The 57,046-nt window shown below is 65.4% G+C and carries 50 protein-coding genes and 1 other RNA gene (2 of these 51 only partly in view); 28 read left to right on the top strand and 23 right to left on the bottom strand.

The features are described 5' to 3' along the window. Positions 1-1,136, bottom strand: the 5' portion of a protein-coding gene (locus XI04_RS17360; protein ID WP_028142045.1) for a sensor domain-containing diguanylate cyclase. The gene continues 361 nt to the left of window position 1, outside the view; 1,136 of the gene's 1,497 nt are visible here — the first part of the coding sequence; its start codon is at positions 1,134-1,136; the stop codon falls past the left edge of the window. 171 nt (positions 1,137-1,307) lie between these two features. Here XI04_RS17360 and XI04_RS17355 point away from each other — a divergent pair, with 171 nt between their 5' ends. Next, positions 1,308-1,571, top strand: a complete 264-nt coding sequence (locus XI04_RS17355; RefSeq protein ID WP_026202061.1) for a DUF7662 domain-containing protein — start codon at positions 1,308-1,310, stop codon at positions 1,569-1,571. 147 nt (positions 1,572-1,718) lie between these two features. On the opposite strand, the gene XI04_RS17350 is transcribed toward XI04_RS17355, so the two are convergent. Together XI04_RS17350 and XI04_RS17345 are read right to left on the bottom strand one after the other, a co-directional pair. Beyond that, positions 1,719-4,595, bottom strand: a complete 2,877-nt coding sequence (locus XI04_RS17350) for an EAL domain-containing protein (RefSeq protein ID WP_038974849.1) — start codon at positions 4,593-4,595, stop codon at positions 1,719-1,721. Between the two features lie 140 nt (positions 4,596-4,735). Continuing rightward, positions 4,736-5,734 (bottom strand): NAD(P)H-quinone oxidoreductase, encoded by a 999-nt coding sequence (locus tag XI04_RS17345; RefSeq protein WP_038971376.1) that lies wholly within the window; start codon positions 5,732-5,734, stop codon positions 4,736-4,738. Positions 5,735-5,843: 109 nt separating this feature from the next. Between XI04_RS17345 and XI04_RS17340 the strand changes: the two genes are divergently transcribed. Together XI04_RS17340 and rcdA are read left to right on the top strand one after the other, a co-directional pair. Beyond that, on the top strand, positions 5,844-6,035 hold the full coding sequence (locus XI04_RS17340; protein WP_028142042.1) for a DUF1192 domain-containing protein: 192 nt from the start codon (positions 5,844-5,846) through the stop codon (positions 6,033-6,035). Between the two features lie 576 nt (positions 6,036-6,611). Further along, a complete protein-coding gene (gene rcdA, locus XI04_RS17335) occupies positions 6,612-7,121 on the top strand; it encodes a protease adaptor protein RcdA (RefSeq protein WP_018318720.1) in 510 nt (169 codons plus the stop codon). A 188-nt stretch (positions 7,122-7,309) separates the two neighbouring features. On the opposite strand, the gene rpmE is transcribed toward rcdA, so the two are convergent. After that, a complete protein-coding gene (gene rpmE / locus XI04_RS17330; protein ID WP_007599895.1) occupies positions 7,310-7,537 on the bottom strand; it encodes a 50S ribosomal protein L31 in 228 nt (75 codons plus the stop codon). A gap of 196 nt (positions 7,538-7,733) precedes the next feature. On the opposite strand from rpmE, the gene XI04_RS17325 reads away from it, so the two are divergent. Then, the gene (locus tag XI04_RS17325; RefSeq protein WP_212429060.1) at positions 7,734-9,584 is read left to right on the top strand and encodes an ABC transporter ATP-binding protein/permease; all 1,851 of its coding nucleotides are present in this window, start codon (positions 7,734-7,736) and stop codon (positions 9,582-9,584) included. A 135-nt stretch (positions 9,585-9,719) separates the two neighbouring features. Here XI04_RS17325 and XI04_RS17320 read toward each other — a convergent pair whose 3' ends face one another. The 4 genes from XI04_RS17320 to XI04_RS17305 form a co-directional block, all read right to left on the bottom strand. Continuing rightward, positions 9,720-9,935, bottom strand: coding sequence for a hypothetical protein (locus XI04_RS17320; protein WP_038971378.1), 216 nt, complete (start codon positions 9,933-9,935; stop codon positions 9,720-9,722). A gap of 88 nt (positions 9,936-10,023) precedes the next feature. Continuing rightward, positions 10,024-10,470, bottom strand: coding sequence for a GNAT family N-acetyltransferase (locus tag XI04_RS17315; RefSeq protein WP_038971379.1), 447 nt, complete (start codon positions 10,468-10,470; stop codon positions 10,024-10,026). Beyond that, a complete protein-coding gene (locus XI04_RS17310) occupies positions 10,470-11,498 on the bottom strand; it encodes a peptidoglycan -binding protein (protein ID WP_038971381.1) in 1,029 nt (342 codons plus the stop codon). The genes XI04_RS17315 and XI04_RS17310 overlap by 1 nt, the downstream gene beginning before the upstream one ends. 146 nt (positions 11,499-11,644) lie before the next feature. Continuing rightward, entirely contained in the window at positions 11,645-12,664 is a 1,020-nt protein-coding gene (locus XI04_RS17305; RefSeq protein ID WP_028142037.1) for a flagellar motor protein MotA, read from the bottom strand. A 168-nt stretch (positions 12,665-12,832) separates the two neighbouring features. Between XI04_RS17305 and XI04_RS17300 the strand changes: the two genes are divergently transcribed. From XI04_RS17300 to XI04_RS17285, 4 genes are all read left to right on the top strand, one after another. After that, positions 12,833-13,849, top strand: coding sequence for an SAM-dependent methyltransferase (locus tag XI04_RS17300; RefSeq protein WP_271609260.1), 1,017 nt, complete (start codon positions 12,833-12,835; stop codon positions 13,847-13,849). A gap of 187 nt (positions 13,850-14,036) precedes the next feature. Further along, positions 14,037-16,763 carry an autotransporter family protein gene (locus XI04_RS17295; protein WP_271623733.1) on the top strand — a complete coding sequence of 909 codons (2,727 nt, stop codon included), beginning with the start codon at positions 14,037-14,039 and terminating at the stop codon, positions 16,761-16,763. A 310-nt stretch (positions 16,764-17,073) separates the two neighbouring features. Continuing rightward, entirely contained in the window at positions 17,074-18,267 is a 1,194-nt protein-coding gene (locus XI04_RS17290) for an efflux RND transporter periplasmic adaptor subunit (protein ID WP_085968065.1), read from the top strand. Between the two features lie 6 nt (positions 18,268-18,273). Then, positions 18,274-21,429: a multidrug efflux RND transporter permease subunit gene (locus XI04_RS17285; protein WP_095424695.1), complete on the top strand. Its 3,156-nt coding sequence runs from the start codon at positions 18,274-18,276 to the stop codon at positions 21,427-21,429. A gap of 120 nt (positions 21,430-21,549) precedes the next feature. On the opposite strand, the gene XI04_RS17280 is transcribed toward XI04_RS17285, so the two are convergent. The 8 genes from XI04_RS17280 to tkt form a co-directional block, all read right to left on the bottom strand. Continuing rightward, entirely contained in the window at positions 21,550-22,341 is a 792-nt protein-coding gene (locus tag XI04_RS17280; RefSeq protein WP_271609258.1) for an inositol monophosphatase family protein, read from the bottom strand. Between the two features lie 96 nt (positions 22,342-22,437). Beyond that, positions 22,438-23,511, bottom strand: a complete 1,074-nt coding sequence (locus XI04_RS17275) for a tetratricopeptide repeat protein (protein WP_028142032.1) — start codon at positions 23,509-23,511, stop codon at positions 22,438-22,440. Between the two features lie 8 nt (positions 23,512-23,519). Beyond that, the gene (locus tag XI04_RS17270; RefSeq protein WP_028142031.1) at positions 23,520-24,209 is read right to left on the bottom strand and encodes a thiamine phosphate synthase; all 690 of its coding nucleotides are present in this window, start codon (positions 24,207-24,209) and stop codon (positions 23,520-23,522) included. 3 nt (positions 24,210-24,212) lie between these two features. Further along, positions 24,213-25,238, bottom strand: coding sequence for a class I fructose-bisphosphate aldolase (locus tag XI04_RS17265; protein ID WP_038971385.1), 1,026 nt, complete (start codon positions 25,236-25,238; stop codon positions 24,213-24,215). Positions 25,239-25,494: 256 nt separating this feature from the next. Further along, positions 25,495-26,562, bottom strand: a complete 1,068-nt coding sequence (gene fba, locus XI04_RS17260; protein ID WP_271609257.1) for a class II fructose-bisphosphate aldolase — start codon at positions 26,560-26,562, stop codon at positions 25,495-25,497. A gap of 56 nt (positions 26,563-26,618) precedes the next feature. Further along, positions 26,619-27,815 carry a phosphoglycerate kinase gene (locus XI04_RS17255; RefSeq protein WP_271609256.1) on the bottom strand — a complete coding sequence of 399 codons (1,197 nt, stop codon included), beginning with the start codon at positions 27,813-27,815 and terminating at the stop codon, positions 26,619-26,621. 143 nt (positions 27,816-27,958) lie between these two features. Further along, on the bottom strand, positions 27,959-28,966 hold the full coding sequence (gene gap / locus XI04_RS17250) for a type I glyceraldehyde-3-phosphate dehydrogenase (RefSeq protein WP_271609255.1): 1,008 nt from the start codon (positions 28,964-28,966) through the stop codon (positions 27,959-27,961). A gap of 148 nt (positions 28,967-29,114) precedes the next feature. After that, positions 29,115-31,100, bottom strand: coding sequence for a transketolase (gene tkt, locus XI04_RS17245; protein ID WP_152102371.1), 1,986 nt, complete (start codon positions 31,098-31,100; stop codon positions 29,115-29,117). A 385-nt stretch (positions 31,101-31,485) separates the two neighbouring features. Here tkt and XI04_RS17240 point away from each other — a divergent pair, with 385 nt between their 5' ends. The 5 genes from XI04_RS17240 to XI04_RS17220 all read left to right on the top strand — a co-directional run bounded on the left by XI04_RS17240 (position 31,486) and on the right by XI04_RS17220 (position 34,157). Then, complete coding sequence (locus XI04_RS17240) at positions 31,486-31,806, top strand: DUF4164 domain-containing protein (protein WP_028142025.1); 321 nt, start codon at positions 31,486-31,488, stop codon at positions 31,804-31,806. Next, positions 31,803-32,186 carry a cell division protein ZapA gene (locus tag XI04_RS17235; protein ID WP_018318702.1) on the top strand — a complete coding sequence of 128 codons (384 nt, stop codon included), beginning with the start codon at positions 31,803-31,805 and terminating at the stop codon, positions 32,184-32,186. Before XI04_RS17240 ends, XI04_RS17235 begins: the two co-directional genes overlap by 4 nt. Positions 32,187-32,428: 242 nt before the next feature. Continuing rightward, positions 32,429-32,589, top strand: a non-coding RNA gene (gene ssrS, locus XI04_RS17230) — 6S RNA. Between the two features lie 169 nt (positions 32,590-32,758). Then, positions 32,759-33,355, top strand: coding sequence for a 5-formyltetrahydrofolate cyclo-ligase (locus XI04_RS17225; RefSeq protein WP_152102372.1), 597 nt, complete (start codon positions 32,759-32,761; stop codon positions 33,353-33,355). Further along, positions 33,333-34,157 carry a TIGR00282 family metallophosphoesterase gene (locus XI04_RS17220; protein ID WP_028142023.1) on the top strand — a complete coding sequence of 275 codons (825 nt, stop codon included), beginning with the start codon at positions 33,333-33,335 and terminating at the stop codon, positions 34,155-34,157. The genes XI04_RS17225 and XI04_RS17220 overlap by 23 nt, the downstream gene beginning before the upstream one ends. 211 nt (positions 34,158-34,368) lie before the next feature. Here XI04_RS17220 and XI04_RS17215 read toward each other — a convergent pair whose 3' ends face one another. The 5 genes from XI04_RS17215 to XI04_RS17195 form a co-directional block, all read right to left on the bottom strand. Beyond that, positions 34,369-35,712, bottom strand: a complete 1,344-nt coding sequence (locus XI04_RS17215; RefSeq protein WP_152102373.1) for a c-type cytochrome — start codon at positions 35,710-35,712, stop codon at positions 34,369-34,371. Next, entirely contained in the window at positions 35,709-37,877 is a 2,169-nt protein-coding gene (locus XI04_RS17210; RefSeq protein WP_173015769.1) for a xanthine dehydrogenase family protein molybdopterin-binding subunit, read from the bottom strand. Before XI04_RS17210 ends, XI04_RS17215 begins: the two co-directional genes overlap by 4 nt. An 8-nt stretch (positions 37,878-37,885) precedes the next feature. After that, positions 37,886-38,350, bottom strand: a complete 465-nt coding sequence (locus XI04_RS17205) for a (2Fe-2S)-binding protein (RefSeq protein WP_028142020.1) — start codon at positions 38,348-38,350, stop codon at positions 37,886-37,888. 634 nt (positions 38,351-38,984) lie between these two features. Continuing rightward, the gene (locus tag XI04_RS17200; RefSeq protein WP_028142019.1) at positions 38,985-40,409 is read right to left on the bottom strand and encodes a methyl-accepting chemotaxis protein; all 1,425 of its coding nucleotides are present in this window, start codon (positions 40,407-40,409) and stop codon (positions 38,985-38,987) included. Between the two features lie 178 nt (positions 40,410-40,587). Next, on the bottom strand, positions 40,588-42,333 hold the full coding sequence (locus XI04_RS17195; RefSeq protein WP_173015770.1) for a methyl-accepting chemotaxis protein: 1,746 nt from the start codon (positions 42,331-42,333) through the stop codon (positions 40,588-40,590). Between the two features lie 210 nt (positions 42,334-42,543). Here XI04_RS17195 and XI04_RS17190 point away from each other — a divergent pair, with 210 nt between their 5' ends. From XI04_RS17190 to XI04_RS17160, 7 genes are all read left to right on the top strand, one after another. After that, on the top strand, positions 42,544-43,290 hold the full coding sequence (locus tag XI04_RS17190; protein ID WP_212477280.1) for a YebC/PmpR family DNA-binding transcriptional regulator: 747 nt from the start codon (positions 42,544-42,546) through the stop codon (positions 43,288-43,290). Positions 43,291-43,519: 229 nt separating this feature from the next. Next, a complete protein-coding gene (gene ruvC, locus XI04_RS17185) occupies positions 43,520-44,047 on the top strand; it encodes a crossover junction endodeoxyribonuclease RuvC (RefSeq protein ID WP_028142016.1) in 528 nt (175 codons plus the stop codon). Next, on the top strand, positions 44,044-44,661 hold the full coding sequence (gene ruvA / locus XI04_RS17180; protein ID WP_028142015.1) for a Holliday junction branch migration protein RuvA: 618 nt from the start codon (positions 44,044-44,046) through the stop codon (positions 44,659-44,661). Before ruvC ends, ruvA begins: the two co-directional genes overlap by 4 nt. Before the next feature lie 149 nt (positions 44,662-44,810). Further along, positions 44,811-45,845, top strand: a complete 1,035-nt coding sequence (gene ruvB, locus XI04_RS17175; RefSeq protein WP_173019843.1) for a Holliday junction branch migration DNA helicase RuvB — start codon at positions 44,811-44,813, stop codon at positions 45,843-45,845. A 129-nt stretch (positions 45,846-45,974) separates the two neighbouring features. Then, on the top strand, positions 45,975-46,895 hold the full coding sequence (locus tag XI04_RS17170) for a metallophosphoesterase (RefSeq protein WP_271609254.1): 921 nt from the start codon (positions 45,975-45,977) through the stop codon (positions 46,893-46,895). A gap of 69 nt (positions 46,896-46,964) precedes the next feature. Next, positions 46,965-47,414: a tol-pal system-associated acyl-CoA thioesterase gene (gene ybgC, locus XI04_RS17165; RefSeq protein WP_094893331.1), complete on the top strand. Its 450-nt coding sequence runs from the start codon at positions 46,965-46,967 to the stop codon at positions 47,412-47,414. Positions 47,415-47,507: 93 nt separating this feature from the next. Continuing rightward, positions 47,508-47,975 carry a nuclear transport factor 2 family protein gene (locus XI04_RS17160; protein ID WP_038951054.1) on the top strand — a complete coding sequence of 156 codons (468 nt, stop codon included), beginning with the start codon at positions 47,508-47,510 and terminating at the stop codon, positions 47,973-47,975. A 161-nt stretch (positions 47,976-48,136) separates the two neighbouring features. On the opposite strand, the gene XI04_RS17155 is transcribed toward XI04_RS17160, so the two are convergent. Both XI04_RS17155 and XI04_RS17150 read right to left on the bottom strand, forming a co-directional pair. Next, positions 48,137-48,841 carry a type 1 glutamine amidotransferase gene (locus XI04_RS17155; RefSeq protein WP_028140372.1) on the bottom strand — a complete coding sequence of 235 codons (705 nt, stop codon included), beginning with the start codon at positions 48,839-48,841 and terminating at the stop codon, positions 48,137-48,139. A gap of 122 nt (positions 48,842-48,963) precedes the next feature. Further along, positions 48,964-49,890: a LysR family transcriptional regulator gene (locus XI04_RS17150; RefSeq protein ID WP_028140371.1), complete on the bottom strand. Its 927-nt coding sequence runs from the start codon at positions 49,888-49,890 to the stop codon at positions 48,964-48,966. Positions 49,891-50,041: 151 nt separating this feature from the next. Between XI04_RS17150 and XI04_RS17145 the strand changes: the two genes are divergently transcribed. The 8 genes in view from XI04_RS17145 to XI04_RS17110 are tightly spaced (at most 40 nt apart) and all read left to right on the top strand, a layout consistent with a single transcriptional unit that may run on beyond the window. Further along, positions 50,042-50,998 carry an N-carbamoyl-D-amino-acid hydrolase gene (locus tag XI04_RS17145; RefSeq protein WP_271623732.1) on the top strand — a complete coding sequence of 319 codons (957 nt, stop codon included), beginning with the start codon at positions 50,042-50,044 and terminating at the stop codon, positions 50,996-50,998. A 39-nt stretch (positions 50,999-51,037) separates the two neighbouring features. Then, positions 51,038-51,865, top strand: coding sequence for an ABC transporter substrate-binding protein (locus tag XI04_RS17140; protein ID WP_038951052.1), 828 nt, complete (start codon positions 51,038-51,040; stop codon positions 51,863-51,865). Further along, the gene (locus XI04_RS17135; RefSeq protein WP_271609253.1) at positions 51,862-52,719 is read left to right on the top strand and encodes an amino acid ABC transporter permease; all 858 of its coding nucleotides are present in this window, start codon (positions 51,862-51,864) and stop codon (positions 52,717-52,719) included. Before XI04_RS17140 ends, XI04_RS17135 begins: the two co-directional genes overlap by 4 nt. Beyond that, positions 52,716-53,480 carry an amino acid ABC transporter ATP-binding protein gene (locus XI04_RS17130; protein WP_271609252.1) on the top strand — a complete coding sequence of 255 codons (765 nt, stop codon included), beginning with the start codon at positions 52,716-52,718 and terminating at the stop codon, positions 53,478-53,480. Before XI04_RS17135 ends, XI04_RS17130 begins: the two co-directional genes overlap by 4 nt. A 14-nt stretch (positions 53,481-53,494) precedes the next feature. Further along, positions 53,495-54,310 carry an ABC transporter substrate-binding protein gene (locus tag XI04_RS17125; protein WP_161966358.1) on the top strand — a complete coding sequence of 272 codons (816 nt, stop codon included), beginning with the start codon at positions 53,495-53,497 and terminating at the stop codon, positions 54,308-54,310. Next, positions 54,297-55,181, top strand: coding sequence for a polysaccharide deacetylase family protein (locus tag XI04_RS17120; protein ID WP_028140366.1), 885 nt, complete (start codon positions 54,297-54,299; stop codon positions 55,179-55,181). The genes XI04_RS17125 and XI04_RS17120 overlap by 14 nt, the downstream gene beginning before the upstream one ends. Positions 55,182-55,189: 8 nt before the next feature. Next, positions 55,190-55,846: an aspartate/glutamate racemase family protein gene (locus XI04_RS17115; protein ID WP_271609251.1), complete on the top strand. Its 657-nt coding sequence runs from the start codon at positions 55,190-55,192 to the stop codon at positions 55,844-55,846. A gap of 40 nt (positions 55,847-55,886) precedes the next feature. Continuing rightward, positions 55,887-57,046, top strand: partial view of an ABC transporter substrate-binding protein gene (locus XI04_RS17110; protein WP_271609250.1) — the 5' portion only. The gene runs 424 nt beyond the window's last position; the window shows 1,160 of its 1,584 coding nt (coding positions 1-1,160); the start codon lies at positions 55,887-55,889; its stop codon lies beyond the right edge, outside the window.

The raw sequence follows: 57,046 nt of genomic DNA, 5'->3' as shown, positions 1-57,046 counted from the left end.
AACGTGTCGTTGTAGGCCTTGAAGTGATCGGCATCGATCATCAACAGCGCGACCGGCGCCTTCTGCCGCATTGCGCGCCGCCATTCGACGTCGATGACGGTATCGAACTTGCGGCGGTTCTTCAGGCCGGTGAGCGCGTCGGTCGTCGCCATCTCCTCGAGCTTGCGCTCGGCCTCGGCGCGGCGGCCGATCTCGCGCGCGAGCACCAGCGTCGATCCCAGCACGAACAGCGCGAGCGCCAGCACCACGGCGCCGATGCGATACGCCTCCTTCTGCCAGAGCGCGAAAACCGCGGTCAGCGGCTTGCCCGCCACCACGAACAGCGGCCCGTTGTCGGCGCTGCGGACATAGAGCCGCGGCGTCGGATCGACCGGGCCCTTTCCCGAATAGGCGGTGCCGACCGGGAGATTGTCGGCCTTCCACGTCCGGCGGTCGTTCAAATTGGTGCCGATGATGTCGAGATCGAACGGCCGCCGCATCATGATGGTGCGGTCACGCCTGAGCACGGTGATGGTGTCTTCAGGATCGAGATTCAGCCGCTCGAACAATTCGTGGAAATAGCTGAAGCGGATCGAGCCGGCGACGACGCCGAGGAAGCCGCCGTCGGTATCGCTGATGCGACGGCTCAGCACGATCGCGTAGGCGCCGCGGAACAGCATCGGGCGGCTGATGAACAGCCCGACGTCCGGATTGTCGCGGTGAACCCTGAAATACTCCTCCTCGCTCCGGTTCTCGGGGAGGGGATCGAGCGTGGAAGCGTCGATGGCCAGCCTGCCCTCGGCGTCGAACACCTGGATGGCGCCGAAATGCCTCGCCGTCGTCGCATGATCGAACAGGATCAGGTGACGGATCGGCTTCGACACGGTCGCGAGCTCGGGCAGCAGCATGTTGCTGGCGACCGCCTTCAGCGCCAGGTCGTAGATCTCGACGTTGCGGCTGACGTCGGACTGGATGGTGGTCGCGAGGTTCTCCAGCGTCTGGCGGGCAAGCGCCTCCTCGCCCCGGCGCATGTCGAGCATGACGTTGACGCAAATGGCGGAAAAGCCGATCACCGTCACCACGGACGAGATGATCAGCAGCTTCGCCGAAATCCGCCACGGCCGGCGGGCCATGACTTCGCGCCATCCAGACAGCATCGCTTGCTCCCGATCCCCCTAGTGGATGCGCCCGAAATCTTGAGTAGTGTTTAAGGTGGAACAGCGCTGCCGTAGTGAGTTAAGAATCGGTTTACGCCGCTCACGGTTTTCGGCAGCCCGCATGTGAGCGGGCTCATTTGAGCAGGTTGGGGTTCGGACGAGAGGACAATTGTGAACGACTACGACGCGTTGCGCGACTATCTGCTGCGGCAGAAGCAGGCCGAATTCGTCCTGAGCTTCGAACAGATCGAAGAGATCATCGGCGCGGCCCTGCCGCGCGCGGCCAATCGGGCCTCATGGTGGGACAGCCTGCGCAGCCCCGACATCCAGATGCCGCAACGCGAAGCCTGCCTTGCTGCCGGGTTCAAGGCAGTGCGGATGCCGGACGGCCAGAGCGTGCGGTTCACGAAGATGAAGAAGGACGGGCGGCGGTAGCGGCGTGCGTTCGTCCTTCACCAGGGGGAAGTATCGTAGGGTGGGCAAAGCGTAAGCGTGCCCACCACTTCTTTGCGGTGCTGGATCTATGGTGGGCACGACGCTTCGCGCCTTTGCCCACCCTACGATACCGGACGCGCGGCGAGTTCAGCTCGCCGCTTCGAGCCGCACTTCGGTCAATAGCCGCATCGCGGCGTCCGCGTCCATCGGCTCGCCGAAGGCAAAGCCTTGCGCGTATTCGCAGCCCATCTGGTAGAGCTCGACCGCGTCGGAATCGGTCTCGGCGCCTTCGGCGACCACATCCATGCCGAGATCATGCGCGAGCGCGATGATCGACTTCAGGATCACCGGGCGCGTGCCGCGATTGGTGGTGCGCACGAACGACTGGTCGATCTTGATGGTGTCGAACGGGAAGCGCTGGAGATAGGCCAGTGACGAATGACCGGTGCCGAAATCGTCGAGCGAGAGCCCGGTGCCGAGCTCGCGGATCCGCGTCAGCATCTGCGCTGCGTGCTCTGGATTCTCCATCACCAGCGATTCCGTCAATTCCAGCTTGAGCGTGCCGCGCGCCACCGAGGAGCGCGACAGCACGGTGCGGATGTCGTGGATCAGATCGTGCCGCAGCAATTGCCGCGAGGAGACGTTGACCGAGGCGAAGATCGGCTCGCGTGAGCGCATCGCGCGCTGCCAGATCGAGAGCTGCTTGGCGGTCTGGTCCAGCACGAACATGCCGAGGTCGACGATCAGTCCGGTCTCTTCGGCGATGGTGATGAATTCCGAGGGTGCCATGCGGCCGAGCTTCGGGTGATCCCAGCGCACCAGCGCCTCGAAGCCGGCGACCGAACGATCCTCCAGCCGCACGATCGGCTGGTACAGGATCGTGAGTTCCTGCCGCTCGATGGCGCGGCGCAGCTCGCTCTCCAGCGTCAGGCGATCGGTCTTCCTCGCGCGCATGGCGGGCTTGTAGACGTCGATGCGGTCGCCGCCGATGCGCTTGGAGTGATACATCGCAAGCTCGGCATCCTTGATGATCTCGTCCGTGAGCTGAACTTGCGGATCAGAAAGGGCGAGACCGATCGAGGCCGTGAGAAAAATCTCGCGATCGTTGAAGGCGATCGGCGCCCGGATGGTCTTGCGGATGGTCTCGGCGAAGGCGGTGATGCGGGCCGGGTCCTGCTCCGAGAGCAGGATCAGGCCGAACTGGTCGCCGGCAAGCCGCGCCAGCGTGTCCTGCGGCTTCAGGATGCGGGTGAGGCGGCGGGCCAGCGTCAACAGGATGGAATCGCCGACCGCGATGCCGACGGAATCGTTGACCTGCTTGAAGCGGTCGAGGTCGATCACCATCAGCGTCGGCCGCAGCGTCGGCATGGTCTTGGCGAAATGCGCCACCGCACCCAGCCGGTCCATGAACAGTTTGCGGTTGGGCAGGCCGGTGAGGTTGTCATGCACGGAATCGTGCAGCAGGCGTTCCTCGGCGTTGCGCAGCTCGGTGACGTCGGTGAGCGTACCGACCACGCGCGAGACCTCGCCGTCGGAGCCGACCACCGGCCGCGCCTTCAGCGCGAACCACATGAAATGGCCGTCCGGCGTGCGCAGGCGGAAATCCTGCACCAGGCGGCCGCGGCGCTGGTCGAGCACGCTGTCGAGCGCGGCGCGGAAACGATCCTGGTCGAGCGGATGCAGCACCTCTAACCAGGAGGCCGCGGGCCCTTCGAGCGTGCCGCGCTTGAGGCCGAGCAGGGCTTCGGTTTCGGGGCTGGTGAAGACCTTGTCGGCGGAGACGTCCCAGTCCCAGATCAGATCGCCGGAGCCGGCCAGCGCCAGTGCGCGCCGCTCGATGTCGGAGACCACGCCGGTGGTGGCGCCGCCGCCGGCAAAAGCGTGCTGCATCACCGTGAACCCGATCAGCATCACGATCAGCACGAGGCCGCCGAGCAGGGCGGGACCGACGATGTCGTTGGTCACGGAACCCGCGACCGTCATGCCGGCCGCGACCACCCAGACCACCAGCAGGAACCAGGTCGGGATCAAGAGCACTGCGCGGTCGAAGCCGTGGGTGGAGAGATAGACGATCAGCGCGAAGCCCGCGAAGGCGATCAGCACCAGCGAAATGCGCGCGATGCCGGAGGCCACCGCCGGATCGAACAGGGCCAGCGCCACCAGCGACCCCAGGAACGCGAGCCAGCCCACCGTGATGTGCGAATAGCGCACATGCCAGCGGCTGAGGTTGAGATAGGCGAACAGGAACACGAGCAGCGTGGCCGCCAAAATCGCTTCACCCGCCGCGCGCCAGATGCGCTCGGCGTTGTTCGACATGTCGAGCACCTTGCCCCAGAAGCCGAAATCGACGCCGATATAGACCAGCACCGCCCAGGCCAGCGCCGCGGCGGCCGGGAACATGATGCTGCCCTTCACCACGAACAGAATGGTCAGCACCAAGGCCAGCAGGCCCGAGATGCCGATCACGATGCCCTGGTACAGCGTGAACGAGTTGACCTTGTCCTTGTAGGCTTCAGGCTCCCACAGATAGAGCTGCGGCAGCTTGTCGGTGCGCAGCTCCGCGACGAAGGTGATGACGGCGCCGGGGTCGAGCGTGACGCGGAACACGTCGGCGGTCGGGCTTTCCTGCCGCTCAGGCCGGTCGCCGGTCGAGGGCGTGATGGTCGCGATGCGCGACAGGCCGAGGTCGGGCCACAAGAGCCCCGAGGAGACGATACGGTAGTGCGGGGCGACGATCAGGCGGTCGAGCTGGTCGTCGGTGTTGTTGGCGAGCGCGAACACCACCCAGTTCTGGCCTCCCTCGCGGGCGCGCACCTCGATGCGGCGGACGATGCCGTCGGTGCCCGGCGCGGTGGAGACCTGGATGCGATCGGCATCGCTGCGCTGATGCTCGAGCACGCCGGTGAGGTCGATCGCGGGCGCGTCACTGCGGACGCTGACGGCGTCGAGCGCGCGCGCGGGATGCGCGGCGACAAGAATCATGAGGCCCAGCGCGATGGGCGCGAGGCACCTGATCAGACGCAAGGCCAGTTCTCCGCGTTCGACGCAAACTCTTCAGGTGAAGACGATTTCAGACCGGACGGAAACCGTTCGGTGCGTCGCGATAGATGCCACGAAAGCAAGGAAAATCAAAGGGTTTCCGCCGCCGCCTGTGGGCCGGAGGCCTAGACCTCCAACACAATTTTGCCAATATGTGCGCTCGTTTCCATGCGGCGGTGCGCATCGGCTGCCTTTTCCAGGGGGAAAGTGCTGTCCATCAGCGGTTTGACGCGGCCTTCGCGCAAAAGCGGCATCACTTTCGCCTCGATCGCGGCCACCATCGCCGCCTTGTCCGCATTACTACGGGGACGCAGTGTCGAGCCGGTATGGGTCAGGCGCTTCACCATCACCTTGGCGATGTTGACGTTGACCTTGGGCCCGTTGAGGGTCGCGATCTGCACGATGCGGCCATCGAGCGCGGCGGCATCATAGTTGCGGTCGACATAGTCGCCGGCGACCATGTCGAGGATCAGGTTGACGCCTTCCTTGTTGGTCGCTTCCTTGACCACGGCGACGAAGTCCTCGGTCTTGTAGTTGATGGCGCGGTCGGCGCCTAACTTGAGGCAGGCATCGATCTTGTCCTGCGATCCGACGGTGACGAACACTTTCGCACCGAACGCTTTCGCCAGCTGGATCGCCATGGTGCCGATGCCGGAGGAGCCGCCATGGATCAGCAGCGTCTCGCCTTCCTTCAGGCCACCCCGCTCGAACACATTGTGCCAGACCGTCATCAGGGTTTCCGGCAGCGCGCCGGCCTCCTTCATGGACAGCGCGGGCGGTACGCTCATCGCCTGGGCATCCTGGGCGATGCAGTACTGCGCATAGCCGCCGCCGGCGACCAGCGACATCACCTTGTCGCCGATCTTGTGCCGCTTGGCATTGCTGCCGACGGCAACCACTTCGCCCGCGATCTCGAGACCGGGCAGGTCGCTGGCGCCGGGCGGCGGCGGATAGGCCCCCGAGCGCTGCGCAACGTCGGGCCGGTTGACGCCGGCGGCCTGCACCTTGACCAGGATCTCGTCAGGACCGGGCTGCGGCAGCGCCCGTTGTTCTGGCACCAGCACTTCCGGTCCGCCGGGCTTGGAGATGGCGACCACGGTCATTTGCGCGGGCAGCTTGTCCATGATGTGTCCTTGGGTGAAGGTGCGGGATGAACGAGGCCCTTGCTTAGCCAGCGTGATCCAAGCTGGCAACCGCCTCGGCATTGTGTGCGCGAACGCAGGAGGAACGAGGATGGCGACGGAAGACGACGACCGCCCGCGCAAGAAGATCAGCCATGACATCGGGCAGGACCTCTCGCTCTTGTCGGTCGAGGAACTGGCCGAGCGCGTCACGCTGCTCAAGACCGAGATCGCAAGGCTGGAAGAAGCCGCCACGAAGAAGCGCGCCTCGCGCGACGCGGCGAACAGTTTTTTCAAGAAGTAGGGGCGCATATCGGCTGTCGTCCCGGACAAGCGCGCCATAGGCGCGCGCAGATCCGGGACCCATACCCAAAGGATGAAGTTTGTCGCGAGGTCGGCCACTCCGAGTCCCCGTCACCACGTCCGCCAGTGGCTATGGGTCCCGGATCTGCGCTGACGCTTGTCCGGGACGACAGCTGAATGTGTCGTTGCACCGGGGGACTGCCGATTATGTTCCGCCGCCCGCTCGGTCACTGGCCGACATGGCTAACGAACCCTCAAAAAATTCGCTCGTTTACGGTCGATTAAGCTTTCGGGTTTATGACTGGAACTGTCCTCGTTTGGACACCGAGTGGCTCCTGTCCACTCTGTTTGACGCCTCCCTGTTATCAACTTTCAAAGCCGCCGGTCTCCGGCGGCTCTTTTTTTGCGTTTACTCCCGCTATTTGGCGTCTCGTCCCGGTTGAATTCCTGGGAATGACCCGCGGAAACCATATCCGCGCTTGTCACTGGACTCCGCGTCCCGCCCGCGCAATGATTTGTTCATCATAAGCCGGCGCCAAAGCCGGGCAGTCAAACAGTTGCGTAAGAGGCGTTAACCATGGAACGTTTGCAGGCCGACGGCGCTCTCGTTCAACTCAGCGAGCGGTTCACCAATTCTGCGGCGTTCGGCGTCCTGTTCCGCGAGGGCATGGACCTCGTCGAAGAGACCGCTGCCTATCTCGACGGCGCCGGCCGCACCGAGGCCAAGGCGCTCGACCGTGCCGTCAGCCTCACCTACGCAACCGAGAGCATGCGTCTCACCACCCGCCTGATGCAGCTCGCCTCGTGGCTGCTGCTGCACCGCGCGGTGAAGGAAGGCGAGATGACGCTGAGCCAGGCCAATCGCGAGAAGACCAAGGTCAAGCTCAGCGCTGCCGATCCCGGCCCCACCGACACCATCGAGAAGCTGCCCTCGCAGCTTCAGGATCTGATCCATCGTTCGATGAGCCTGCAGACCCGCGTCCGCCGCCTCGACACCACCATCCACACCCCGCCGGCCGAACACATCGCGATCGGCAATCCGCTGGTGCCGCACCTCAACGCGCTGAAGGCGGCGTTCGAGCGGTAAGCTCCATCGACAATCTCGGTCGTCATTCCGGGACGCGCCTCTTGGCGCGGGCCCGGAATCCATACTCCCGATCGTGGTTATGGATTCCGGGCTCGCGACTTCGTCGCGCCCCGGAATGACAGCCGGAAAAAACAAAAACGCCCCCGGTCTCCCGGGGGCGTTTTTCGTGTCCAACCGTGCGGGCGGGATCAATCCTTTTTGAGAAAGCCCGAAAACTTCTTCTGGAAGCGCGAGACGCGGCCGCCGCGATCCATCAGCTGGGCGTTGCCGCCGGTCCAGGCCGGGTGCGACTTCGGGTCGATGTCGAGGTTCAGCGTGTCGCCTTCCTTGCCCCAGGTCGAGCGGGTCAGGTACTCGGTTCCGTCGGTCATCACGACCTTAATTGTATGATAGTTCGGGTGAATTTCGGCTTTCATGGCAATTCCTCGGCGCCCCGGCGCCTTCTTGGGTGGCTATCGAATGACGGATTTGGGCGGGTCTATACCTCACGAAACCCGCTAAAACAAGCCATCCCGGGCGGTGAACCGGGTTTGCCCCTAAGGGACTTCCCGGATTTGCCACTACCCTTGCACCGGCCTATTGGGAGCAAACGAATGCAATGGGTTGGATCTCATGAGCGCAGTGGAACGGCTTGATGACCAGTATGTCGATCAGCCCGGAATGAACGCCGCGGACACCCCCTCGATCGAGGCCGAGCTGATCGAAGAGCCGGCCAAGGGTCGCGCCAAGCTGCGGCCGCTGCTTGCGCTCGCGCCCTATGTGAACCGCTATCGCGGTCGGGCGGCGCTGGCCTTCGTCGCACTCACGGTCGCGGCCCTGACCACGCTGCTGGTGCCGGTCGCGGTGCGCCGGATGATCGATTTCGGCCTGACGCCCGAGGGCATCGAGCTGATCAACAGCTACTTCTCGGTGATGCTCGCGGTGGTCGGCGTGCTCGCGCTCGCCAGCGCGGCGCGCTACTACCTCGTGATGACGATCGGCGAGCGCATCGTCGCCGACCTCAGGCGCGACGTCTTCGCTCATCTGCTGTCGCTGTCCCCCGCCTTCTTCGATTCCGCACGCAGCGGCGAGCTGATCTCGCGGCTCACCGCCGACACCACCCAGCTCAAATCGGCCGTCGGCGCCTCCGTGTCGATCGCGCTGCGCAATCTGATGATGTTCCTCGGCGCCGCGGCGATGATGGTGATCACGAGCCCAAAACTGTCGGGCTTCGTGCTGCTGGCCATCCCCTTGATCGTGCTTCCGCTGGTTGCCTTCGGGCGCTGGGTGCGGCGTCTGTCGCGCAATGCACAGGACACGCTTGCCGAGGCGTCGGCTTATGCGGGCGAGCTGGTCGGCGCGATCCGCACCGTGCAGGCGTACACCAGCGAGCAATTCGCCGAGAAGCGTTTCGGCGGCGAGGTCGAGCAGGCCTATGAGGCCGCGCGCACCTCGACCCAGGCGCGCGCCGTGCTCACCGCCATCATCATCTTCATCGTGTTCGCGAGCGTGGTCGCGATCCTCTGGATCGGCTCGCATGACGTCCTCACCGGCGCGATTTCGCCGGGCCGGCTCGGTCAGTTCGTGCTTTATGCGGTGTTCGCCGCAGCCGGCCTCGGCCAGCTCAGCGAGGTCTGGGGTGAGGTCTCGGCGGCATCAGGCGCGGCCGAGCGGCTGTTCGAGATCCTGCATGTGAAGCCCGACATCAAGGCGCCCGCGTCGCCCCGCGCGCTGCCGGTGCCGGCACGCGGCGAGGTCGGCTTCGATCGGGTCAGCTTCGCCTATCCGGTGCGGCGCGACGTCAATGTGCTCGATGCCGTGTCGTTCACGGTGCGCCCCGGCGAGAAGGTCGCGATCGTCGGTCCGTCCGGCGCCGGCAAGAGCACCATCTTTCACCTGTTGCTGCGCTTCTACGACCCGCGCAGCGGCGCGATCTCGCTCGACGGCGTGCCGGTCAAATCCGCAGACCCCCGCGATTTCCGCGCGCGCATCGCGCTGGTGCCGCAGGAATCGAACGTGTTCGCCGCCAGCGCTCGCGAGAACATCCGCTTCGGCCGGCCCGATGCGACCGATGCCGAGGTCGAGCGCGCCGCCGAGCTCGCGCATGCCGCCGAATTCATCCGCCGCCTGCCCGAAGGTTTCGACACCCCGCTCGGCGAGCGCGGCGTGACGCTGTCCGGCGGCCAGCGCCAGCGCATCGCGATCGCCCGTGCCATCCTGCGCGATGCGCCGCTCTTGCTGCTCGACGAAGCCACCTCCGCGCTCGATGCCGAAAGCGAGACGCTGGTGCAGACCGCGCTGGAAGAGCTGATGCGCCACCGCACCACGCTGGTGATCGCCCACCGCCTCGCCACCGTGCTGTCCTGCGACCGCATCCTGGTGATGGATCAGGGCAAGATCGTCGAGCAGGGCACCCATGCCGAACTGGTGGCCGCGAACGGGCTCTATGCGCGGCTGGCGAGGCTGCAGTTCGAGGGGGCGTGAGGGTTGTCGCCGCATCCGCGACAGCGAGTGTGTGCCAATCTCGTCATTGCGAGCGTAGCGAAGCAATCCAGGCTGTCTCTGCGGAGAGATTCTGGATTGCTTCGTCGCAAGAGCTCTTCGCAATGACGTGTGGAATCACCGGCACTTCGGCGACAGCGCAGGCACGTTTGGCCACGGCCAGTTCTTCCAGCTGCCGTCCTCTCCGACGCAGGCTGAGGCCGATGCCGTCTCTGTTGATTTGGAGACCTCGGGCGCAGCAAAACGCTGGTCGACATAGGTCGTCGATAAATATCCGGCGACGATGACGGCCAGAAACACCGAGGAACCCCTGGCAAGATCGCGCAGCCGCATCGATCGCCTCCATTCGCTTGTCATCGCTGACACAACGAATAACCGACCTCGCAGGATCCCTGCGTGACAGGCCTCACGCCCACCAGAATTACGCCCGCCAGGCCATCTTCAGCACCGGCCGGCCCGAGGTCGGGTTCACGTCGTCGCCGGCATGGGCAAAGCCGTTGCGCTCGTAGAAGCGGATGGCGCGGGAATTGTCCTTGTTGACGAGCAGCGTGATGCCCGATGGCGACAGGCGTTTCGCTTCGTCGACCAGCAGCCGGGCGGCGTCCGAACCCCAGTGATCAGGGTCGACCACGAGCTGGTCGAGATAGCCTTCGCCGTCGATGGTGACGAAGCCGGTGAGGGCACCATTCTGCTCGGCGACGACAATGGACGCCTTCGGTACCAGGTCCCTCAGCCAACGCTCGCGCCACCAGTCCAGCCGTGCCGCGAAGTCGATCTGCGGATAGGCCTGCTGCCAGGTGCGATGCCAGAGATCGATCGCGGCGGCTTCGTCGGAGGCCGCGTAGGGGCGGAGGTGGATCGCGCTCACTACCGCTCCGTCAGCTTCAGCTCGATGCGGCGATTGCGCTTGTAGGCCTCTTCCGTGTTGCCGGGATCGAGCGGCTGGAATTCGCCGAAGCCGGCGGCGACGAGGCGCTGGGCGGGCACGCCGAGCGAGACCAGATATTGCACCACCGAGATCGAGCGGGCCGCGGACAGGTCCCAGTTCGACTTGAAGTTCGGACCGTTGACCGGACGCACATCGGTGTGACCATCGACGCGCAGCACCCAGGGGATGTCGCTCGGGATCTTCTTGTCGAGCTCGATCAGCGCGGCTGCCAACGTGTCGAGCTCGGCGCGGCCCTCGGGCAGCAGCACCGCCTGGCCAGTGTCGAAGAACACCTCGGACTGGAACACGAAGCGGTCGCCGACGATGCGGATGTCCGGGCGGTTGCCGAGGATCGTGCGCAGGCGGCCGAAGAATTCCGAGCGGTAGCGCGACAATTCCTGCACGCGCTGCGCCAGCGCCACGTTGAGGCGCGAGCCCAGATCGGCAATTCGATTTTGCGATTCCTTGTCGCGCTTCTCGCTCGCATCGAGCGCCTCTTCCAGTGCCGCCAGTTGCCGCCTGAGCGCGCTGATCTGCTGGTTCAGCACCTCGATCTGGGCCAGCGCCCGCGCCGAGACCGCCTTCTCCGAATCCAGCGCCTTGCCGAGCTCGGAGGACTTGCCTTGCGCGTCGTTGCCGGCGGCGGCGAGGCCGTCGTAGAGGCCCTTGATGCGGTCGCGCTCGGTCTCGGCCGAGGCGAGGCCGGCCTTCAATTGCGAGACCTGGTCGTCGAGCGTGAGCTTTCCGAGCTTCTCCAGCGACAGAAGCTCGTTGAGCTGGGCGATCTTGGCGTTGAGCTGCTCCAGCGCCTTGTCCTTGCCGGTGACCTCCTGCGACAGGAAGAACTGCACCACCAGGAACACCGACAGCAGGAACACGATCGACAGCACCAGCGTCGACAGCGCGTCGACGAAGCCGGGCCAGTAGTTGAAGGCGCCTTCGCTGCGGCGGCCGCGCGCTAGAGCCATGTTGTCCGTCTCCACTTTCGTGTCCCGGACGCGATGCAGCGTGCAACGCTGCTTCGCAGAGCCGGGACCCATGTTGTCCCTGACGCTGGGCCCCGGCTCTGCAGCGCATCACTTCGTGCTGCGCAGCGTCCGGGGCAAGCGAGCCGCTAGCTCTTTTCCGGCTGGCGGGCGATGCGCTCCAGCAGACGCCGGATCTCGCGGTTCTGCTCGCCCTGGCCGTCGGCCCATTCGCGGATCATCTGCTGCTCGGTGCGCATATGCGAGACCAGCGCCTGGATGGCTTCGGCAAGGCTCGCCATCGCCGCCGTGGTGCCGCGGCTGGCGCTGCCTTCCTCGAGCACGGAGCGTAAGCGTTCGACCGCGGCCTGGAGCTCGCCGCTGGCGACCCCGCCGCCGCCGGAAGCGACCGCGACCTCGCCGCTGCCATATTCGCGCACGGTGGTGGCGAGCCAGTCTTCGAGGTCGGTGTAAAAGCGGTTCTGCGCCTGGCTCGATTGCAAATCGAGGAAGCCGAGGATCAGCGAGCCGGCGAGGCCGAACAGCGAGCTGGAGAACGAGATGCCCATGCCGCCGAGCGGGGCGGCGAGGCCCTCCTTCAGCGTGTCGAACAGTGCGCCGGAATCGCCGCCGACCTTGAGCCCGTCGATCACCTTGCCGACCGAGCCGACCGTCTCGATCAGGCCCCAGAAGGTGCCGAGCAGGCCGAGGAAGACCAGAAGGCCGGTCATGTAGCGCGAGATGTCACGGGCTTCATCCAGGCGCGTCGCGATCGAATCGAGCAAATGCCGCATGGTGGTCTGGGTGATCGACATTCGCCCGGAGCGCTCGCCGCCGAGGATCGCCGCCATCGGCGCCAGCAGTTTCGGGTGCCGGGCCGGCGCCAGGCCGGGATCGGCGATGCGGAAATTGTTGACCCAGGAGACCTCGGGGTAGAGCCGGATGACCTGGCGGAAGGCCAGGATGATGCCGATGAACAGCACGCCGCCGATCAGGGCATTGAGGCCGGGATTGGCGAAGAAGGCCTGGATGATCTGCTTGTAGAGCACCACGCTGACCAGCGTGCACAGCACCAGGAAGACCAGCATCCGCACCAGGAAGACGCTGGGTGAGGACAGCTTTGTATACTCAATATCCATGGTGGAGCGGGGCGAGGCGCCTGACGGCATGGCCGGTATCATCCATTCCAAAAGCTTGCTTGCGGCGCGCACTATGGCACAGCGCCGGCCCAAAAAAAGCGCCGGATGCGCCGATTTCGGGGACAGCTGGGGGAACCCGCACCGGAAGCGGCGCTTTGATAAGCTGGTGTCTGCAGAGATTCGCCATTCGGGGGGCGCATGAGCGTCGTTTCCGCGATCATCGGGACTGCCGAACGCGTGCCGCTGCCGGACGTCGTGATCCGCGCCGCGATCCAGCGCCTGTGCTCCCGCAGCGCAACCCGCCTCGCCGCGCATGATGCGCCCGCCGATGCCGCTTTCGCAGGCCGGATGATGCTGCGGCCGATCGCCGAAAACGCGGAGGCCGGGCGTGAGGACGTGCCCGCGGCGTTCTTCGCCGAAATGCTCGGCCCCAGCCGCAAATATTCCTGCTGCTTCTACAAGACCGATGCGACCACCTTGCAGGAGGCGGAGGAGGAGGCGCTACGCCAGACGGTCGAGCATGCCGGCCTCGCCGACGGCCAGACCATCCTCGAGCTCGGCTGCGGCTGGGGCTCGCTGTCGCTGTGGATGGCGCGGCAGTTTCCGCACGCCAGGGTGACGGCGGTGTCGACCTCGCAGGCGCAGCGCGCTCATGTCGAGGAGGAGGCGCGGCGGCGCGGCTTGCTGAACCTGCGCGTGGTCACGGCGGACATGAACGTGTTCGCGCCCGACGGCCAGTTCGACCGCATCGTCTCGGTCGAGATGTTCGAGCAGATGATGAACTGGCGCAAGCTGATGACGCGCCTGCGGTCATGGCTCGCCCCCGACGGGCGCTTCTTCATGCAGATCGTCACCCATCGCTCCGGCTCGCAGCTGTTCGACCGGCTCGACCGCGAGGACTGGATCGCCCAGCACGTCTTCACCGGCGGGCTGATGCCGAGCCATCACCTCGTCAGGCAATTCCACGACATCTTCACGGTCGAGAAGGAATGGTGCTGGAGCGGCGCGCATTATCAGCGCACCGCCAACGACTGGCTCGCCAATTTCGACGGGCACCGGGATGCGATCGAGGCGTCCCTGCGCAACGTCTACGGCGCGGAGACGCACCTGTGGATGCGGCGCTGGCGCTGGTTCTTGCTCGCGACAGCGGGCCTGTTCGGCTACGCCGCCGGCAGCGAATGGGGCATCAGCCGCTACCGGATGAAGGCGGCGTAGCGCGCGGCCACTCGAAAGAATTTGTTAAGTGTCTTTCGTTGCCCAAACGGCACACGCCGCGTGCTTTCTTTGTAGGAACATGTGGCAATTGTTGTCTGAACGTTTCCGCTCGCCTATCGTCGTGGTTGTCCCTCGTGGACGACACGACAAGAAATCCGCACCCTCGAACGGCGCGGACGCAATTGGAATGAGCATGCGCGAATGCATCGGGGCTGCCTCAACCCGACCACACCACGATGATTCGCTGCACAGGAGTCCGAATCGGACGCAGCGCTCTCCATCCAGCAACCCCCGGACCCGAATGCTTCGCTTGCAGCTGGCGAGCGCGGCAGCGGCGGCGCTGATAGCGCTGTCCCCCCGGTCTGCTTCGGCCCAAAGCTGGACCGGAACGACAAGCAGCGACTGGACGGTCGGGAGCAACTGGTCCGGTGGCGCGGTCCCAATCGCGGGCAACCTCGTCAACATCAATACGACGTCGCCAAACCCGACGATCCTCGGCGTAGGCGGTGCTGCTGCCGGCGCGACAGGTCGACTGACCGTCGGCAATACGACCGGATCATTCGGCAACCTGACAATTCAGAACGGCAGCACGCTGACGACCAGTGGCGCGACGATTGCGATTGGAGTCGCAGGCGGAAGCAACGGCACCGTCACCGTCAGCGGGGCCGGATCACAATGGACTACATCCGGCGCTCAGATCGAAATCGGCGCCAGTGGCAATGGTACACTCAACATTCAGAACGGCGCCAGAGTTGTCGCCCAAGCAGGAGTGTTGCTCGGAAGCTTCGCCGCCGGCACGGGCACGCTCAATATCGACGGCGGCAGCACGCTCGAGACGACCATCCTGTCTCGCCCCGGTGGGGGAGGAACTGGCCAGGTCAATTTCAATAATGCCATCCTGCGCGCCCGAATAAACAGCGTCGGCTTCATCTCCGCATTCGTGCCGGGAAGCCTCAATATCGCCGCGGGCGGTCTGACTGTCGACACGCAGGCCTTCACTGTAAGCGCGAACAGCGGCTTTTCCGGCGTTGGCGGAATGACCAAGACTGGCGCGGGCACCTTCAATCTCCGCGCCGCCAATACCTATACCGGTGCTACGGTGATCCAGGCCGGCACGCTTGCGCTCGCCAGTAGTGGCTCGGTTGCCGCGTCAAGCCGGGTCGTCGCAAACGGAACCTTCAGCGTCTCGGGCATCACGGCCGCCGGCACGAGCATTCAAAGCCTGGCCGGAACTGGCGCCGTCGCGCTTGGCGCGAAGAACCTCACCATCACCAACGCGAACGATCAGTTCGCCGGTGTGATCGGTGGCACCGGCGGTCTGACGCTCACCGGCGGCATCCAGACGCTGGCGGGAGCCAACACTTACAACGGCGCGACGACTGTGAACGGCGGTACTCTCCGCGCCGGAGCCACAAACACATTCAGCGCGGCCTCGGCCATCACGGTCGCCGCCGGCGGCACGCTCGACCTCGCCGGCTTCAATCAGACGCTCGCCTCGCTCGGCAATGCCGTCACGGTCACCCTCGGCGGTGCGCCGGGAACGACGCTGACAGTGACCGGCAATTATCTCGGCAATGGCGGAATCGTGGAGCTCAACAGCCGGCTCGGCGGCGACGGCTCGCCGACCGACCTGTTGCGGGTGCAGGGAAGCACGTCGGGCGCATCGTCGCTGCGTGTCACCAATGTCGGCGGCGCCGGTGCGCAGACCACCGAAGGCATCAAGGTGATCGACGTGGTCGGAGCGTCCAACGGCAGTGTTTCGCTTCTGGGCAGCTACGTCTTTCACGGCGAACAGGCCGTGGTCGGCGGCGCCTATGCCTATACATTGCAGAAGAACGGCATCGCCAGTCCCGCCGACGGCGATTGGTACCTGCGCTCGAGCCTGCTCAATCCGCCGGTGGCGACGCCGCCCGGTCCGCTCTATCAGCCGGGCGTTCCGCTTTACGAGAACTACGCGCAGGTGATGCTCGGCATCAACGATCTGCCGACGCTGCAGCAGCGCGTCGGCAACCGCTATTGGGGCGGCAGCGATGCGATGGCGCGCGCCGGCGCCGCGCCGGTGCCGGGCGTGGCTCCGCCGGCGCCCACGGCGTTCTGGGGCCGCATCGAAGGCGGGCATTCCGACTTGCAGTCCTCCAACACCACCGGCTCGACCTACAAGGCCGATCATTTGAAGGTGCAGACAGGACTCGATGGCCTCGTGCTCGAGAACGAGCGGGGCCAGTTGTTCGTCGGCCTCACCGCGCAATATGGCCTGACCACCGCCAATGTCGCCTCGTTCTTCGGCAATGGTCGTATCCGCGTCGAGGGAACGGGGGTGGGCAGCACGCTCACCTGGTATGGCGACAACGGCTTCTATGTCGACGGTCAGGCGCAGTCGATGTTCTACCGCAGCGATCTGTCGTCCGTGCTGGCCGGCAGCCTGATCCACGGCAATGAAGGGTTCGGCTATGCCTTCAGCGCCGAAACCGGCAAGCGGATCGGCATTGGCCGTGGCTGGTCACTGACGCCTCAGGCGCAGCTCTCCTATTCGAAGGTCGCTTTCGACAGCTTTGCCGATCGGTTCGGCGCGCCGGTGTCGTTGCGCGATGCTGACAGCCTGCTCGGCCGCGCCGGCCTTGCCCTCAACCATCAGAGGACCTGGAACGACGGCACGGGTATCGTGCGTTCCGATGTCTACGGCATTGCCAATCTGCGTTACGAGTTCCTCGGCGGCACCAATGTGGACGTGGCAGGTACCGGATTTGCAAATGCGCAAGATCGGCTGTGGGGTAGCATCGGCGGTGGCGGCAGCTACAGCTGGGCCAACGGGCGCTACACCATCTTCGGCGAGGGCACCTACAATACGAGCCTCAACAACAGCGCGGACAACCGCCATTACAGAGGTAGCGGAGGTTTTCGCGTCACCTGGTGATTCATGCGATGTCGCAGGGAATTCGCGTAGTCCGAGGAACCGTGGCCTTTGAGTGTACTCTGCAGTCCGTAACGTTTCGTTGCGATGTTCCGCCGCAGCACGCCGCGATGGAACCTGTCTCACAATCAGGTGAGTCCATAAAAGCTGCATAAGTTCAACAGGATACATTGTGTGACAATGAGCCGCCCGCAGCATGCGTTGCATCGCAGCAGGTGCATTCTATCTTGACGGTATCAGCCGCACGGAATCGCCCAGAACGGGCCGCGCGCGGAGCGTGATCAGTTTCAACAACATCGGGGCACTTAATTTCATGTCAGGACTTCGCGCGCGATCGGCATGCGTTGCAATGATGCTCGCGGCCCTGGCGCCGCTGCTTGGTGCTTGCGACGAATCCAGCTCCGCCGTGTCTGCCGCTCCGCCCGCCTATCCGGACGTCAGCATCGTCATCGTCAAGCCGCAGCCGCGCGCCGTGGTCCGGGAATTGCCCGGCCGCATCGCGCCGACGCGCGTCTCCGACGTGCGGCCGCGCGTGTCCGGCATCGTGGTCGAGCGCCTGTTCCGCCAGGGCAGTGAGGTGAAGGCAGGCGATCCGCTCTACCGCATCGATCCGCGCCCGTTCGAGGTCGAGGTGCTGGCGAACGAGGCGGCGCTCGCCAAGGCCGAGGCCGCTGCGATGCAGGCGCACCAGCAGGCACGCCGCGTCGCTGCGCTCACCAAGGACCGCGCCGCCCCGGAAGCCGAGAACGAAAAGGCGATCGCGGCCGAGCGTCAGGCCCATGCCGAGGTCGAGGGACGCAAGGCGGAACTCTCGCGTGCCAAGCTCAATCTCGACTATGCCACCGTGCGCGCGCCGATCGACGGCGTCGTCGGTGCGGCTCTCGTCAGCGAGGGTGCGCTCGCCGTGCAGAACGAGACCAATCTCGCCACCATCCAGCAGCTCGATCCGATCTATGCCGACTTCACCCAGTCGGTGAACGAGCTCAACCAGCTCCGCCGTGCCTTCGAGACCGGCGACCTCGAGCGCATCGCCTCCGATGCCGCCAAGGTGCATCTGGTGCTCGACGACAACACGCTCTATTCGCTCGACGGCAAGCTGCTGTTCTCCGACGCCAAGGTCGATGCCCACACCGGGCAGGTGACGTTGCGTGGCGAGTTCCCCAATCCCAAGCGCGAACTGCTGCCGGGCATGTATGTCCGTGTCCGCATCGACCAGGGTCTCGATAGCGACGCGATCGCGGTGCCGCAGCAGGCGATCCAGCGCAATGGCGGCGGCGGCAGTGAGGTGTTCGTCGTCAAGGACGACAACCACATCGCGGTGCAGCCGGTGCGCACGGGTTCGGTGCAGGACGGAATCTGGTTCGTCACCGAAGGCCTGAAGGCCGGCGACAAGGTCGTGGTCGAAGGCTTCCAGAAGTTCGCCGCCGGCGACAAGGTCAAGCCGCAATCCTGGTCGGAGGCGGACGCGACCGCGGACAACCGGCACGCCCAGAAGCTCACGCGGTAACGCGCCATGGCGAGTTTCTTCATCGACAGGCCAATCTTTGCCTGGGTGGTCGCGCTGTTCATCTGCTTGATCGGCGCGATTGCCGTGCCGCTGCTGCCGATCGCGCAATATCCGATCATCGCGCCGCCCTCGATCTCGATCTCGACCAGCTATCCCGGCGCTTCGCCCGAAAACCTCTACAACAGCGTCACGCGCCTGATCGAGGAGGAGCTCAACGGCGCCTCTGGCATTCTCAATTTCGAATCGACCAGCGACTCGCTCGGCCAGGTCGAGATCATCGCCAATTTCGTGCCCGGCACCGATACCAGCGCGGCCTCGGTCGAGGTGCAGAACCGCATCAAGCGGGTCGAGGCGCGCCTGCCGCGCGCGGTGATTCAGCAGGGTATCCTGATCGAGGAAGCCTCGAGCGCGGTGCTCCAGATCATCACGCTGAATTCGACCGACGGCAGCCTCGACGAGGTCGGGCTCGGCGACTTCATGATCCGCAACGTGCTCGGCGAAGTCCGCCGCATCCCCGGCGTCGGCCGCGCCACGCTCTATTCGACCGAGCGCTCGCTTCGCGTCTGGGTCGATCCGGCCAAGCTCGTCGGCTACGGGCTCACCGCCGACGACGTCAACAAGGCGATTGCCGCGCAGAACGCGCAGGTCGCCTCGGGCAGCATCGGCGCCGAGCCCTCGACGTCGAGCCAGCGCACTTCCTCGCTGGTGCTGGTCAAGGGCCAGCTCTCTTCCCCGGATGAATTCGGCGCCATCATCCTGCGCGCCAATGCCGACGGCTCGACCGTGCGCCTGCGCGACGTCGCACGTATCGAGGTCGGCGGCCTCAGCTACCAGTTCAACACGCGCCTGAACGGCAAGCCGACCGCCGGTCTCTCGGTGCTGATGTCGCCGACCGGCAATGCGCTGGCGACCGCGAGCGCGGTCGAAGAGAAGATGAAGGAGCTGTCGCGGTTCTTCCCGGCCAACATTTCCTACGAGATTCCCTACAACATCACGCCCGTGGTCGAGGCCTCGATCAAGAAGGTGCTGATGACGCTGGTCGAAGCCGTGGTGCTGGTGTTCGTGGTGATGTTCCTGTTTCTGCAGAACATTCGCTACACCATCATCCCGACCATCGTGGTGCCGGTGGCGCTTCTCGGCGCCTGCACCACGCTGCTGCTCGCCGGCTATTCCATCAACATGCTCTCGATGTTCGGCATGGTGCTCGCGGTCGGCATCCTCGTCGACGACGCCATCGTCGTGGTCGAGAACGTCGAGCGCATCATGGCCGAGGAAGGCCTGTCGCCGAAGGAAGCGACACGCAAGGCGATGTCGCAGATCACGGGCGCCATCATCGGCATCACGCTGGTGCTGATGGCGGTGTTCGTGCCGATGGCGTTCTTCCCGGGATCGGTCGGCATCATCTACCGCCAGTTCTCGGTCACCATGGTCGCGGCGATCGGCTTCTCCGCCTTCCTCGCGCTCTCGCTGACGCCGGCGCTGTGCGCGACGCTGCTCAAGCCCATTGCCAAGGGGCATGGCCATTCGACCAACTTCGTGTTCAGCCGGTTCAATCATATGCTCGAGGCCTGCCGGTTGCGCTACGCGCGCACCGTCGGCTTCTCGCTGAAGCGGACCGGCCGGCTGATGCTGGTCTATGTCGCGCTGCTCGTCGGCCTGTCCTGGGCCTTCGTCAGCCTGCCGGGCGGCTTCCTGCCGATCGACGACCAGGGCTTCGTCACCACCGACGTGCAGACGCCGTCGGATTCGTCCTATCCCCGCACCGAGGCCGTGATCGAGAAGGTCGAGAAATATCTCGCCGAACGGCCGGGCGTGAAAGATGTCACCTTCCTCACCGGCTTCAGCTTCTCCGGCCAGGGCATGAACACCGCGCAGGCCTTCATCACGCTGAAGGACTGGTCGGAGCGTGGACCGAAGGATTCCGCCGCATCGATCGTCAACGACATCAATCGCGATCTGGGGGCGTCGATCCGCGATGCCAAAATCTCCGCGCTGCAGCCGCCGCCGATCGACAATCTCGGCAATTCGTCGGGCTTCTCGTTCCGCCTCCAGGACCGCGGACAGAAGGGCTATCCGGCCTTGATGCGCGCCGCCGATCAGTTGATCGCGGAAGCCAACGCCAGTTCCGTGCTTCAGAAGGTCTATGTCGAGGGCCTGCCGGAGGCCGGGGTGGTCAATCTCATGATCGACCGCGAGAAGGCCGGCGCCTTCGGCGTCACCTTCGAGGACATCAACAACACGATCTCGACCAATCTTGGCTCGAACTACATCAACGACTTCCCGAACCGCGGCCGCATGCAGCGCGTCGTGGTGCAGGCCGACGCCCGCGACCGCATGCGGACCGAGGACATTCTCAACTACAACGTCAAGAACAGCCGCGGCCAGTTGGTGCCGTTCTCGTCCTTCGCCACGGTGGAATGGGCGCGAGGCCCGACCCAGATCGCAGGCTTCAACTATTATCCGGCAGTGCGCATCTCCGGCGAGGCCAAGCCCGGCTTCACCTCGGGTGATGCGATCGCCGAGATGGAGCGCCTTGCCGGCCGGCTGCCGCGCGGCTTCGGTTACGAATGGACCGGTCAGTCGCTCCAGGAGAAGCTGTCGGGCTCGCAGGCGCCGTTCCTGCTCGGTCTGTCGGTGTTCGTGGTGTTCCTGTGCCTCGCCGCGCTCTACGAGAGCTGGACCATTCCGCTCGCGGTTCTGCTCACCGTGCCGCTCGGCATCGTCGGCGCGGTGATCGCGGCCATGCTGCGCGGCCTGCCCAACGACGTCTATTTCACCGTCGGCCTGATCACCATCATCGGCCTTGCGGCAAAGGACGCGATCCTGATCATCGAATTCGCCAAGGATCTGCGCAAAGAAGGCAAGCCGCTGGTGGAAGCCACCATCGAGGCCTGCCGCCTGCGCTTCCGCCCGATCCTGATGACGGGCCTCGCCTTCATCTGCGGCGTGCTGCCGATGGCCATCGCCCACGGCGCCGGCGGCGCCAGCCAGCAGGCGCTCGGCAGCATCGTGATGGGCGGCATGATCGCCGTGGTGATCCTGGCGCTCTTGATGGTGCCGGTGTTCTTCGTCTCGGTGCAGCGCGTGCTGGCGGGGGACAGGGAGCCGAAGGCGGCGAAGCAAGGCGAGCCGTACGGCCCGCCGGCGCCGGTCAAGTCATAAGGCAAACTGTCATGCCCAGCCTGGTGCGCAATTGCGCACGGGGGCGGGGCATCCAGTACGCGGCGGCTTCTCCGGATCCCACTAGCGTCTCAGCGGAGTGATTGGCTCGCGCGTCTACTGCTACGCCGGCTTCCGGAAAATCTTCACCAATTCCCCGTGCACGTACTCATTCCCGCACACCACGTGCCCGGTGATCAGCGCATCGCCGGGCGTCGCGATATCGCTCACCGTTCCCCCCGCTTCGCGCACCATCAGCATGCCGGCGGCGATGTCCCAGGATTGCAAATTGCGCTCCCAATAGCCGTCGAGGCGACCGGCGGCGACGAAGGCGAGGTCGAGCGAGGCGGCGCCGAAGCGGCGCAGGCCCGCGACGCGGTCCTGGATCGCGGTCATCTCGCGGCGGAATTCCTCGTGATCGCCGCGGCCGATATGGGGCAGGCCGCAGGCCACCACGCATTCGTTGAGCTGGCGGCGGCCGGCGACGCGCAGGCGCTGGTCGTTGAGGAAGGCGCCCTTGCCGCGCTCGGCGATGTAGAGCTCGTCATTGGCGGGATTGTAGATCACGCCCGCAATGATCGTACCCTCGCGCACGAGGCCGATCGAGATCGCGAATTGCGGGATGCCGTGCAGGAAGTTGGTGGTGCCGTCGAGCGGATCGACGATCCAGGTGTGGCTCTTGTCGGAGCCCTCGCGGGTGCCACCCTCCTCGCCGATGAAGCCGTAGCCGGGCCGCGCCTTGGCGAGGTCCTGGTAGAGAATCTCCTCGGCACGCTTGTCGGCGAGCGAGACGAAATTGGCCGGCCCCTTCAGCGAGACCTGCAGATGCTCGATCTCGCCGAGATCGCGCTTGAGGCTGCGGCCGGCGCGCCGCGCGGCTTTGACCATGACGTTGATAGTGGCGGAATACAGCATGAGCTCTGGTCTTGATCGGGGGAAAGGGCGGGAAATCGCGCCTGTTTGGGGATTGGGTGCCCTGCAAGGGCCCTCAGGTCAAGTCATTGCGTCAAGTCATTTGGTCCCGAGCCATTTCTTGGCGGCGGCCTCCGCCTTGGTCCGGTCCTCGGCGGGCAGGTCGGACAATTGCTTGTCGAGCTCCGGGTCGCCCTTGCCGGCGGTTTTGGCCACCAGGTGCCATTTGAAGCCCTCGACCTTGTCCACGGACGTGCCCACGCCGTTGATCAGCACCCACGCCAGCCGGTTCTGCGCGATCGCGCTGCCCTGGCGGGATGCCTTGCGGAGCAGGGCGACGGCAGCCGGCTGGTTCTTCGGGGTGCCGGTACCGTTGAACATGGCGATGGCATATTCGACCTCGGCGTCGACATTGTCGGCGAGCGAAGCGGCCTGGAGCAGCCGCACCGAGCGTTCCGGGTCCTTCGGCACGCCGGTGCCTTCCTTGTAGAAGGTCGCCAGCGCGTATTGCGCCTCGGGCAGGCCTGCATCGGCGGCCTGGCGTAGCAGCTCGGCCGAGCGCTTCACGTCCTGCGGCAGGGTCTGGCCGTCGAGATAGAGCAGAGCGAGGTTATAGGCCGCCCTGGGCTCGCCGAGCTTGGCGGCGGACGCCATCAGCTTGACCGCCTCGCTCTTGTCGATCGGGCCGCCGCGGCCCGAAATGCGCAGCATGGAGAGCGCGAACATCGCCTCGCGGTCGCCGGCATCGGCCGCGCGCTTGTACCATTCGGCTGCCTTGGCGTAGTCGCGCCGCATGCCCATGGCATTGGAATAGAGCTCGCCGAGCATGGTCATCGCCTTGGGATCGCCGGCTTGCGCGCGGGCGGTGGCGAGGTCGAACGCGGTCTTGTACTGGCCGCGCTGATAGGCGCCGAACACCAGATCGACATTGGAATTGTCGCTGGAAGGCGCGGGGATCACGGTCGCCGGCTTGGGCGAGGAGGTCGGCTTGGGCGAAGCTGACGGCTTCGGCGCCGGCGCGGCCTCCTTCTTCTTGGTGATCGTGTGCGGCTTGGGCTTTTGCTTCTCGCCAGGCGCGCTCGGCGTCGCAGCCGGCGGGGTGATCTGGAGCTGCGCGGCTGCGGGCACTGTGAGCAGCAGCGTGGCCAGCATGGTGATGCAGGGAAGCTTCATGTTGGGCGCTAGCCGTGCTCCTGGCTCGCAGGATTTTGGCTGGCCGTCGCCGTCGCATGGGCATTCTTGATCGCAGCGTCGACCTCGATCAGCGCGGCCTTGGGCCCGCGCGGATCGGCCCAGATGAACTCGCCGACCAGGACGAAATCGGCGCCACTGGCAGCAAAGTCGTGGGCTTCCTGCAGCGACATGGCAAAGCCGACGCAGGGTGGCTCGAACAGCTCGGCCCACCAGTCGAGCCGTTCCGCGATCGCTTGCGCCGAGGGGCGCTGGCCTTTCGCATCGGGCTCGCCGAACAGCACGTAATCCGCTCCCATCTCGCCCGCATCCATGGAATGGTGCCGCGTCGTCAGCCCGCCAACACCGGCGATGCGATCTGGCTTGAGCGATGGCAGTGCCTCTTTCAGCGCGGCGATGCCGGGGAGGTGCGCGCCGTCGGCGCCGCCGCGCGCGACCAGCTCGGCATGGTCCTCGACGAGCAGGGCGGCGCCCGCTTTCTGCACCGGCGGCGCGAGCGCCTTGATGCGCGAGATCATGGTGCGCTGGTCGGTCTCCTTCAGCCGCAGCAGCACGGCTGCGACGTCGGCGGCGGCGAGCAGGCCCGGCAGCTCGGCGACGAGCGCAACGGGATCATCGACGACGGGCGTCGCGAGATAGAGGCGCGGCGCCGGGCGCGGCGGAGGCGGTTTGTTCGACAAGATCTAGGCTGCCTTCTTTTCCAGGCTGTTTTGCCATTCGCCCTTGGAGGCGAGGCCGTTCATGCGCGCGCGATGGCTGAAGGCGCGCTGGCCGGCCGCGACGTTCTCGGCCTTGCCGGACCAAGCCTTCTGCGGCGCGGCCTGCAGGGCGCGGCCGTAAGAGAAGGTCAGGCCCCAGGGCAGCGGACCGAGCTTGTGCATGGCGTTGAGATGCGCGGTCGCCTCCTCATCCGACTGGCCGCCGGAGAGGAAGGCGATGCCGGGCACCGCCGCGGGCACGCAGGCCTTGAGCAGCCGGACCGTCTTTTCCGCGACCTCCTCGACGGAGGCCTGCTTCGGGGACTTCTTGCCGGATATCGCCATGTTGGGCTTGAGCACCATGCCTTCGAGCGCGACGCGCTGCACGCGCAATTCCTGAAACGTCTTGTTGAGCACGCGGGTGGTCACCTCATAGCAGCGGTCGATGTCGTGATCACCGTCCATCAGCACCTCGGGCTCGACGATCGGCACGATCTGTGCGGCCTGGCACAGCGCGGCATAGCGCGCCAGCGCATGGGCGTTGACGCTGATCGCAGTCATCGAGGGGATGCCGCTGCCGATGTCGATCACCGCGCGCCATTTTGCGAAGCGCGCGCCGCGCTCATAGTACTTCTTCAACCGCTCGGCGAGCCTGTCGAGCCCGACCGTCACGAGCTCGCCCGGGCACATCGGCAGGGCCTGCGTGCCTTCGTCCACCTTGATGCCGGGAATGGCGCCGCTCTGTTCGATCAGCTTCACCAGCGGTGTGCCGTCCTTGGCATCCTGCCAGATCGTCTCGTCATAGAGGATCACGCCGGAAATATACTGGCTCATGGCCTCCGTGGAGCGGAACAGCATCTCGCGATAGTCGCGGCGGTTGTCTTCGGTCGAGTCCACGCCGATCGCGTCAAAACGCTTCTTGATGGTGCCCGAGGATTCGTCGGCGGCGAGGATTCCCTTGCCTGATACGACCATGGCGGTCGCGATTCTGTTGAGCTCAGTCAGATTCATCGAGAGGTCCTCCCAAAACGATTCTGCCCTTGCCCGTGAAAATAGACCGTTCTCGGGCAATTGCCGAGTTAACGTTCGTCGCAGGGGTAAGGGGCTTTCCGTCATTCCGGGATGCGCCGAAAGGCGCAGGCCCGGAATCCATAACCCCAGGCTGTGGTTATGGATTCCGGGCCCACGCGGAGCCTGTCATCGGGCCGCGCATTCGCGCGGACCCGTTGGCGTGTCCCGGAATGACCCGGGAATAGGCTCGAGGGGATTACGCGACCTTCGGATCCAGCTCGCCCTTGGCGTAGCGCTTGGCCATCTCGGCGGTGGTCAGGACCTTCTTGATCTTGGAGGCCTGGCCTGCGGTGTTGAACTCCTGGAGCCGCTGCTTGCACAGCTTGGTCATGGCTTCCATCGCCGGCTTCAGATATTTGCGCGGATCGAACTCTTCCGGATTGTCCTTGAGCACTTTCCGGATCTGGCCGGTCATGGCCATGCGGTTGTCGGTGTCGATGTTGATCTTGCGCACGCCGTTCTTGATGCCGCGCTGGATCTCGGACACCGGCACGCCCCAGGTCGGCTTCATCTTGCCGCCATTGGCGTTGATGATCTCCTGCAGGTCCTGCGGCACCGACGAGGAGCCGTGCATCACCAGATGCGTGTTCGGCAGCTTGCGGTGGATCTCCTCGATCACGTTCATGGCGAGGATGTCGCCGTCCGGCTTGCGGGTGAACTTGTAGGCGCCGTGCGAGGTCCCCATCGCGATCGCGAGCGCGTCGACCCTGGTCTCCTGGACGAACTTCACGGCCTCGTCCGGATTGGTCAGGAGCTGGTCGTGGCTGAGCTTGCCCTCGGCGCCGTGGCCGTCTTCCTTGTCGCCCATGCCGGTCTCGAGCGAGCCGAGCACGCCGAGCTCGCCTTCCACCGAAATGCCGCCGAGATGGGCCATGTCGGTCACGGTCTTGGTGACGCCGACATTGTAGCCCCAATCGCCGGGGGTCTTGCCGTCGGCCTTGAGCGAGCCGTCCATCATCACCGAGGTGAAGCCGGCCTGGATCGCGGTCATGCAGGTCGCCGGCTCGTTGCCGTGGTCGAGATGCACGCAGACCGGAATGTGCGGATAGATTTCGGTCACCGCGTCCATCATGTGCTTGAGCATGATGTCGTTGGCGTAGGAGCGCGCACCGCGCGAGGCCTGGATGATGACGGGCGCATCGACCTGGTTGGCCGCGTCCATGATCGCCAGCGCCTGCTCCATATTGTTGATGTTGAAGGCCGGTACGCCGTAATCGTTCTCTGCCGCGTGGTCGAGCAATTGACGTAACGTGATCCGAGCCATCTGTCTTTTTCTCCCGTTGGGGCCTTGCGGGGCCGCTGATTACTCGCCGATCTGGCTTACTTGACGCGCAAAACCTCGACGCCGGGCAGAGGCTTGCCTTCCATCCATTCGAGGAACGCGCCACCGGCGGTCGAGACATAGGTGAAGTCACCGGCCACATGGGCCTGGTTGAGCGCCGCGACGGTGTCGCCGCCGCCCGCGATCGAGATCAGCTTTTTCGCCTTGGTGCGCTCGGCGGCGTGCTTGGCGGCCGCGACCGTGCCGCGATCGAACGGCTGCATCTCGAAGGCGCCGAGCGGTCCGTTCCAGACCAAGGTCGCCGCGTCGTCGATCGCGGCGTGGACGCGGGCGATCGATTGCGGCCCGACGTCGAGGATCATGCCGTCGGCCGGGATCGCATCGAGCCCATAGGCGTGCGACGGCGCGTTGGCCGCGAAATGATAGGCGACGGTGGCGTCGACCGGCAGGATGATGGCGCAGTTGGCGGCTTCCGCCTTCTCCATGATACGCAGCGCGGTCGGCGCGAGATCCTTCTCGGCCAGCGACTTGCCGACGCCGACGCCCTGGGCGTGCAGGAAGGTGTTGGCCATGCCGCCGCCGATCACGAGCGCGTCGACCTTGCTCACGAGATTTTCGAGCAGGTCGATCTTGGTCGAGACCTTTGCGCCGCCGATGATGGCGATGACCGGCTTGGTCGGCGAGCCCAGCGCCTTCTCCAGCGCATCTAACTCGGCCTGCATGGTGCGGCCGGCATAGGCCGGCAGCTTGTGGCCGAGGCCTTCGGTCGTGGCGTGGGCGCGGTGCGCCGCCGAGAACGCGTCATTGACCCAGATGTCGCCGAGCTTCGCCAGCTCCGCGACGAAGGCCGGATCGTTCTTTTCCTCTTCCTTGTGGAAGCGGGTATTTTCGAGACACAGGATGTCGCCGTCGTTCAGGCCAGCAACGGCCTTGGCCGCGGGCTCGCCGATGCAGTCGTCGGCGAAAGCGACCGGCTTCTTCACCACCTTCGACAGCGCTTCAGCGACAGGCTTGAGCGAGTCCTTGGCATCGCGCCCCTTCGGCCGGCCGAAATGGGCGAGCAGGATGACCTTGCCGCCCTTGTCCGAGATCTCGGTGATGGTCGGCGCGACGCGCTCGAGCCGGGTCGCATCACTGACGCGGCCATTGTCCATGGGCACGTTGAGGTCGACGCGCAACAGCACGCGCTTGCCCTTCACATCGACGTCGTCGAGGGTGCGGAATTTGTTGGTCATCTCTCTTGTCCCGGGCGCAGCGCAGCGCGGAGCGATGCGCTGCAGAACCGGGACCCACATGACAGCGAGTCCCGCAATTGAATGGGTCCCGGCTCTGCGGAGCAGCGCTTAGCGCTGCGCCGCGTCCGGGACACGAGACCTTCTTAGATCACCTTCGCGATCGCGACGGCGGTGTCCGCCATGCGGTTCGAGAAGCCCCACTCGTTGTCGTACCAGGACATCACGCGCACCAGCGTGCCGTTCTGCACCTTGGTCTGGTCCTCGTGGAAGGTCGAGGAGTGCGGGTCGTGGTTGAAGTCGATCGAGACGTTCGGCGCGGTGGTGTAGCCGAGGATGCCCTTGAGCTGCTGCTCGCTGGCGCGCTTCATCGCCGCGTTGATCTCCTTGGCGTCGGTGGCGCGCTTGGCGATGATCTTGAGGTCGACGACCGAGACGTTCGGGGTCGGCACGCGGATCGCGACGCCGTCGAGCTTGCCCTTGAGCTCCGGCAGCACGAGGCCGATCGCCTTCGCAGCACCCGTCGATGTCGGGATCATCGACATCGCCGCCGCGCGGCCGCGATAGAGATCCTTGTGCATCGTATCGAGCGTCGGCTGGTCGCCGGTATAGGCGTGGATCGTGGTCATGAAGCCGGTCTCGATGCCGACGAGATCGTTCAGCACCTTGGCGACCGGCGCCAGGCAGTTGGTTGTGCAGGAGCCGTTCGAGATGACCAGGTGCTCCTTGGTCAGCGTCTCGTGGTTGACGCCGTAGACGACGGTGGCGTCGGCGCCGTCGGCGGGCGCGGAGACCAGCACGCGCTTGGCGCCGGCGGTCAGATGCGCGGACGCCTTGTCCTTCGAGGTGAAGATGCCGGTGCATTCCATCGCGATGTCGACGCCGAGATCCTTCCACGGCAGCTTCGAGGGATCGCGCTCGGCGGTCACCTTGATCTTGCCGCCACCGAGATTGATCGAGTCGCCGTCGACGGTCACGGTGCCGGGGAAGCGGCCATGGACGCTGTCGAAACGAAGCAGATGGGCGTTGGTCTCGACCGGACCGAGATCGTTGATGCCGACGACCTCGATGTCCTTGCGGCCGGACTCGGCTATGGCCCGCAGGATGTTGCGGCCGATGCGGCCAAAACCGTTAATTCCGACGCGGACTGCCATGTTTCGTCTCCTTCAATGACCGTTGTCATCCCGCACAACGCGCTATGCGCGCCTGCGAGGGTTTTTTAGGGGCGGGCGCCCGGTTCGGCCGGGCGGTGCTTGATCATATGAGAGACTACGTAGTCCTTTTTTGCGGCAAGCTCAACTCTCAGGAAACGCGCTTCAGCACAGCGTTAACCGCGGCCTCGGCGGTAATGCCGAAATGCTTGTAAAGCTCCTTTGCAGGGCCGCTTTCGCCGAACGAATGCATGCCGATGAATTCGCCATCCTGGCCAATCACGGCATCCCAGCCCCAACGCACGGCGGCCTCGATCGCGACCTTGACCGGCGCGTTGCCGATGATGGCGGCGCGCTTGGCCTCTGGTTGCGCTAACAACAGCTCGAGCGAGGGAACAGAAACAACCCGTGACGCGATGCCGCGTTCGGCGAGCTGCTTCTGGGCGGCGACCGCGATCTCGACCTCGGAGCCGGAGGCGAACAGCGTCGCCTTGGCTTCGCCCTGGGCTGCGACCAGCTCGTAGGCGCCCTGTGCGCAAGGGTTGTCGTTCGGCACGGTGGAGCGCAGCTGCGGCAGGTTCTGGCGCGTCAGCGCCAGCACGGTCGGGCCGTCGATGCGGTTGAGCGCAAGCTCCCAGCACTCGGCGACCTCAATGGAATCGCAGGGACGGAACACGCGCATGTTGGGAATGGCGCGAAGCGCGGCGAGATGCTCGACCGGCTGGTGGGTCGGGCCGTCTTCGCCGAGGCCGATGGAATCGTGCGTCATCACGTAGACGACGCCCGAGCCCATCAGCGCGGCAAGGCGCATCGCAGGACGTGCATAGTCGGTGAACACCAGGAAGGTCGCACCGTTCGGCGCGAAGCCGCCATGCAGGAAAATGCCGTTCATCGCCGCGGCCATGCCGTGCTCGCGAATCCCGTAATGGATGAAGCGGCCCTTCGGCGTCTTGGCCGAGAACGCGGTCGCCGATTTCGCCTTGTTGTTGTTGGAGCCGGTGAGATCGGCCGAGCCGGCCAGGAATTCCATCGGCATCGCGCCGGCGATGACCTCGATCACGGCTTCCGAGGATTTGCGGGTCGCCGCGGTCATCGGCTTTTCCAGCAATTCCTTCTTGTATGCGCGCACGGCCTTTGCGAGCGAGGCGGGACGTTCATGGCGCAGGCGGCGCTCGAACTCGGCGCGCTTGCGGCTGCCGAGCTCGCCGAGCCGGCCCTCCCATTCCTGGCGCGCCGCGGCGCCGCGGCTGCCGGCTGCACGCCACGCCTTCAGCACGTCGTCGGCGACCGCGAACGGCTCGAGCGAGATGCCGAGATTTTCCTTGGCGGCCTTGAGCTCCTCGGCCCCTAACGCCTCGCCATGCACCTTCGAGGTGCCCTGCTTGTGCGGCGCGCCGAAACCGATGGTGGTGCGGCAGGCGATCAGCGTCGGCTTGCCGGATTTCTTCGCGCGCGTGATGGCGTCGGCGATCGCCGCCTGATCGTGGCCGTCGATTCTCTCGGCGGCCCAGCCCGCCGACTTGAAGCGCTTCACCTGGTCGACGGAATCGGAGATCGAGGTCGGGCCGTCGATCGAGATGCCGTTGTCGTCGTAGAGCACGATCATCTTGTTGAGCTTCCAGTGCCCGGCCATCGCGATCGCTTCCTGCGACACGCCTTCCATCAGGTCGCCGTCGGAGGCGAGCACATAGGTGTGGTGATCGACGATCTTCTTGCCGAACTCGGCAGCGAGCATCTTCTCGGCGAGCGCCATGCCGACCGCGGTCGAGATGCCCTGGCCGAGCGGACCGGTCGTGGTTTCGATACCCCTGGTGCGGAAATTCTCGGGGTGCCCCGGGGTCAGCGAGTCGACCTGGCGGAACTGCTTGATCTGGTCCAGCGTCATCTCGGAATTGCCGGTCAAATACAGCAGCGAATAGAGCAGCATCGAGCCGTGGCCGGCCGAGAGCACGAAGCGGTCGCGGTCGGGCCAGGCGGGCGTGGCGGCGTCGAATTTCAGGAATTGCGTGAACAGCACCGTGGCGATGTCGGCGGCACCCATCGGCAGGCCGGGATGACCCGATTTCGCCTTCTCGACGGCGTCCATCGAAAGGCCGCGGATCGCGTTGGCCATACGGGTGTGATCGACCTGCGTCATGTCTGAAATCCGTCTGAAATGAGGCGCTTGGAGGCGGTGTACGCCCGCGCGGGAGGAGCCTGGCGGCCACTGAAGGTCGGGGCTGGGATAGCATCTCGGTTCCGGGAGTCCAAGGCAGTCAAACGCCGATTCGGCCGTAAAAGTTGCCTGCGGCACGCTGCGAAAGTGGCGGCTCCGTTTCGATGCCATCGCGCGGGCAGGAACCCATGGGTCGGGACGATCCGCGCCTGATCTAGCAGTGCATAGTTTCGCGGCGGCGTTGCGCTCGGCTAGCTTGCCACGTAAATTTCTGCTTCTAACCGCTTGCCGAACCGAGTCTTTTGCCGGACGGCACGCCCCAGGAAAAGGCCACTGGGCAAAGGCCACAGGTTCCGCCGCTGACTACATGAACGATCGCGTGTCCAACAGTTCCGCCATGACGGAGTCCTCCGCGGTCGAGATCGAGATCGCGACCCGCAGGCTGATGTCGGCGCTCGACGCGCTCGAAAGCGCGGTCGAGCGGCGGCGCGACGCTGATCGCGACGAGAACGAGCTTGCGGCACGAATCCAGGCGCTCGGCGCGGACCGCTCGCGGCTCGCCGACGAGCTCGACGGCGCGCTGGTGAAGGCGCGCAAGCTCGAGCGCACCAATCGCGAGATTTCCGATCGGCTGGATTCCGCGATCGTCACGATACGCTCGGTGCTCGATACCGGAGAGGACGGATGAGCCACATCAACGTCACCATCAATGGCCGGCAATACCGCATGGCCTGCGAGGAGGGCCAGGAGGTGCGGCTGCTCAAGCTCGCGGAAAGCCTGGAGACGCGGATCCAATCGCTGCGCGGAAAATTCGGCGAGATCGGCGATGCGCGCCTCACCGTGATGGCGGCGCTGACCGTCTGCGACGAGCTGGTCGATGCCGGCAACCGTGTCCGCACCATGGAGCAGGAGCTGACCGAGCTCAGGGACTTCCGCAACGCCGCGGTCGAGCGCGCCAGGATGACGCAGACCGCCGTGGTGAATGCCCTGAACGCGGCGGCCGAACGCATCGAGAAGTCGACCCAGGTCCTGAACCGGACCGTCGGCAACGGGATTGCGATCGGCTGACGTTCACCCTCCCCTGGAGGGGGAGGGTCGATCGCGCGTAGCGCGAGCGGGGTGGGGTGATCTCTCCACACGAACACTGTTGGAGGTGGAGAGACCGTCACCCCACCCCGCTACGCATTTCGCTTCGCTGCATGCGTAGCGACCCTCCCCCTCCAGGGGAGGGTGGCATTGCGAGCGAGGGCCGCGAAAGCGACCCGCTCGCCGGGCTGGCGATTCGTCAGTATCGTTGTTACATTGCCCGGGCGAGGCTGCGACGCGCGTCAGGAGCCATATATCCCCGGGGCCTTATCGATCCTTTAGGGAACTGTCCCTGGCCGGGCCCGTGGGCCCGGACATATGGTGCCCACCTACTTTCGTAGGGAACTCCGGGATCGAGTGCTTCAACGGCGTACGCGGCTTCGCACTTTTGTTTGCTTGGTTTGTGCCTGTTGAAACGACTGCGGCCAGTCAACAGGTGTCATGCCCCGGTTTGGCGGGGCATCCAGTACGCCGCGGCCTTTGTGTGAATCACTGCCGCCTCTGGAATACTGGATCACCGCATTCGCGGGTGATGACGTGGGGGACCAAAGCGCATGCCCAACTCCAAAGCCGAGCTCCGCGCCAAAGCCCTCGCGGCACGCGACGCGCTGAGCGAAAAGAAGCGCAGCGCTGCCGCCGCAAAGCTCGCCAAGCGCGGACTGCCGTTCGATCTCTTGCCCGGCAGCATCGTCTCCGGCTATTCGCCGATCCGCAGCGAGATCGATCCGATGCCGCTGCTGAAGAAGCTCGCCGAGCAGGGCGCAAAGCTGGCGCTGCCTTGCGTCACCGCGCGCGGCCAGTCGCTGATCTTCCGCATCTTCCACCCGAACGATCGCCTGATGCTCGGCCCGCTCGGCATTCCCGAGCCGTCGCCGGCCGCAAGCGAAGTCATCCCGGATGTCATGCTGACGCCGCTGGCGGCGTTCGATCGCCTCGGCCATCGCATCGGCTATGGCGCGGGGCATTACGACTTCACCTTCGCGCATTTGCGCAAGGCCAAGAGTATCGTCGGCATCGGGCTCGCTTTTGCAGCGCAGGAGATCAAGGCGGTTCCGGCACTATCCCACGACGTCGCGCTGGATTATGTGCTAACGGAATCGGACGTGTTCGATTTCCGGAGTTCTGAAGTTGCGCATTCTCTTCGTGGGTGACGTCGTCGGCCGTGCAGGACGCACGGCAATCGCCGAATATCTGCCCGGCATGGTCAAGGACTGGTCGCTCGATTTCGTCGTCGTCAACGGTGAGAATTCCGCGGGCGGCTTCGGCATCACGGAAGCGATCTATCAGGAGTTTCTCGACGCCGGTGCCGACGCGGTCACGCTGGGCAACCATTCCTGGGACCAGCGTGAAGCCCTGGTGTTCATCGAGCGTGCCGAGCGCCTGATCCGGCCCGCGAACTATCCGCGCGGCACGCCCGGCCGCGGCGCAGCCCTGGTCGAAACCAAGAACGGCAAGCATGCGCTCGTCGTCAACGCCTTGGGCCGCGTCTTCATGACCCCGTTCGACGATCCCTTCGCGGCGCTGGAGCGTGAGCTCGGCGCCTGTCCGCTCGGCGTCGCTGCGGACGCCATCGTCGTCGACTTCCATTGCGAGGCAAGCAGCGAGAAGCAGGGCATCGGCTTCTTTTGCGACGGCCGCGCCAGCCTCGTCGTCGGCACGCACACCCACGTGCCGACCGCCGACCACCAGATCCTCGCGGGCGGTACCGCCTACATGACCGATGCCGGCATGACCGGCGACTACGATTCCATCATCGGCATGCAGAAGGAAGAGCCGCTGCGCAGGTTCACGTCGGGGATTCCGTCGGGACGGTTCGAGCCGGCCGCGGGCGCGGCGACGCTGAGCGGCGTCGCCGTGGAGACGGATGATGTCACCGGCCTCGCGCTGAAGATCGCGCCAGTGCGCGTCGGCGGAAGGCTGGAGCCGGCGACGCCGAAGTTCTGGTTGAGCTGAGTAGCGGCGCGTCAAACTCAGTGTCGTCCCCGCGCACGCGGGGACCCCATACCCACAGGGAGAAGTGTGAGGCAAAGCTCCCACTCCGAATTCTCGCCAAACCACTCCCTGTGGGTATGGGTCCCGGATCTGCGCTTCGCTTGTCCGGGACGACAGCGGAGATTGACACGCGCGATTGCGCATCAATCTCGCTGCAAGTACCGCCACCGTACTACTCCGCCGTCTGTCCCCGCAGCTCCGCGACATCCTTCGCCGTCAGCTTCGAGCCCTTCGTCCCGAACCGCGCCGTGACGTAGTTCGCCACCGCCGCGATCTCGTCGTCCGTGTAGGCGTTGCCGAACGCCGGCATCGACAGCGCGCCATCGGGCGTGTGGCGCTTGGTGCCTGACAGCACGATCTGCGCGACGTTGGTGGCGGCGGGGTCGTTGACGGCCCAGGTGCCGGTCAGCGTTGCCATCGGCGAGACCGGGCTCTCGCCGCTCCAGCCGTGGCAGCTGGCGCAGGCGCTGGCGAACACCTTCTTGCCGCGTGCGTCCGCCGTGATGCCGTCCTTGTGCGAGGCGGGGGCGACGGGTGCCGTGGTGGCGGGCAGGTCGGGCGAGGGCACCGGCGGCACGCTGCGCAGATAAGCAACGATGCTGCTGATGTCCTCTGGCGCGAACTGGCTAAAGCTGTGGTCGACGGCTTCACCCATCGGGCCCGAGGCCGAGCCGTGGCCCGGCGCATGGCCGAGCGACAAATACGAGATCAGATCCTGGTCGCTCCAATTGCCGAGACCCGTCGCCTTGTCGGAGGAGATGTTGAAGGCGCGCCAGCCCGCCGTGATCGCGCCGGCGAACTTCTTGCGGTTATCCAGCGCAAAACCGAGATTGCGCGGGGTGTGGCATTCGCCGCAATGCGCCAGCGCTTCGACAAGGTACGCGCCTCTGTTCCATTCCGGGCTCTTCGAAGTATCAGGCGCAAAGCGCGTGTCCGGATTGAACACGGCCGACCAGGCAATCATGGCCCAACGCTGGTTGAACGGGAACGACAGCGTATTCTCCGGCGCCTTCGCGCGCACCGCCGGCAGGCTGAACAGATAGGCCTTCACCGCCAGCACGTCCGCGTCGGTCATGAATGTGTAGGACGTGTACGGCATCGCCGGATAGAGCCGGGCGCCGTCGCGACGCTGGCCGTGCTGGACCGCGTTCAGGAAATCCTGGTCGCTGTAATTGCCGATGCCGGTGTCCTTGTCCGGCGTGATGTTGGTGGAATAGAGCGTGCCGAACGGCAGCTTGAAGGCGAGCCCGCCCGCATAATCCTTCTCGCCGGGCTTGGTGTGGCAGACCATGCAGTCGGCCGCCTTGGCGAGATATTCACCGCGTTCGACCAGGCTCGCTTTCTCCAGCTTGGCCGGCACGCCGGTCGGCTTGCCGGCGCGGTAATCCGTCAGCGCCACCTTCGTGCCGCCCGCGAAATCGAGCGGGCCGGGCCCGCGGATGATCCAGACGCCGAGCCCTGCTGCGAGGATGGCGATCGCAGCGACGCTTGTGAGGATACGCATCTTCCCGCTCATGCCTTCTTCCCCGCAGCCAGCAGTTTTCGGTCAATGGGCAGGCGCCGCAGCGCCACGCCGGTTGCGGCAAGAATCGCGTTGCGCAGCGCCGGCGGTCCGGCGTTGACGCCGGCCTCGCCGATGCCGCCGGGCGCCTCGCCGCTCTTGACGACGATCACCTCGATCTTCGGCGTCTCGTTGATGCGCATCATGCGATAGTCGTGGAAGTTCGACTGCTGCACGCGGCCCTTGTCGATCGTGATCTCGCCATAGAGCGCGGCGGTGAGGCCGAAGATCAGCCCGCCCTCGATCTGCGCCTTCACGGTGTCGGGGTTGACGGCAATGCCGGTGTCGACCACCGAGGTGATGCGGCGGAGCACGATCTCGCCGATGTCGTCGATCTCCGCCTCCACCACGGTCGCGATGAAGCTCGCGAATGACGGCTGCACGCAGACGCCGCGGCCGACGCGCGGAGGCAGCGGTTGAGCCCAGCCGGATTTCTCCGCGACCTGGTTGAGCACCGCGAGCATGCGCGGGTTCTTGGTCAGCATGGACTTTCGGAACTCGATCGGGTCCTTGCCCGCCTTGCGCGCGAGCTCGTCCATCGCGCATTCGACCGCGAACACGTTGTTGTTCGGGCCGACGCCGCGCCAGAAGCCGGTCGGCACCGACAGCGGCTCGGCGCGGACATATTCGACGTGGAAATTGGCGAAGTCGTAGGGTGCATCGACCGCGGCATCGATCGCGTCGATGTCGATGCCCTTCTGGAACGCCGGCGGCAGCCAGCGCGCCAGCACGGCGGAGCCGGCAACCTTGTACTTCCACCCCGCGACCTTGCCGTCGACCAGCGACGCAGTGATCTGGTCGCGATAGACCGGACGGTAGACGTCGTGCTGGATGTCCTCCTCGCGGGTCCACACCACCTTAACGGGGTAGTCGACCTGTTTTGCGATCTTCACCGCCGCGATCACCATGTCGGGTTCGAGCTTGCGGCCGAAGCCGCCGCCGAGCAGATGGTTGTTGACGATGACCTTGTCGACCGCAAGCCCAGCGGCCTTCGCCGCCTCCGACTGCACGCGCGTCATGATCTGCGTGCCGGTCCAGATCTCGCAGGAATCGGATTTGACATGGACGGTGGCGTTGATGGGCTCCATCGATGCATGCGCCAGGAACGGCAGCTCGTAAGCCGCCTCAAACTTGTCGCCGCTCGCCAGCGCCTTGGCGATGTCGCCGTCGGATTTGGCGACCGCGCCGTCCTTCTGGCTGGCCTTGCGCAGATCGTCCCAGACATCCTTCGTGGTGATCGCAGCGTTGGGTCCCTCGTTCCACTCGATCTTGAGGGCTTCGAGGCCCTTCTTGGCCGCCCACATGTGATCGCCGATCACGGCGACCATGTCGTCGAGCACCACGACCTTGCGCACGCCAGGGAGCTTCACCGCGGCGCTGTCGTCGACCTTGCCGACCTTGCCGCCGAACACGGGGCAGGCGGCGACGGTCGCGAACTTCATGCCGGGCAGGATCGCGTCGATGCCGTAGACGGCCTTGCCGTTGACCTTGTCGGGCGTGTCGAGCCGCTTCAGCGGCTGGCCGATGATGACGAAGTCCTTGGGGTCCTTCAGCGCGACATCCTTCGGCGGGGTCTGTCCCTGGGCAGCGAGCGCCAGCGCGCCGTAAGCGAGCTTGCGGCCGCTGGCTTCATGCGCGACCTCGCCCTTCGACGCCGTGCAGCTCGCGGGCTCGACGCCCCATTGGGCGGCCGCGGCCTGCACCAGCATCGCGCGCGCGGTGGCGCCGGCCTTGCGCAGCGGCGTCCACCAGGCCCGGATCGAGTTGGAGTTGCCGGTGACCTGCAGGCCGAAGGTCGGATTGCCGTAGAGCTTGTCGTTCGGCGGGGCGTGCTGCACCTCGACCTTGCTCCAGTCGGCATCCAACTCTTCGGCGAGCACGGCGGAGATCGAGGTATAGGTGCCCTGGCCCATCTCGACCTGCGGCATCATCAGCACGGTGCGGCCGGTCTCGTCGATGCGGATGAAGGCGTTGGGCGCGAACTTGCCCTCGGTTGCATCGGGCGGCTGCACCGGTTCGTTGACGGCCGCGCGCAGCGGCAGATGGAAGGCGAGCAGGAAACCGGTGGCGAGACCGCCGGTCAGCAGCGCGCGGCGGGAGACGCTGTTATGTGCATTCATGGTGGACCTCAGGACTGACGGCCGTTGGCGGCCTGCTTGACGGCCTCGCGGATGCGGACATAGGTGCCGCAGCGGCAGATGTTGCCGGCCATCGCAGCGTCGATGTCGGAATCGTCAGGATTGGGCGTAGCGGCCAGCAATGCGGCGGCCGACATGATCTGGCCGGACTGGCAATAGCCGCACTGGATCACTTCGAGGTCGAGCCAGGCCTTCTGCACTTTCGCGCCCGCAGGCGTGCTGCCGACATGTTCGATCGTGGTGATGGCGCGGTTCTCGACCGCGCTGACCGGCAGGACGCAGGAGCGCACGGCCTTGCCGTCGACATGCACCGTGCAGGCGCCGCATTGCGCGATGCCGCAGCCGAACTTGGTGCCGGTCATTCCGAGGATGTCGCGCAGCACCCACAGCAGCGGCATTTCAGGCGGCGCATCGAACGATTTCGTTTCGCCGTTGATGGTGAGAACAGTTGCCATATGCATCCCCTTGCTCGCTCGATCGCTTACGTCGATCTAGTCAGCCAATTCGCGCGCGACAATGAAGCGTCGCAATCTCCGGCAATGCATATTTGCGCTGCTGACGCGTCAGCCCATGACGTTCACGAATTTGTGCGGCGCTCGCTGCCAGCGTTTTGGGCTAATTGATATGATAATCGTCATGTTTTGATGCTTTTTCGGCGCGCGCGTCGTCGATCACCGCAGATTGTCGTGCGGATGCGCAAAATCATGCGATGACGAAAGTCGTGCGATTGGGAAAGTTTCGTGACCGGAGAGCCGCGCGACGGCGAACCTCGCCTGCGGCCCATCCTTCGAGACGCCCGCCTCCGGCGGGCCCTCAGGATGAGGACGGAGTCCGCAGCAGCAGTTTCAACCGGACACCGGTGCAGTGAAGCCTCATCCTGAGGAGCCCGCGTGAGCGGGCGTCTCGAAGGACGAGGCGCTTGCTCCGGCCTTGCCAAGCTCAGATGCCGAACTTCGGAATAATAGCATTGTGCCCTTGTTTTGCCCGACGAGTCAAAACGGGCCGGAGGCTGCCGGCGTAAGCCATTGATTTCGGACGCCCCGGCTACTGTGCATGGGGTTGTCTTTCAGATTTTTGACTGAGCGGCCCTCAGCTCTGCCGGAAACCCATCCGGAAGGCGCCCCAACGCTTGCCGCGGATCACGATCGGCGAGGACAGGTCCTTCATCAGCACGAACTGCCCGCCGCCCATGTCGCGCCGGTAGGTCTGGAGCAGGAACGGCTTGGTGTTCGCCGCGACCTTCTGCACTGCCCGATCGTTGAACAGGCGGCGGTTGCGGCAATTGGCGTTGTTCCAGACCGGGTCCTTGCCCTGCGGCAGGCGGTAGTTGGGGTTGTGGGTCGGCAGATAGCCGCCCTTGGCCCAGGCGACACAGAACACGATGCGGGGATCGGATTTCTGGATCGGATCCTGGATCGCGGGCAGCACGCGGTCGGTGAAGTCGACGTAGCTGGTGAGGTACTGCTTTGGATCGGTGCCGGGAATTTCGCGATACGTCTCGTCCATGAGCTGGTCGAGCGTGATGTCGCCGCGATCGATCGCGGCCTCGAATTCGGTCGAGATCCGCTTCGCGGTCTCGACGACGATTCGGATCAGCGGTGCGTCCGATGTCTCGACGCCGCTGTCGGCGATCAGCGCGATCAGGCCTTCGGAGGTGTCGAGCAGCTTTGTCACGCGCTGATCGGCGCTCTTGAGATCGCGCGAGGAGAGGTCGACGCCCTTGGCGAGTTCGTTCAGCTCGCTGATGACGGTGTCGCAATGTCCGAGATTGGAGGTCGCCGCGCGCGTGACGCTGCCGATCTCCGCCTCCACGGAGGCGAAGCCCTGCTGAACCCGCGAGATGATGCCGGAGATCTGCTGGGCGCCTTCGCCGGCGGTCTTGGCGCGCTGCGAGGCGTCGCTGCTCTCGCCGATCAGGCCTTCGATCTGGCCGTCGAGATCGCGCACGGTGTCGGAGATCTGGTGCGTGGCTTGGCGGGTGGCTTCCGCGAGGTTCTTCACCTCGCTTGCCACCACGGCAAAACCGCGACCGGCATTGCCGGCGCGGGCGGCTTCGATGGTTGCGTTCAGCGCCAGCAGATTGGTCTGCTTCGCGATCGCCTCGATCGAGCCGGAGACTTTCGCGACCTGCGCCAGCGCCGAGCCGACGGCGCTGAGGCGCGCCTCGATGCGCTCCACCGCCGCGACGAGCTCGGAGATGTGGTTGACCGCGGTGTCGACGGCGCTGCGCGATTGCGCGATCTCGCCAACCGCCGCGGACGTGGTGGTTTGCACGGCCTGCGATGCATTGGCGATATCGTGGTTGGCCGAGACCATCGTCTCGGCGGTCTCCTGGAGATGGTGGAACCGTTCCGACTGGTTTGCGACGCGATTTGCGACTTCCTGGACGTTGCCGGCGATATCGGCGAGTTCCACGCCGAGGCCGCCGATGCGGTCGGCAAGCTGATCGATCAGCCGCTCGGCCAGCGTGCGATTGGAGCCGGTGTCCATGACTGCAAGTTGTACGACGGACATGTTCGATGAGTCCTCCAGTCAGAGCCGCACCCCGGCTCACGGCGGCATTCCCATTCCAATTCAGCTTAAAAGGATGATTCGCGGTCGGCGTCTTGCCTGAGCGTGCACTCAGGCGCAATTCGCGCCTTATTTCTCTATTCCGCTCGAAAAATTGCGGGACATTTTTTCGGACCAGGCTCTAGAGCTTGTAGGCCGTGCGGAATCCACCCCAGTGCCGGCCCTGCACGCGGATCGGAACGTCGATCTCGCGCATCATCACCGTATTCCCATTGCCCATGTCGCGCGCATAGCTCTGCACCAGGTACGAGCGCAGGTTGCGTGCGGCCGCCAACCCCGCCGGGTCGTTGAATATCCTGCGGTTGCGACTATTGGCTGTGTTCCAGGCGACGTCGCCCGGCCGCTGCGGGTGCGAATAGATCTTGTTGTGCACCGGCAGGAAGCCGTTGCGGTCGACCATGGCGCAGAACGCCAAGCGCTGGTCCTTGGCCAGAAAGACCTCCTGGAACGGCGGCAGCGCGCGGTCGGCCCAGTCGAGATATTTCGTGCGGTATTGCTGCGGATTGGTCCCGGCGATTTCGGCGTAGTCGGTGTCGAACAGGTCGTCGATTCTGATTTCGCCGCGGGCAACGGCCTGCTCGAAGATCTGGGTCAGCGCGTTGCCCGCTTCCATGGCGCGGGTGACGAACTCCGTGTTCTCTTCGTGGATCGCCCAGAGCCTGTCCTCGATTTTTTCGCGGAGCTCGGCATTGGGGCTGGCGAATTGCGCGCGGGCACCGGCCTTGGATTGCTCGACCACGCGCAGGCGGCAGGCGCCGACGGCTTCGAGGGTGCCTTCGATCATCGCTTGCGGTGCAAGCCGGCCTGCATCCGCACCGCCGATCAGCACGCCGTCCATCGAGATTTCATAGACCGGCATCACGCCGCGCGGGCTCTCGAACTTGAGATGGCAGGGCAGCCGTTCGGTCTTGCGGCGGTCGTCGTGCTCGCTCTGGCGGAGCAGCACGGCGCAGCGCGATTTCAGCTTCTGTGCGAAGGTGGTGACGGCTTTGCCGGCACTGGCGACGTTCTCGCCGTGGCTCTCGGCGGCCTTGGTCGCGGCATCGATCTCGGCTGCGCTCTCGCCGACCGAGACGATGAATTCCGAGGCGCTCGCGGCGTTGCCGGAGACTTCGCTGGTGGTGGCGTTCTGTTCGGCGACCGCGCCGTTGACGGTCTCGAAGACCGGTCGGATCGCCTCGATCGCCTGCGAAATGCGGTGCACGGCATCGGCAGAGCCGGCGGCGTCGCGCTGCAGCGCGTCGATCTTCTTCGTAATCTCTTCCGTCGCCCCTTGCGTCTGCACCGCGAGGGCCTTGACCTCGGTTGCGACGACCGCAAAGCCTTTTCCGGCAGCGCCTGCGCGTGCGGCCTCGATCGTCGAGTTGAGCGCCAGCAGCGTCGTCTGCCGCGCGATCTGCGCGATCAGGTTGACGACATTGCCGATGGCGGCGGAGGATTCGCGCAAGCGATCGACATTGGCGCGGGCTTCCTGCGCCGCGGCGCTGGCCTCGTCGGCGAGCTTGCCGGCCTCGCGAACCTGCGCTCCGATCCCCAGCGCGGACTGGGTGAACTTGTCGGCGGCATGGGCGAAGGTCGAGGCGGTCGATTGCGCGGCATTGGTCCGGCCGGTCAGGGCGTCGGTGCGGTCGCGGATGGCGGCAAGCGTCGATGCGGTCGCTTCGGCGCCGCCCGCCACCGAATTGGCGGCGCGCTCGAGCTGGCGGATCATCGCGCCGAGCTCGAGTTCCAGTAATTCCAGGATCTCCCGCGCCGAATCACCTTCGGCTGGGGCGGGCTCGGACTGGGTCACCGGCGGCGCGGCCTCTGCGGCTGCCACCGGCGCGGCCATATCCGGCAGACGCTTCCGAAATAGTCCGAATGCCATCAGGTCTCTCTTGTCGGGGGACGCTCGGAGGTTATTTTCGCAGGCTGGAATGAAGTCAGGGTTAACGATGCCTCACCTCTAGGCAGGGGCCTGTACGGTGTTACCTTAAAGTATCCGAGACCCTTTCATTCCGGTGGGTTGGCGGCCTATAAGGCCGCGTTTCCCACCCTCATTGGCGTACGCTTCCAAGAGACCCCCGAGAGACCACGCATGGCCGGACATTCCCAATTCAAGAACATCATGCACCGCAAGGGGCGGCAGGATGCCCAGAAGTCGAAGCTGTTCGGCAAGCTGGCGCGGGAAATCACCGTCGCGGCCAAGCTGGGCACGCCCGACCCCAACATGAACCCCCGCCTGCGCGCCGCCATCATCGCGGCGCGCCAGGAGAACATGCCGAAGGACAATATCGAGCGCGCCGTCAAGAAGGCGCTCGGCAATGAGGGCGAGAACTATGACGAGATCCGCTACGAGGGCTATGGCCCCGGCGGCGTCGCCGTCATCGTCGAGGCGCTGACCGACAACCGCAACCGCGCCGCCTCCGACATCCGCTCCTTCTTCACCAAGTCGGGCGGCAATCTCGGCGAAACCGGCTCGGTGTCCTTCATGTTCGATCGCACCGGAATCATCGAATACGACCGCAGCGTGGCCTCCGACGACGCCGTGCTCGATGCGGCGATCGAGGCCGGCGCCGACGATGTCGTCTCCGGCGAAGCCGGTCACGAGATCTACGCCTCGACCGAAGGCTATCGCGACGTCGCCAAGGCGCTGGAGACCAAGTTCGGCGAGCCGCGCAAGGCCGCGCTGATCTGGAAGCCGCAGAACACGGTCGCGGTCGACGACGAGACCGGCGAGAAGCTGCTCAAGCTGATGGATCTGCTGAACGAGCACGACGACGTCCAGCACGTCTACGCCAATTTCGAGGTGTCAGACGCGCTGGTCGCGAAGATGGGCGGGTAGGACCTCACCCTCCGCTGTCGTCGCCCGGCTTGACCGGGCGACCCAGTATTCCAGCGAAGCCGGCGAGATACGGAGAAGCCGCGGCGTACTGGATTCCCCGCTTTCGCGGGGATGACGGCGCGCGTCGTGGCGGGCAACAATTCCCGCCTCACTGACGATATCCCACTTCCCCTGTTACTTCCGTTCTGTTTCTGTTTCCCCCACGACGGCCAGCCGCTATCACTGGCCCATGACCGTGCTCCCGATTCGTGGCCCCGTTCGCATCATCGGCATCGACCCCGGCCTGCGCCGCACCGGCTGGGGCGTGATCGAGGCTGAGGGCAACCGTCTGATCTACGTCGCCTGCGGCTCGGTGGAACCACCGGACGATTTGCCGCTGGCGAGCCGGCTGCTCGCGATCCATGAGGGGCTCGCGTCCGTGCTGTCCGGCCACAGGCCGATGGAAGCCGCGGTCGAGCAGACCTTCGTCAACAAGGACGGCGTTGCGACGCTGAAGCTCGGCCAGGCCCGCGGCGTCGCCATGCTGGCGCCCGCGATGTTCGGCATCTCTGTCGCCGAATACGCGCCGAACCAGGTCAAGAAGACGGTGGTCGGCGCCGGCCATGCCGACAAGCAACAGATCGCGATGATGCTGAAGATCTTGCTGCCCAAGGCCGAGCCGCCGTCAGCGGATGCCGCCGACGCGCTCGCCATCGCCATCACCCACGCCCATCACCGCCAGAGCACCGCGCTCAGGCTGAAGGTGGCGGGGTTATGATCGGCAAGCTCAAGGGCCTGATCGATTCCTACGGCGAGGATTTCGTGATCCTCGACGTCGGCGGCGTCGGCTATCAGGTGCATTGCTCCTCGCGCACGCTGCAGCATTTGCCCTCGCCGGGCGAGGCCGCCGTGCTGTCGATCGAGACCTATGTCCGTGAGGACCAGATCAAGCTGTTCGGCTTTCGCACCGACCAGGAGCGGGAATGGTTTCGCCTGCTCCAGACCGTGCAGGGCGTCGGCGCCAAGGTCGCACTCGCCGTGCTCGGCACGCTGGCGCCTTCCGACCTCGCCAATGCGATTGCGCTGCGCGACAAGGCGGCGGTGGCGCGTACGCCCGGGGTCGGCCCCAAGGTCGCCGAGCGCATCGTCACAGAATTGAAGGACAAGGCGCCGGCCTTCGCCAATGTCGATCCGGCGGTGGTGCATCTTGCCGGCGCCGTCGACGACCAGCGCGCACCGCGGCCCGTCGCCGACGCGATCTCGGCACTGGTCAATCTCGGCTACGGCCAGCCGCAGGCCGCCGCCGCGATTGCGTCGGCCTCGCGCAGTGCGGGTGAGGGCGCCGAGACGGCGCAGCTCATCCGGCTCGGCCTGAAGGAACTGGCGAAGTGAGCGCGACAATGGTCGGTCTGGTAGGGTGGGCAAAGCGCAGCGTGCCCACCATCTTTCAATCGATCGAAGTCATGGTGGGCACGGCGCGAAGCGCGCCTTTGCCCACCCTACGTGGAGTTCGCTGAGTGAGCGATCCCAAGGCCAACCGCATGGTGTCGCCCGAGCGCCGCAGTGACGATGTCGGCGACACGGCGCTGCGCCCGCAATCGCTATCCGATTTCGTCGGCCAGCAGCAGGCGCGCAAGAACCTCTCGATCTTCATCGAGGCGGCCCGCAAGCGCGGCGAGGCGCTGGATCACGTGCTGTTCGTAGGTCCCCCGGGCCTCGGCAAGACCACGCTGGCGCAGATCGTGGCGAAGGAGCTCGGTGTCGGCTTTCGCGCCACGTCGGGTCCCGTCATCGCCAAGGCCGGCGATCTCGCCGCGCTGCTGACCAATCTCGAGGAGCGCGACGTGCTCTTCATCGACGAGATCCATCGCCTCAGTCCGGCGGTGGAAGAGGTGCTCTATCCCGCGATGGAGGATTTTCAGCTCGACCTCATCATCGGCGAGGGCCCGGCGGCGCGCTCAGTCAAGATCGAGCTGTCGAAATTCACCCTCGTCGGCGCCACCACGCGCGCGGGTCTCCTGACCAATCCCTTGCGCGATCGTTTCGGCATTCCGGTCCGTCTCAACTTCTACACCATCGAGGAACTCGAAAGCATCGTCACCCGCGGCGCGCGCGTGCTCAATGTCGGCATGAGCGCGGACGGTGCCAACGAGATCGCGCGCCGCGCGCGCGGCACGCCGCGCATCGCCGGCCGTCTGTTGCGGCGCGTGCGCGATTTCGCTTCGGCGGCCGATGCCGACAGGATCGATCGCAAGATTGCCGACCACGCGCTGAGCGCGCTCGAGGTCGACGCTGCGGGCCTCGACGCGATGGACCGCCGCTATCTCACGACCATCGCGATGAACTATGGCGGCGGCCCGGTCGGCGTCGAGACCATGGCCGCTGCGCTGTCCGAGCCGCGCGATGCGATCGAGGACATCATCGAGCCCTACCTGATCCAGTGCGGCTATCTGCAGCGTACTCCGCGCGGCCGTCTGCTCACCTCGCACGCCTTCCGACATCTCGGCATCGCCGAGCCCTCGCGGGATGCGGCGGCGCAGTTTGGCCTGTTCGGCGCGGACGACAGCGACGACTGATCTGCGCCAATGCAGCGCGCTGCTTCTATCATGAATTTCTGGTAATCTCGTGCAGACGTTCTGCACGAACGCACCCCAATTCCGCTCCAATCGGACCGCATCAACAAGGCGCATTACGATCGGGTCTTCATGATCACGCGCCGTCATCTCATCCGTTCCATCGGCGGCCTGTCCGCCCTCGGCGTCTCGACCGCCGCCTATGGCGTCGGCATCGAGCCGGTGCTGCGCCTTCGCGTCACCCGCTATCATCTGACGCCGCGGCAATGGCCGGCGGATCTTCCGCTGAAGATCGCCGCCATCGCCGACATTCATGCCTGCGATCCCTGGATGTCGCTGGAGCGGATCGAGTCGATCGTCGACCGCACCAACGCGCTGAAGGCCGACCTCATCGTGCTGCTCGGCGACTATGTCGCCGGCGTGCACCAGGTCACGCGCCTCATCCCGTCGCGCGAATGGGCGAGGGTGCTGGCCCGCCTGAAGGCGCCGCTCGGCGTCCATGCCGTGATGGGCAACCACGATTATTGGGACGACAGGACGGTGCAGCAGGCAGGGTATGGGCCGACGATCGCCCATCGCGCGCTGGAGACGGCCGGCATCCCCGTCTACGAGAATGACGTGGTGCGCCTCACCAAGGACGGCCGCCCGTTCTGGCTTGCGGGGCTCGGCGATCAGCTGGCCTTCCTGCCGGCGCGGCGCTTCCGCAGCATCGGCCGCTTCGGCGCCGACGATCTTAACGCCACGCTGGCGAAGGTCACCGACGATGCGCCGGTCATCCTGCTCGCGCACGAGCCCAACATCGCGCCGCTCGTACCCGGGCGCGTCGCGCTGCAACTGTCCGGCCATACCCATGGCGGCCAGGTTCGCCTGCTTGGCTGGTCGCCGGCGGTTTCGCCCAAGAACGGCCTGCGCCTCGCCTATGGCCACTTCCGGCTGAAATGCGACCTCATTGTCTCCGGTGGCCTCGGTTGCAGCATCATGCCGATCCGCGTCGGCGTGCCGCCCGAGATCGTCGAGGTGACGCTGGGAAGGACAGGGCTCGCCGTGTCCTAGCTGCGCTTGCGCGTCCGGCCGTTTTTGCGCAAAACGGGGCGGTTAGCGACAAGCGAAGAGGCTCGCGACGTGACAGCTCATCTCGACGGCGAGATCCGCGACGGCCGCCACCACATGCAGGTCCGCGTCTATTACGAGGACACGGATTTCTCCGGCATCGTCTATCACGCCAATTATCTGCGCTACATGGAGCGCGGCCGCACCAATCACCTCCGGCTGATGGGCGCCGAGCAGCAGGCGCTGTTCGACCAGGTGGAGACCGAAGGTGCCGGCTTTGCCTTCGTGGTGCGCTCGATGCATCTGGATTTCCTGAAACCCGCTCGGATGGACGACGTGCTCGACGTCGTGACCTGGCCTGTTGCGGTGAAGGGCGCCTCGATCATGCTGGCGCAGGAAGTGCGTCGCGGCGAGGAGGTTCTGGTGAAGGCCGAGGTGCGCGTCGCCTTCATCAGCGGCGGCCGCGCCCAGCCGATCCCGAAATCGATCCGCGCGTTGATGAAGGCCGATCTGATTTCCTGATCGCCCGATAAGTGATCGCCCGATTTGTGATGGCCTATCGACTCCACCAGTCGCGGCGATAGATTGCGGCCTCGACCAACCGATGAGGCCATCATGTCGCGCCCGCCGCTTCCGCCCTTCACCCGTGAGACCGCCGCGCAAAAGGCCCGCATGGCCGAGGACGCCTGGAATTCACGCGACCCGGTGCGGGTCTCGCTCGCCTATACCGAGGACAGCCGCTGGCGCAATCGCTCAGAGGTCTTGCAGGGCCGCGAGGCCATCGTCGCGTTCCTCACCCGCAAATGGGAGAAGGAGCAGGACTACCGCCTGATCAAGGACCTCTGGGCCTTCGACGAGAACCGCATCGCCGTGCGCTTCCAGTACGAATGGCACGACGCGAGCGGCCAGTGGTATCGCTCCTACGGCAATGAGCAGTGGGAGTTCGACGAGCACGGGCTGATGAAGCGCCGCGAAGCGTCGATCAACGACATCGCGATTGCGGAGAAGGACCGCCGCTTTCATTGGGCCGCGCCGGGGCCGCGGCCGGCCGATGTGCCGGGGCTGGGGGAGAGTCCGTTCTGAGGCGCTTCCTCTCCCTCTCCCCGTTCTTACGGAGAGAGGGTTGGGGTGAGGGGCTGCTTCAGCAAATTCGATGGCAGACGGACTCGCGGAGAGTCCCCCTCACCCGGATTGCATCTTCGATGCAATCCGACCTCTCCCCGCAAGCGGGGCGAGGTGAAGTCTCACCGCCTTGCCAGAAACCGCGTAATCGCCCCACCGAGCTTCGCATTGTCCATCGGCTCGGCTAGCGATGCGCGCGCCGTCGCCACCACGTCATCCGGAGCCTTGCCGTCGCGCAGATCGCAGCACACTTGCGCAAACGCCACGTCGAACTCCGGGTGCGGCTGCACGGTCAGCGTCGTGCCATTGGCGTAGAGCAGGCCGGCATGCGGGGTGAACTCCGACGACAGGATCGTCAGCGCGTCGTTGGGCGGCTCGATCACCTGATCCTGATGTGAGGCGGCGATTGCAACCTCCTCGCAGGCAATGACGCCGTTCTCCGGCAGCACCTGATAGACGTGCCGGCCGATGCCCCAGCCTTTCTCCGACTTGCGCACGGTGCCGCCGAGCGCCTGCGCGATCAACTGATGGCCGAAGCAGATTCCGACCATCGGCGTCTTGTTGGCGTAAGCGGTACGGACGAAATGCTCCAGTGGCGCGATCCAGTCGAGCCCGTCATAGACGCCTGCTGCCGCGCCGGTGATCAGCACGGCCTCGAGCTTGCCCGGATCGGGAAGCGCGTCGCCGTTCGGGATGCTGACGACGTCCACCGTGGCCGTCGGGTCCTCGGTGCGGACCATGCGTTCGAACATGTCCGGGAACGAGCCGTGCTGCTCCCGATATTTTTGCGGGACCTGTCCGGTCTCGATGATGGTGATGCGTGCCATGTGCCCCCCGGAAGGTTGCGAAGCCAAAGCGCGATGAGATCAGAATGAATCGCCATCGCGCTTTGTTTGTTGTTCAAGCATGATCTTTCCGGAGAACCGCTTCACACTTTTCCGGATCATGCTCAGCCGCCTTCTGCCCTATATTGCTGGTGTGACGCTGTACGCTCCAGCAGTGCACTTTCCTTGCGGACCTCGTTGAGAAAGGCCTTGGCCAGGCGCGACAGCGGCTCGGCCTCCGACCATAGCATATAGGCGACCGCGTGCGTCGTCGGCGTGAACGGGCGGACAACGAGGCCGCTGCCGCCGTTCTGTCGCGGCGAGTAGGGATCGACCACCGCGGCGCCGACGCCGGCGGCAGCTAACACGCAGGCCGTGTTGCAGTAGCGCACCTCGACGGTCGGCTGAAACGGCGCGCCGGCGCGGGCAAAACTGTCGCGCACGGCTTCACCCAGCCGCGTGCCGCGTTCGAGCCCGATGAAAGGCAGGCCGGACAGATCCGAAGCCGAGATCACGGGCCTTTCGGCGAGCGGGTGCTGCGGCGGCAATACGCACACCATCTCGCCGGTATGCACCACCTCGTGCGCGATGCCGGGATGATGCGTCAGCCCGAGCGCGAAGCCGAGCTCGGCGACACGGCTGAGCACGCCCTCGATGATGCCCTCGTAGCGGCGCACGTCGAAGAACACGCGCGTTTCCGGGCGACGCCGCAGGAAGCCTGACAGCGCGGAGGGGATGATGCTGTAGGCCAGCGGCGGCGTCGCCACGATGGCAAGGTGCCCGGAGCGGTTCTCGCGCAGATCGCGCACGCGGTTCTCGAGTTTTGCGTGCAGCGCGAAGATCGCCTCGCTCTCCTTGTACAGCGCCATCGCTTCCGCGGTCGGAAACAGCCGGTTGTTGACCCGCTCGAACAGCGCGAAGCCCGCCTGCGCCTCCATCGTCTTCAGCGCATTGCTGACCGCGGGCTGCGAGAGGGCCAGTTCGTCCGCCGCCGCGACCGTGGTGCGGTGGCGGATGACGGCGCGCAGGATTTCGAGCTGACGCAGGTTCATATCACTGCTGATTATACTCAGGGCCAAAACATCATAGCAGAATGAATTGATTTTGCAGCCCCGCTCGCCCGTAATGGCAGCGGATTTGCACGTCGCATCAAAGGGTTCATTCGCCCATTGAGGCAGCACTGCGCACAGATTGGAGGCAAACTTGGTTCGTGTCCTTCGCGCCGCCGCCGCTCAAATGGGGCCGACGCAAAAAGCCGATACGCGCGAGCATACGTTGTCGCGGATGCTTGCACTGCTGGAGGAGGCGGCCGGCCGCGGCGCCAGCCTCGTGGTGTTCCCCGAGCTTGCCTTCACCACCTTCTTCCCGCGTTGGCTGCTCGAGGGTGAGGCGCTCGACCGTTATTTCGAGCGCGGAATGCCGAACCCTGCGGTGGCTAAACTGTTCGATCGTGCGCGGGCGCTGCGCGTCGGCTTCTATGTCGGTTATGCCGAGCAGACCGCTGACGGCCGCCGCTACAATTGCGCCATCCTGGTCGATCGCGACGGTGAGATCTTGGGCCGCTATCGCAAGGTTCACCTGCCGGGTTCGGTGGAGCCGCGGCCGGGCGCACGTTACCAGCAACTCGAGAAACGCTATTTCGAATATGGCGATCTCGGCTTTCCCGCCTTCCGCGCCGGCTCGGCCTGGGCCCACGCCATCATGGGCATGATGATCTGCAACGATCGCCGCTGGCCGGAATCCTGGCGCGTGCTCGGCCTGCAAGGCGTCGAGCTTGTCTGTATCGGCTACAATTCGGCTGCCTACGATCCCAATGGCGGCACCACCGAAGACGGCGCCCTGCGCACCTTCCACTCGACATTGGTGACGCAGGCCAACGCCTACATGAACGCGACCTGGGCGATCTCGGTGGCGAAGGCGGGCGAGGAGGACGGCTCCGGACTGATCGGCGGCTCCTGCATCGTCGATCCGAATGGGCGCATCGTCGCGCAGGCGCAGACGCTCGCAGATGAAGTGATCGTCGCCGACATCGATCTCGGCCTGTGTCGCCAGGGCAAGGACAAGATGTTCAACTTCGCCGCCCACCGGCGGCCGGAGCAATACAGGGTGATCACTGAACGTGCAGGCGTCATCGAGCCGGCCGTTCTCGATGCGGATTGATTTCAAACGGCCGGTCGCGGCGTTGGCAAAGGAGCTGACATGACACGCCTTTCGCATTTCCTCGCCCTTGCAACCCTGGCTGCCGCGACGTCGGCACAGGCGGCCGAGCTTCCCGCGGAGATCAAGCAGGCGGGCACGCTGAAGCTCACGGTCAACTCCACCTATGCGCCGATGGAGTATCGCGATCCCGCGACCAATGAGCTGGTCGGGCTCGACATCGATCTTGCCAACGAGCTCGCCAAGCGGCTCGGCGGCCTCAAGATCGTCTGGAGCGAGACGCCGTTCGCCGAGCTGATCCCTTCGCTGCAGACCAAGCGCGCCGACTTCATCATGTCCGGCATCTCGGACCGGGCCTCGCGGCGCGAGACCGCCGATTTCGTCGATTACCTCCAGACCGGCCCGCAATTCTTCGTCGTGGCGGACAATGGAGCCAAAGACGCGACCGATCTCTGCGGCAAGAAGGTCGGCACCACCCGCAGCACCAGCTTCCCGGTCGAGATCGAGAAGTGGAGCAAGCAGAATTGCGAGCCGGCCGGCAAGCCTGCCATCCAGTACGTTCCGGGCGAGAACTCGATCGACGTCCGCAACCAGCTCAAGCAAGGCCGCATCGATGCCGCCGTGCAGGGCAGCGAGACGCTGCCTTACGCGCAAACGCAGGAGCCCGGCAAATACCGCGTCGTCGGCGAGCCCTTCGCCAAAGGCTATCAAGGCATCATGTTCCGCAAGGACGATGCCGCCCTGCGCGAGGTCGTGACCGAGAAGCTCACCGCCATGATCGCCGATGGCTCCTATAAGGCTGTTCTCGACAAATGGGGCTTAGGGGCCAACGCGGTCGCCCAGCCCATGCTCAACGCGGCGCCGCAATGAAGCCGGCGCCGGCACTCGCGGAAGGTTTCCCTGATCTGTCGGGGATGAGGATCGCGCGCGAGCCGCACTGGTTTCGCTGGCTCAGCGCCGCGCTGATCATTCTCGTGCTCGCGGCCATTGCGCGCGCGTTTGCGAACGGGCAGATCGAATGGTCCTATGTCAGCCGCTTCCTGACCGCAAAAGTCATTCTCGAAGGCATCTTCAACACCATGGTGATGGCGGTGCTGGCGATGACGCTCGGCATCGTCCTGGGCATCATCGTCGCGATCATGCGGCTGTCGCCCAATCCGGTGCTGAAGACGGTCGCCGCCGGCTACACCTGGCTGTTCCGCGGCACGCCGCTGATCCTGCAGCTGCTGCTCTGGTTCAACCTCGCGCTGGTGTTCCCGATCATCGGCATTCCCGGCTTGTGGAGCGCGCGCGCCGTCGACGTCATGACGCCGTTCCTTGCCGCTCTGCTCGGGCTCGGCATCAACCAGGGCGCCTACACCTCCGAGGTGATGCGCGCCGGCATGTTGTCGGTCGACATCGGGCAGTATGAAGCGGCGCAGGCGATCGGCATGGGACGGTTGCGCGCGTTGCGCCGGATCGTGCTGCCGCAGGCGATGCGCGTGGTGATCCCGCCGCTCGGCAACGAGTTCATCGGCATGGTGAAGGCGACCTCGCTTGCGAGCGTGATCCAGTATCCGGAATTGCTGCATAACGCCGAAAACATCTACTACGCCAATTCCCGCGTGATCGAGCTCTTGATCGTCGCCGGGCTCTGGTACCTGCTCGTGGTCTCGATCCTGACCCCGCTCCAGATGCTGCTCGAACGCCGTTTTGCGCGCGGCACATTGCGGCTTGCGCGATGACAAAGCCCCTCGTCGCGATCCGCTCCGTCGCCAAGAATTTTGGCGAGTTCCAGGCTCTCAAAAGCGTCTCGCTCGACGTCTGGCCCGGCGAGGTGATGTGCCTGATCGGGGCCTCCGGCTCGGGCAAGACCACGCTGCTCCGCTGCATCAACCAGCTGGCCACGATCGATGCCGGCGGCATCTGGCTCGACGGCGAATTGCTCGGGGTGCGAGAGCAAAGCGGACGGCTGCACCGTCTCAGCGAGCGCGAGATCGGGCGGCAGAGGCTGAAGACCGGTATGGTGTTCCAGCGCTTCAATTTGTTTCCGCACAAGACGGCGCTGGAGAACATCACCGAAGGTCCGCTCCAGGTGCAGGGCCGCAAGCCTGACGAAGTACGCACGGAAGCGCTCGAACTGCTGCGCCGCGTCGGATTGTCCGCGAAGGCGGACTGGTATCCCGCCCAGCTCTCGGGCGGCCAGCAGCAGCGCGTCGCCATCGCGCGTGCGCTGGCGATGAAGCCGATGCTGATGCTCTTTGATGAACCGACCAGCGCGCTCGATCCCGAGCTCGTCGGCGAGGTTCTTGCCGTGATGAAGGAACTGGCGAAGAGCGGCATGGCCATGATGGTGGTGACGCACGAGCTCGGCTTCGCGCGCGAGGTCGCTGATCGCGTCGTCTACATGGACCAGGGCGCGATCGTCGAACAGGGCCGCGCATCGGACGTATTGGGCGCCCCGCGCGAGGAGCGCACCAGGGCTTTTCTTTCCGCTGTGATCTGAATGGGAGCGTGTTGATGAAGAGACTTTTGGTTGCGGCGGCGTTCCTCGGCGTCATGAGTGTGCCCGCGATGGCGATCGATCTGCCCGCGGAGATCACCAAGCGGGGCAGCATCAAGGTGGCGCTGGTGCCGAACTATCCGCCGATGGAGTTCCGCGATCCCGCGACCAACGCGCTGTCCGGCTTCGACATCGATCTCGGCGAAGCCATCGGCCGCAAGCTTGGCGTCAAGATCGAATGGACCGAAACCAGCTTTGCCGAGTTCATGCCGTCGATCTCGACGGGGCGCGTGGACGCCATCCTGTCCGGCTTCACCGACTATGCCAGCCGGCACGAGGTCGCGTCTTTTGTCGATTATCTACGCAGCGGTCCGCAGTTCTTCGTGCAGCAGTCGCGCAAGGCGGAGTTCAAGGACGCCGCATCGCTCTGCGGCAAGAAGGTCGGAGCCAGTCGCCGCACCATGTTCCCGGCGCAGATTGCGGCGTGGAGCGAAAAGAACTGCGGCAGCAGTCCGATCCAGTTCGTCGGCACCGACGGCTCAGCCGACGCCCGCACCCAGCTCAGGCAGGGCCGCATCGATGCCGCCGCCCAGGGCAACGAGACGCTGCCTTACATCATGGATCTCGAGCCCGGCACCTATGCAACGGTGGGCGAGCCCATCGCACAGCAATTCACCGGCATCGCGCTGCCGGTCAAGGAAAAGGCGTTGCAGCAGGCGATGCTGGAGGCGGTCGACGCGCTGATCGCGGACGGCACCTATCGCACGCTGCTCGCCAAGTGGAAACTGACGGACAACGCACTCGAGAAGGCGACCATCAATGCTGGACAGTAAAGCACTCCAAAGCATCCCGCTCGTCCCGGCCAACACCGCGGATCCCGCGCCGGACTATCCCTGGCCGAAGCCGTACAATTCGGCGATGTTCCTGTCGTTCGACGTGGACGCCGAGAGCGCGTGGACCAGCAAGGACGCAGGTCACGCCCAGCGGCTCATCACCATGAGCTATGGCGGCTATGAGGCCCGTGTCGGCACGCCCAAGCTGCTGGAGCTGCTCGACCAGCTCGATCTCAAGGCGACGTTCTTCGTCACGGGCTGGTCGGTCGATGCGCACCCGGCGATGGCCGAATCCATTCTCAAGGCCGGCCACGAGATCGGCCATCACGGGTATCACCATCTGCTCCCCGATCCCGGCGATCCCTGGATCGAGGAGGAGCTGGAGCGCGGCTTCGAGGCGCTGAAGCGTCGGCTCGGCGTCAGGCCGACCGGCTATCGCGCGCCTTACGGCGAGTTCACCGAGGAGCTGCGCGTCGCGCTGGTGCGCCACGGCATCGTCTACACGTCCTCGTTCCGCGATGACGTCAGGCCCTATCGCCACCGGCTCGCCGACGGCAAGCCGGGCACGATCGAGCTGCCGGTCACCGCGAGCTATGACGACTGGATGCACGGCCTGTCCGCCCGCTTCAGCCCGCGCTCGATCTTCCCGAAGGAGCATGTGCTCTCGATGTGGAAGGACGAACTGGACGAGGTCCGCGACTGGGGCGCAATGGTGACCACCGTGCTGCATCCGCAATGCAGCGGCCGTCCGATGCGCCTGCGCCTGCTGCGCGAGTTCCTCACCTACGTAAAGTCGTGTCCCGACGTCTGGATCACGACCGGCGAAAAGATCGCGGAGAATTTTCTCCGCCACGAAGCGGCCAGCCGCTGAGCCAAGCCATGACCCGTCGCCGCATCCTCGTCATCAACCCCAACTCGTCGGCATCGGTGACGGGGGCGATCGACGACGCGGTGGCGCCGCTGCGCATCGCCGGCGGGCCTGACATCGAGGTCGTGGGCCTTGCCGAGGGGCCGCCGGGCATCAGCTCGCAGCGCGACGCCGACAGCGTCGTCATGCCGCTGGTGAACCGCGTGTCGCGCGACAATGCCGACGCCTTCGTGCTCGCCTGCTTCAGCGATCCCGGCCTGCATGCGGTGCGTGAGGCGGCCGGTGGCCGCCCCGTGCTGGGCATCGCCGAATGCGGCATCTTCCGCGCACTGATGCTGGGCGAACGCTTTGGAATTATCGCACTGTCGCCGTCGAGCATCCGCCGCCAGCAGCGCATGGCGCGGGTGATGGGCGTCGACAGCCGTTATGCCGGAAGCTGGTCGGTCGGCGCGAGCGCGGCGGAAACCGCAGGCGCGGACATCCGCGGTCGCCTGATCGACGCAGGCCGTGCGCTGGTCACCCAATGCCGCGCCGATGTCGTGGTGATGGGCTGCGCCGGCATGGCGTCGCACCGCGCGGCGATCGCGGACGCGATCGGCGTGCCCGTGGTCGAGCCAGCGCAGCAGGCGGTGGCTGCTGCGATCGGCGCGGTCTTGTTGAACACGTAAAACGAACGATGAAGTTCGATCTCTTCAGGAGCCTCTTGTAATGCCCGTTTCTCGCCGCTCGCTCCTCAAGGCCGCAGCAGCAATTCCAGCACTGTCGTTGCCGGGCATTGTCCGTGCTGAATCCCAGTCTACGCTGCGCTTTATCCCCGTCATCGATCTCGCCTTCGTCGATCCGATCTATTCGACCGCGCAGGTGTCGCGAAACCACGGCTTCATGGTCTACGACACGCTCTACGGCATGAGCTCGTCGCTCCAGGTCTCGCCGCAGATGCTGTCGGGCCATGTCGTCTCCGCCGACGGGCTGCAATGGGACCTCAGCTTGCGCGACGGCCTGTTCTGGCACGACGGCGAGCGCGTGCTGGCTCGCGATTGCGTCGCCAGCATCCGCCGCTGGGCGGCGCGCGACGGCTTTGGCGGCGAGCTGCTGGAAGCGACTGCGGAGCTGTCGGCCGCTGATGATCGCACCATCCGCTTCCGTCTCAAGCGTCCGTTCCCGCTGCTGCCGCAGGCGCTCGGCAAGGCCGCGATCAACGCCTGCTTCATGATGCCGGAGCGGTTGGCGAGCCAGGACCCGTTCAAGCCGCTCACCGAGGTGATCGGCAGCGGCCCGTTCCGCTACCTCGCCGACGAGCGCGTGCAGGGCGCGCGCAACGCCTACGCCAAATTCGAGCGCTATCAGCCCCGCACCGACGGCAAGCCGGATTGGACCGCGGGGCCGAAGATCGTGCACTACGACCGCGTGGTCTGGACCACCACGCCCGATGCCGGCACCGGCGTCGCCGCGCTGCAGACCGGCGAGCAGGACTGGCAGGAGACCACGCCGCACGATCTGTTGCCGGTGATCAAGGCTGCCGGTGACATCGAGACGCGCATTCTTGATCCCCGCGGTTACGCCTGCATGCTGCGGCTCAATCATCTGCAGCCGCCGTTCGACAATCCCGCCCTCCGCCGCGCGCTGCTCGGTGCGATCGACCAGTCCGCGTTCATGACGGCGGTGGCCGGTGTCGATCCCGCCTTTCAGGTCTCGCCGATCGGCTACTTCGCGCCCGGTACGCCGATGGCGAACGAGGTCGGCCTCGATGTGTTCCGCGGGCCCCGCGACTACGCCAGGGTCAAGGCCGACCTGAAGGCGGCCGGCTATAATGGCGAGAAGATCGTGGTGCTCGTGCCCACCAATTCGTTGGCGCAGAAGCCGCTCGG

Source organism: Bradyrhizobium sp. CCBAU 11430 (assembly GCF_028128855.1).
Classification (GTDB): Bacteria; Pseudomonadota; Alphaproteobacteria; order Rhizobiales; family Xanthobacteraceae; genus Bradyrhizobium; species Bradyrhizobium ottawaense.
This window is presented reverse-complemented; position numbering and strand designations above follow the sequence as displayed.

Bases quoted from the DNA above. Each gene is read 5' to 3' on its own strand.
- XI04_RS17240 (WP_028142025.1), top strand. From the start codon at position 31,486: ATGAACGATCGCGTGTCCAACAGTTCCGCCATGACGGAGTCCTCCGCG.
- XI04_RS17255 (WP_271609256.1), bottom strand. From the start codon at position 27,815: ATGACCAACAAATTCCGCACCCTCGACGACGTCGATGTGAAGGGCAAG.
- XI04_RS17265 (WP_038971385.1), bottom strand. From the start codon at position 25,238: ATGAATCTGACTGAGCTCAACAGAATCGCGACCGCCATGGTCGTATCA.
- XI04_RS17290 (WP_085968065.1), top strand. From the start codon at position 17,074: ATGTCAGGACTTCGCGCGCGATCGGCATGCGTTGCAATGATGCTCGCG.
- XI04_RS17225 (WP_152102372.1), top strand. From the start codon at position 32,759: ATGCCCAACTCCAAAGCCGAGCTCCGCGCCAAAGCCCTCGCGGCACGC.
- XI04_RS17235 (WP_018318702.1), top strand. From the start codon at position 31,803: ATGAGCCACATCAACGTCACCATCAATGGCCGGCAATACCGCATGGCC.
- fba (WP_271609257.1), bottom strand. From the start codon at position 26,562: ATGGCTCGGATCACGTTACGTCAATTGCTCGACCACGCGGCAGAGAAC.
- rcdA (WP_018318720.1), top strand. From the start codon at position 6,612: ATGGAACGTTTGCAGGCCGACGGCGCTCTCGTTCAACTCAGCGAGCGG.
- XI04_RS17150 (WP_028140371.1), bottom strand. From the start codon at position 49,890: ATGAACCTGCGTCAGCTCGAAATCCTGCGCGCCGTCATCCGCCACCGC.
- tkt (WP_152102371.1), bottom strand. From the start codon at position 31,100: ATGACGCAGGTCGATCACACCCGTATGGCCAACGCGATCCGCGGCCTT.
- XI04_RS17155 (WP_028140372.1), bottom strand. From the start codon at position 48,841: ATGGCACGCATCACCATCATCGAGACCGGACAGGTCCCGCAAAAATAT.
- XI04_RS17120 (WP_028140366.1), top strand. From the start codon at position 54,297: ATGCTGGACAGTAAAGCACTCCAAAGCATCCCGCTCGTCCCGGCCAAC.
- XI04_RS17130 (WP_271609252.1), top strand. From the start codon at position 52,716: ATGACAAAGCCCCTCGTCGCGATCCGCTCCGTCGCCAAGAATTTTGGC.
- XI04_RS17275 (WP_028142032.1), bottom strand. From the start codon at position 23,511: ATGAAGCTTCCCTGCATCACCATGCTGGCCACGCTGCTGCTCACAGTG.
- XI04_RS17305 (WP_028142037.1), bottom strand. From the start codon at position 12,664: ATGCCGTCAGGCGCCTCGCCCCGCTCCACCATGGATATTGAGTATACA.
- XI04_RS17300 (WP_271609260.1), top strand. From the start codon at position 12,833: ATGAGCGTCGTTTCCGCGATCATCGGGACTGCCGAACGCGTGCCGCTG.
- XI04_RS17325 (WP_212429060.1), top strand. From the start codon at position 7,734: ATGAGCGCAGTGGAACGGCTTGATGACCAGTATGTCGATCAGCCCGGA.
- ruvC (WP_028142016.1), top strand. From the start codon at position 43,520: ATGACCGTGCTCCCGATTCGTGGCCCCGTTCGCATCATCGGCATCGAC.
- XI04_RS17205 (WP_028142020.1), bottom strand. From the start codon at position 38,350: ATGGCAACTGTTCTCACCATCAACGGCGAAACGAAATCGTTCGATGCG.
- XI04_RS17340 (WP_028142042.1), top strand. From the start codon at position 5,844: ATGGCGACGGAAGACGACGACCGCCCGCGCAAGAAGATCAGCCATGAC.
- ruvA (WP_028142015.1), top strand. From the start codon at position 44,044: ATGATCGGCAAGCTCAAGGGCCTGATCGATTCCTACGGCGAGGATTTC.
- XI04_RS17320 (WP_038971378.1), bottom strand. From the start codon at position 9,935: ATGCGGCTGCGCGATCTTGCCAGGGGTTCCTCGGTGTTTCTGGCCGTC.
- XI04_RS17125 (WP_161966358.1), top strand. From the start codon at position 53,495: ATGAAGAGACTTTTGGTTGCGGCGGCGTTCCTCGGCGTCATGAGTGTG.
- XI04_RS17215 (WP_152102373.1), bottom strand. From the start codon at position 35,712: ATGAGCGGGAAGATGCGTATCCTCACAAGCGTCGCTGCGATCGCCATC.
- XI04_RS17345 (WP_038971376.1), bottom strand. From the start codon at position 5,734: ATGGACAAGCTGCCCGCGCAAATGACCGTGGTCGCCATCTCCAAGCCC.
- XI04_RS17160 (WP_038951054.1), top strand. From the start codon at position 47,508: ATGTCGCGCCCGCCGCTTCCGCCCTTCACCCGTGAGACCGCCGCGCAA.
- XI04_RS17115 (WP_271609251.1), top strand. From the start codon at position 55,190: ATGACCCGTCGCCGCATCCTCGTCATCAACCCCAACTCGTCGGCATCG.
- XI04_RS17295 (WP_271623733.1), top strand. From the start codon at position 14,037: ATGAGCATGCGCGAATGCATCGGGGCTGCCTCAACCCGACCACACCAC.
- XI04_RS17200 (WP_028142019.1), bottom strand. From the start codon at position 40,409: ATGTCCGTCGTACAACTTGCAGTCATGGACACCGGCTCCAATCGCACG.
- XI04_RS17210 (WP_173015769.1), bottom strand. From the start codon at position 37,877: ATGAATGCACATAACAGCGTCTCCCGCCGCGCGCTGCTGACCGGCGGT.
- XI04_RS17190 (WP_212477280.1), top strand. From the start codon at position 42,544: ATGGCCGGACATTCCCAATTCAAGAACATCATGCACCGCAAGGGGCGG.
- XI04_RS17195 (WP_173015770.1), bottom strand. From the start codon at position 42,333: ATGGCATTCGGACTATTTCGGAAGCGTCTGCCGGATATGGCCGCGCCG.
- gap (WP_271609255.1), bottom strand. From the start codon at position 28,966: ATGGCAGTCCGCGTCGGAATTAACGGTTTTGGCCGCATCGGCCGCAAC.
- rpmE (WP_007599895.1), bottom strand. From the start codon at position 7,537: ATGAAAGCCGAAATTCACCCGAACTATCATACAATTAAGGTCGTGATG.
- XI04_RS17285 (WP_095424695.1), top strand. From the start codon at position 18,274: ATGGCGAGTTTCTTCATCGACAGGCCAATCTTTGCCTGGGTGGTCGCG.
- XI04_RS17280 (WP_271609258.1), bottom strand. From the start codon at position 22,341: ATGCTGTATTCCGCCACTATCAACGTCATGGTCAAAGCCGCGCGGCGC.
- XI04_RS17140 (WP_038951052.1), top strand. From the start codon at position 51,038: ATGACACGCCTTTCGCATTTCCTCGCCCTTGCAACCCTGGCTGCCGCG.
- XI04_RS17170 (WP_271609254.1), top strand. From the start codon at position 45,975: ATGATCACGCGCCGTCATCTCATCCGTTCCATCGGCGGCCTGTCCGCC.
- XI04_RS17310 (WP_038971381.1), bottom strand. From the start codon at position 11,498: ATGGCTCTAGCGCGCGGCCGCCGCAGCGAAGGCGCCTTCAACTACTGG.
- ruvB (WP_173019843.1), top strand. From the start codon at position 44,811: ATGGTGTCGCCCGAGCGCCGCAGTGACGATGTCGGCGACACGGCGCTG.
- XI04_RS17135 (WP_271609253.1), top strand. From the start codon at position 51,862: ATGAAGCCGGCGCCGGCACTCGCGGAAGGTTTCCCTGATCTGTCGGGG.